At 61.0% G+C, this 55428-nt stretch carries 56 protein-coding genes and 1 pseudogene (1 of these 57 only partly in view); 26 read left to right on the forward strand and 31 right to left on the reverse strand.

What is annotated here, in order from left to right; translation table 11 throughout:
* The first annotated feature begins 187 nt into the window (after nt 1-187).
* Both PQR40_RS06820 and folE read left to right on the forward strand, forming a co-directional pair.
* Nucleotides 188-1117: a LysR family transcriptional regulator gene (locus tag PQR40_RS06820; RefSeq protein ID WP_408228447.1), complete on the forward strand. Its 930-nt coding sequence runs from the start codon at nt 188-190 to the stop codon at nt 1115-1117.
* Between the two features lie 123 nt (nt 1118-1240).
* Nucleotides 1241-1879 (forward strand): GTP cyclohydrolase I FolE, encoded by a 639-nt coding sequence (folE, locus tag PQR40_RS06825; RefSeq protein ID WP_408228450.1) that lies wholly within the window; start codon nt 1241-1243, stop codon nt 1877-1879.
* A 185-nt stretch (nt 1880-2064) separates the two neighbouring features.
* Here folE and PQR40_RS06830 read toward each other — a convergent pair whose 3' ends face one another.
* The gene (locus PQR40_RS06830) at nt 2065-2970 is read right to left on the reverse strand and encodes a DMT family transporter (protein WP_408337096.1); all 906 of its coding nucleotides are present in this window, start codon (nt 2968-2970) and stop codon (nt 2065-2067) included.
* A gap of 234 nt (nt 2971-3204) precedes the next feature.
* Between PQR40_RS06830 and PQR40_RS06835 the strand changes: the two genes are divergently transcribed.
* Nucleotides 3205-4242 carry a VTT domain-containing protein gene (locus tag PQR40_RS06835; RefSeq protein WP_408337094.1) on the forward strand — a complete coding sequence of 346 codons (1038 nt, stop codon included), beginning with the start codon at nt 3205-3207 and terminating at the stop codon, nt 4240-4242.
* Between the two features lie 85 nt (nt 4243-4327).
* On the opposite strand, the pseudogene PQR40_RS06840 reads toward PQR40_RS06835, so the two are convergent.
* Both PQR40_RS06840 and PQR40_RS06845 read right to left on the reverse strand, forming a co-directional pair.
* Nucleotides 4328-4551, reverse strand: a pseudogene (locus tag PQR40_RS06840) (diguanylate cyclase); the annotation flags it as partial.
* An 81-nt stretch (nt 4552-4632) separates the two neighbouring features.
* The gene (locus PQR40_RS06845; protein ID WP_408228459.1) at nt 4633-5502 is read right to left on the reverse strand and encodes a CHAD domain-containing protein; all 870 of its coding nucleotides are present in this window, start codon (nt 5500-5502) and stop codon (nt 4633-4635) included.
* Between the two features lie 174 nt (nt 5503-5676).
* On the opposite strand from PQR40_RS06845, the gene PQR40_RS06850 reads away from it, so the two are divergent.
* On the forward strand, nt 5677-7263 hold the full coding sequence (locus PQR40_RS06850) for an inorganic phosphate transporter (RefSeq protein ID WP_408228462.1): 1587 nt from the start codon (nt 5677-5679) through the stop codon (nt 7261-7263).
* Nucleotides 7264-7366: 103 nt separating this feature from the next.
* On the opposite strand, the gene ppk2 is transcribed toward PQR40_RS06850, so the two are convergent.
* Both ppk2 and PQR40_RS06860 read right to left on the reverse strand, forming a co-directional pair.
* Nucleotides 7367-8293 carry a polyphosphate kinase 2 gene (gene ppk2 / locus PQR40_RS06855; protein WP_408228465.1) on the reverse strand — a complete coding sequence of 309 codons (927 nt, stop codon included), beginning with the start codon at nt 8291-8293 and terminating at the stop codon, nt 7367-7369.
* 191 nt (nt 8294-8484) lie between these two features.
* Complete coding sequence (locus PQR40_RS06860) at nt 8485-8895, reverse strand: VOC family protein (RefSeq protein ID WP_408390247.1); 411 nt, start codon at nt 8893-8895, stop codon at nt 8485-8487.
* Between the two features lie 254 nt (nt 8896-9149).
* On the opposite strand from PQR40_RS06860, the gene PQR40_RS06865 reads away from it, so the two are divergent.
* Nucleotides 9150-10196, forward strand: coding sequence for a S1C family serine protease (locus PQR40_RS06865; RefSeq protein WP_408337090.1), 1047 nt, complete (start codon nt 9150-9152; stop codon nt 10194-10196).
* Nucleotides 10197-10386: 190 nt separating this feature from the next.
* Here the strand turns inward: PQR40_RS06865 and ggt are convergent, their stop codons facing one another.
* From ggt to PQR40_RS06895, 6 genes are all read right to left on the reverse strand, one after another.
* Nucleotides 10387-12120, reverse strand: coding sequence for a gamma-glutamyltransferase (gene ggt / locus PQR40_RS06870; RefSeq protein WP_408390250.1), 1734 nt, complete (start codon nt 12118-12120; stop codon nt 10387-10389).
* Nucleotides 12121-12352: 232 nt separating this feature from the next.
* Entirely contained in the window at nt 12353-13756 is a 1404-nt protein-coding gene (locus PQR40_RS06875) for an MFS transporter (RefSeq protein WP_408228566.1), read from the reverse strand.
* Nucleotides 13757-14028: 272 nt separating this feature from the next.
* A complete protein-coding gene (locus PQR40_RS06880; protein WP_408228477.1) occupies nt 14029-14793 on the reverse strand; it encodes a phosphocholine cytidylyltransferase family protein in 765 nt (254 codons plus the stop codon).
* Between the two features lie 27 nt (nt 14794-14820).
* Complete coding sequence (locus PQR40_RS06885; protein ID WP_408228480.1) at nt 14821-15840, reverse strand: flippase-like domain-containing protein; 1020 nt, start codon at nt 15838-15840, stop codon at nt 14821-14823.
* Nucleotides 15837-16667, reverse strand: a complete 831-nt coding sequence (locus tag PQR40_RS06890) for a HalD/BesD family halogenase (RefSeq protein WP_408390252.1) — start codon at nt 16665-16667, stop codon at nt 15837-15839. The genes PQR40_RS06885 and PQR40_RS06890 overlap by 4 nt, the downstream gene beginning before the upstream one ends.
* Entirely contained in the window at nt 16664-17359 is a 696-nt protein-coding gene (locus PQR40_RS06895; RefSeq protein ID WP_408390255.1) for a CDP-alcohol phosphatidyltransferase family protein, read from the reverse strand. The genes PQR40_RS06890 and PQR40_RS06895 overlap by 4 nt, the downstream gene beginning before the upstream one ends.
* Before the next feature lie 240 nt (nt 17360-17599).
* On the opposite strand from PQR40_RS06895, the gene PQR40_RS06900 reads away from it, so the two are divergent.
* Nucleotides 17600-18034, forward strand: coding sequence for a hypothetical protein (locus PQR40_RS06900; protein ID WP_408228569.1), 435 nt, complete (start codon nt 17600-17602; stop codon nt 18032-18034).
* 236 nt (nt 18035-18270) lie between these two features.
* On the opposite strand, the gene PQR40_RS39110 is transcribed toward PQR40_RS06900, so the two are convergent.
* The 3 genes from PQR40_RS39110 to PQR40_RS06915 form a co-directional block, all read right to left on the reverse strand.
* Nucleotides 18271-18636, reverse strand: a complete 366-nt coding sequence (locus PQR40_RS39110) for a YjaZ family protein (RefSeq protein WP_494478196.1) — start codon at nt 18634-18636, stop codon at nt 18271-18273.
* A gap of 27 nt (nt 18637-18663) precedes the next feature.
* Entirely contained in the window at nt 18664-20619 is a 1956-nt protein-coding gene (locus tag PQR40_RS06910; RefSeq protein WP_408228492.1) for a PhoX family protein, read from the reverse strand.
* A gap of 192 nt (nt 20620-20811) precedes the next feature.
* Nucleotides 20812-21372 carry a hypothetical protein gene (locus PQR40_RS06915; RefSeq protein ID WP_408228495.1) on the reverse strand — a complete coding sequence of 187 codons (561 nt, stop codon included), beginning with the start codon at nt 21370-21372 and terminating at the stop codon, nt 20812-20814.
* Between the two features lie 631 nt (nt 21373-22003).
* Between PQR40_RS06915 and PQR40_RS06920 the strand changes: the two genes are divergently transcribed.
* The 3 genes from PQR40_RS06920 to PQR40_RS06930 all read left to right on the forward strand — a co-directional run bounded on the left by PQR40_RS06920 (nt 22004) and on the right by PQR40_RS06930 (nt 24463).
* Nucleotides 22004-23155 carry a porin gene (locus PQR40_RS06920; protein ID WP_408228498.1) on the forward strand — a complete coding sequence of 384 codons (1152 nt, stop codon included), beginning with the start codon at nt 22004-22006 and terminating at the stop codon, nt 23153-23155.
* 142 nt (nt 23156-23297) lie between these two features.
* Nucleotides 23298-23804, forward strand: coding sequence for a hypothetical protein (locus PQR40_RS06925; protein WP_408228501.1), 507 nt, complete (start codon nt 23298-23300; stop codon nt 23802-23804).
* Between the two features lie 143 nt (nt 23805-23947).
* A complete protein-coding gene (locus PQR40_RS06930) occupies nt 23948-24463 on the forward strand; it encodes a metal-dependent hydrolase (RefSeq protein WP_408390261.1) in 516 nt (171 codons plus the stop codon).
* 426 nt (nt 24464-24889) lie between these two features.
* Here PQR40_RS06930 and PQR40_RS06935 read toward each other — a convergent pair whose 3' ends face one another.
* The 3 genes from PQR40_RS06935 to PQR40_RS06945 form a co-directional block, all read right to left on the reverse strand.
* On the reverse strand, nt 24890-25714 hold the full coding sequence (locus PQR40_RS06935; RefSeq protein WP_408390264.1) for an AraC family transcriptional regulator: 825 nt from the start codon (nt 25712-25714) through the stop codon (nt 24890-24892).
* Nucleotides 25715-25928: 214 nt separating this feature from the next.
* On the reverse strand, nt 25929-26861 hold the full coding sequence (epsC, locus tag PQR40_RS06940; protein WP_408390267.1) for a serine O-acetyltransferase EpsC: 933 nt from the start codon (nt 26859-26861) through the stop codon (nt 25929-25931).
* Nucleotides 26862-26978: 117 nt separating this feature from the next.
* Complete coding sequence (locus PQR40_RS06945) at nt 26979-27212, reverse strand: hypothetical protein (RefSeq protein WP_408228512.1); 234 nt, start codon at nt 27210-27212, stop codon at nt 26979-26981.
* A 346-nt stretch (nt 27213-27558) separates the two neighbouring features.
* Between PQR40_RS06945 and PQR40_RS06950 the strand changes: the two genes are divergently transcribed.
* Entirely contained in the window at nt 27559-28011 is a 453-nt protein-coding gene (locus PQR40_RS06950; protein WP_408228572.1) for a DUF3005 domain-containing protein, read from the forward strand.
* A 205-nt stretch (nt 28012-28216) separates the two neighbouring features.
* A complete protein-coding gene (locus PQR40_RS06955) occupies nt 28217-28822 on the forward strand; it encodes a short chain dehydrogenase (protein WP_408228515.1) in 606 nt (201 codons plus the stop codon).
* A gap of 192 nt (nt 28823-29014) precedes the next feature.
* Here the strand turns inward: PQR40_RS06955 and PQR40_RS06960 are convergent, their stop codons facing one another.
* The 5 genes from PQR40_RS06960 to PQR40_RS06980 all read right to left on the reverse strand — a co-directional run bounded on the left by PQR40_RS06960 (nt 29015) and on the right by PQR40_RS06980 (nt 34436).
* Nucleotides 29015-29938 (reverse strand): ABC transporter permease, encoded by a 924-nt coding sequence (locus tag PQR40_RS06960; protein ID WP_408508673.1) that lies wholly within the window; start codon nt 29936-29938, stop codon nt 29015-29017.
* On the reverse strand, nt 29938-30825 hold the full coding sequence (locus PQR40_RS06965; protein WP_408228521.1) for an ABC transporter permease: 888 nt from the start codon (nt 30823-30825) through the stop codon (nt 29938-29940). Before PQR40_RS06965 ends, PQR40_RS06960 begins: the two co-directional genes overlap by 1 nt.
* Complete coding sequence (locus tag PQR40_RS06970; protein WP_408228524.1) at nt 30822-31901, reverse strand: ABC transporter ATP-binding protein; 1080 nt, start codon at nt 31899-31901, stop codon at nt 30822-30824. Before PQR40_RS06970 ends, PQR40_RS06965 begins: the two co-directional genes overlap by 4 nt.
* A 146-nt stretch (nt 31902-32047) precedes the next feature.
* Nucleotides 32048-33217, reverse strand: coding sequence for an extracellular solute-binding protein (locus tag PQR40_RS06975; protein WP_408228527.1), 1170 nt, complete (start codon nt 33215-33217; stop codon nt 32048-32050).
* A gap of 274 nt (nt 33218-33491) precedes the next feature.
* Complete coding sequence (locus PQR40_RS06980; RefSeq protein WP_408228530.1) at nt 33492-34436, reverse strand: SMP-30/gluconolactonase/LRE family protein; 945 nt, start codon at nt 34434-34436, stop codon at nt 33492-33494.
* A 701-nt stretch (nt 34437-35137) separates the two neighbouring features.
* Between PQR40_RS06980 and PQR40_RS06985 the strand changes: the two genes are divergently transcribed.
* Complete coding sequence (locus tag PQR40_RS06985) at nt 35138-35842, forward strand: helix-turn-helix transcriptional regulator (RefSeq protein ID WP_408508742.1); 705 nt, start codon at nt 35138-35140, stop codon at nt 35840-35842.
* Here PQR40_RS06985 and PQR40_RS06990 read toward each other — a convergent pair.
* Nucleotides 35826-36143 (reverse strand): helix-turn-helix domain-containing protein, encoded by a 318-nt coding sequence (locus PQR40_RS06990; protein WP_408228533.1) that lies wholly within the window; start codon nt 36141-36143, stop codon nt 35826-35828. The genes PQR40_RS06985 and PQR40_RS06990 overlap by 17 nt on opposite strands.
* A 154-nt stretch (nt 36144-36297) precedes the next feature.
* On the opposite strand from PQR40_RS06990, the gene PQR40_RS06995 reads away from it, so the two are divergent.
* Nucleotides 36298-36891 (forward strand): acyl-homoserine-lactone synthase, encoded by a 594-nt coding sequence (locus PQR40_RS06995; protein WP_408220517.1) that lies wholly within the window; start codon nt 36298-36300, stop codon nt 36889-36891.
* Between the two features lie 163 nt (nt 36892-37054).
* Here PQR40_RS06995 and PQR40_RS07000 read toward each other — a convergent pair whose 3' ends face one another.
* Nucleotides 37055-37744 (reverse strand): FadR/GntR family transcriptional regulator, encoded by a 690-nt coding sequence (locus tag PQR40_RS07000; protein WP_408228536.1) that lies wholly within the window; start codon nt 37742-37744, stop codon nt 37055-37057.
* Between the two features lie 290 nt (nt 37745-38034).
* On the opposite strand from PQR40_RS07000, the gene PQR40_RS07005 reads away from it, so the two are divergent.
* The 3 genes from PQR40_RS07005 to PQR40_RS07015 all read left to right on the forward strand — a co-directional run bounded on the left by PQR40_RS07005 (nt 38035) and on the right by PQR40_RS07015 (nt 40987).
* Entirely contained in the window at nt 38035-38502 is a 468-nt protein-coding gene (locus tag PQR40_RS07005; protein WP_408228539.1) for a universal stress protein, read from the forward strand.
* Between the two features lie 383 nt (nt 38503-38885).
* Nucleotides 38886-39542, forward strand: a complete 657-nt coding sequence (locus PQR40_RS07010; RefSeq protein WP_408228575.1) for a helix-turn-helix domain-containing protein — start codon at nt 38886-38888, stop codon at nt 39540-39542.
* Between the two features lie 131 nt (nt 39543-39673).
* Nucleotides 39674-40987: an SUMF1/EgtB/PvdO family nonheme iron enzyme gene (locus tag PQR40_RS07015; protein WP_408228542.1), complete on the forward strand. Its 1314-nt coding sequence runs from the start codon at nt 39674-39676 to the stop codon at nt 40985-40987.
* 110 nt (nt 40988-41097) lie between these two features.
* Here PQR40_RS07015 and PQR40_RS07020 read toward each other — a convergent pair whose 3' ends face one another.
* Nucleotides 41098-41964 carry a LysR family transcriptional regulator gene (locus PQR40_RS07020; protein WP_408228545.1) on the reverse strand — a complete coding sequence of 289 codons (867 nt, stop codon included), beginning with the start codon at nt 41962-41964 and terminating at the stop codon, nt 41098-41100.
* Between the two features lie 109 nt (nt 41965-42073).
* Between PQR40_RS07020 and PQR40_RS07025 the strand changes: the two genes are divergently transcribed.
* From PQR40_RS07025 to PQR40_RS07045, 5 genes are all read left to right on the forward strand, one after another.
* The gene (locus PQR40_RS07025; protein WP_408228548.1) at nt 42074-43381 is read left to right on the forward strand and encodes an aspartate aminotransferase family protein; all 1308 of its coding nucleotides are present in this window, start codon (nt 42074-42076) and stop codon (nt 43379-43381) included.
* Between the two features lie 187 nt (nt 43382-43568).
* Nucleotides 43569-44858: a M20/M25/M40 family metallo-hydrolase gene (locus PQR40_RS07030; RefSeq protein WP_408390272.1), complete on the forward strand. Its 1290-nt coding sequence runs from the start codon at nt 43569-43571 to the stop codon at nt 44856-44858.
* 98 nt (nt 44859-44956) lie between these two features.
* The gene (locus PQR40_RS07035) at nt 44957-46267 is read left to right on the forward strand and encodes an MFS transporter (protein ID WP_408390275.1); all 1311 of its coding nucleotides are present in this window, start codon (nt 44957-44959) and stop codon (nt 46265-46267) included.
* A gap of 105 nt (nt 46268-46372) precedes the next feature.
* A complete protein-coding gene (locus PQR40_RS07040; RefSeq protein WP_408390277.1) occupies nt 46373-47260 on the forward strand; it encodes a LysR family transcriptional regulator in 888 nt (295 codons plus the stop codon).
* A gap of 174 nt (nt 47261-47434) precedes the next feature.
* Nucleotides 47435-47866, forward strand: a complete 432-nt coding sequence (locus PQR40_RS07045; RefSeq protein WP_408390280.1) for a PRC-barrel domain-containing protein — start codon at nt 47435-47437, stop codon at nt 47864-47866.
* Nucleotides 47867-47988: 122 nt separating this feature from the next.
* Here PQR40_RS07045 and PQR40_RS07050 read toward each other — a convergent pair whose 3' ends face one another.
* Nucleotides 47989-48951 (reverse strand): substrate-binding domain-containing protein, encoded by a 963-nt coding sequence (locus PQR40_RS07050; protein ID WP_408338292.1) that lies wholly within the window; start codon nt 48949-48951, stop codon nt 47989-47991.
* Nucleotides 48952-49010: 59 nt separating this feature from the next.
* The gene (locus PQR40_RS07055; RefSeq protein ID WP_408508674.1) at nt 49011-50381 is read right to left on the reverse strand and encodes a leucine-rich repeat-containing protein kinase family protein; all 1371 of its coding nucleotides are present in this window, start codon (nt 50379-50381) and stop codon (nt 49011-49013) included.
* Between the two features lie 213 nt (nt 50382-50594).
* Here PQR40_RS07055 and PQR40_RS07060 point away from each other — a divergent pair, with 213 nt between their 5' ends.
* On the forward strand, nt 50595-51209 hold the full coding sequence (locus PQR40_RS07060) for a methylated-DNA--[protein]-cysteine S-methyltransferase (RefSeq protein ID WP_408236502.1): 615 nt from the start codon (nt 50595-50597) through the stop codon (nt 51207-51209).
* 25 nt (nt 51210-51234) lie between these two features.
* Here PQR40_RS07060 and PQR40_RS07065 read toward each other — a convergent pair whose 3' ends face one another.
* The 3 genes from PQR40_RS07065 to PQR40_RS07075 all read right to left on the reverse strand — a co-directional run bounded on the left by PQR40_RS07065 (nt 51235) and on the right by PQR40_RS07075 (nt 53029).
* A complete protein-coding gene (locus tag PQR40_RS07065; RefSeq protein ID WP_408390292.1) occupies nt 51235-51741 on the reverse strand; it encodes a GNAT family N-acetyltransferase in 507 nt (168 codons plus the stop codon).
* Nucleotides 51738-52316: an HD domain-containing protein gene (locus PQR40_RS07070; protein WP_408508675.1), complete on the reverse strand. Its 579-nt coding sequence runs from the start codon at nt 52314-52316 to the stop codon at nt 51738-51740. Before PQR40_RS07070 ends, PQR40_RS07065 begins: the two co-directional genes overlap by 4 nt.
* Before the next feature lie 155 nt (nt 52317-52471).
* Nucleotides 52472-53029: a helix-turn-helix domain-containing protein gene (locus PQR40_RS07075; RefSeq protein WP_408338300.1), complete on the reverse strand. Its 558-nt coding sequence runs from the start codon at nt 53027-53029 to the stop codon at nt 52472-52474.
* Between the two features lie 77 nt (nt 53030-53106).
* On the opposite strand from PQR40_RS07075, the gene PQR40_RS07080 reads away from it, so the two are divergent.
* The 4 genes from PQR40_RS07080 to PQR40_RS07095 all read left to right on the forward strand — a co-directional run bounded on the left by PQR40_RS07080 (nt 53107) and on the right by PQR40_RS07095 (nt 55021).
* Nucleotides 53107-53433, forward strand: a complete 327-nt coding sequence (locus tag PQR40_RS07080; RefSeq protein WP_408236511.1) for an ArsR/SmtB family transcription factor — start codon at nt 53107-53109, stop codon at nt 53431-53433.
* Nucleotides 53430-53852, forward strand: coding sequence for an arsenate reductase (glutaredoxin) (arsC, locus tag PQR40_RS07085; protein ID WP_408236514.1), 423 nt, complete (start codon nt 53430-53432; stop codon nt 53850-53852). Before PQR40_RS07080 ends, arsC begins: the two co-directional genes overlap by 4 nt.
* Entirely contained in the window at nt 53852-54622 is a 771-nt protein-coding gene (arsH, locus tag PQR40_RS07090) for an arsenical resistance protein ArsH (protein ID WP_408236517.1), read from the forward strand. Before arsC ends, arsH begins: the two co-directional genes overlap by 1 nt.
* 93 nt (nt 54623-54715) lie before the next feature.
* Complete coding sequence (locus PQR40_RS07095) at nt 54716-55021, forward strand: panthothenate synthetase (RefSeq protein WP_408236520.1); 306 nt, start codon at nt 54716-54718, stop codon at nt 55019-55021.
* 96 nt (nt 55022-55117) lie between these two features.
* Here the strand turns inward: PQR40_RS07095 and PQR40_RS07100 are convergent, their stop codons facing one another.
* A protein-coding gene (locus PQR40_RS07100) for a GNAT family N-acetyltransferase (protein WP_408483989.1) crosses the window boundary here: on the reverse strand, nt 55118-55428 show its final stretch. Its footprint extends 553 nt past the window's final position; only the last 311 of its 864 coding nucleotides appear in the window; its start codon lies off the right edge, out of view — the gene reads right to left on this strand; it ends in the stop codon at nt 55118-55120.

The raw sequence follows: 55428 nt of genomic DNA on the forward strand, positions 1-55428 counted from the left end.
GCCCCGCACAGGGGCGAACGCTAATAAACCAATAACAAAACAAGGAAAGGCCAACGCCACAAAAACACAGACAAACAGGCACCGCACAGGCAAAAAAACCACTATCCCAAACAAAGATTATTAAACTACCCTCTATCCATATACGAAATACCCAAACCCCAAAGCGCCGCAGGCAAAAAACCCCAGCATGCCCGACTCAAACCTGGATCTAAACCTGATCCCCTACCTGGTAGCAATGGAAGACACCCGCAACGTCAGCCGCGCAGCGGAGCAACTAGGCGTCAGCCAACCCCGCGTGAGCACCGCGCTAGGCCGCCTGCGGGAATACTTCGACGATCCGCTCTTCGTTCGAACCTCGAAAGGCATGGAACCCACGCCTCGCGCGCTCGCCATCCTCCCCGCCGCCCGCGACGCGCTCCTGCGTATCGAGAAAGGCATGCTCGACGTGCAGGACTTCGATCCGGCCACCAGCACCCATACTTTCTCCATCGCACTCTCCGACGTCGGCGAAATCGTCTTCCTGCCACGGCTCCTGCAACTTTTCGCCGAACGCGCGCCGCATGCGAATCTGCGCTCAGTGTCGCTCTCGCCTTCGCACGTGGAACGTGGACTCGAATCGGGCGACGTCGATCTCGCCGTGGGTTATTTCCCCGATCTGTCGGGCAATAACTTCTTCCAGCAACGGCTCTTCACCCATCGATTCATCTGTCTGATGCGCACCGGACACCCCCTTTCGAAGGCGCCGCTCACCCTGCCTCAGTACGTGGCGTCGGGCCATGCAGTGGTGCGTGCCGAGGGACGCAGCCAGGAAGTCCTCGAACATTACCTGGAAAAGAAACGGATCAAGCGCCGCGCCGTACTCGAAACGCCGCACTTCATGAGTCTGCCGTTCATCCTCGCGCGCACCGATCTGCTCGCGACGGTGCCGCACGCAATCGGCTTCGCGTACGTTTCAGAGCATGCGTCGATCACGCTGGTCGAGCCGCCGCTGCCGTTGCCGCGCTTCGATCTGCGGCAGCACTGGCATCGCAAGTTTCATAACGATCCGCGGGCAAGCTGGCTGCGCAGCATCGTCGCCGAGCTCTTCAACGACGATATGGATGAATGGCCGAAGTGAGCTCATGCCCCAGCCGCAAAAGGGGCATCGACACGATTCGACGCAAAACATGGAACAATGGCCTCACTCATTGACCCCGCGCGCTCCGTTTAGCGTCGACGCGCGATCCCGGAGGAGCGACGGATGGCCAGCAGCAAAGCAAAGAAAACCAAACCCGCGGCCGCAGCAGACCGCCCCAGCCGCGACGAAGCGGAAGCAGCGGTACGCGTGCTGCTGCGTTGGGCCGGCGACAATCCCGAGCGCGAAGGCCTGCTCGATACGCCGGCGCGCGTGGTGCGCTCGTATGAAGAGTTCTTCGCGGGTTATCAGGTCGACCCGCGCGAGATCCTCGCCCGCACCTTCTCCGAAGTGGACGGCTATGACGAAATGATCGTGCTGAAAGATATCCGCTTCGAAAGCTACTGCGAGCATCACATGGTGCCGATCATCGGGCGGGCGCACGTTGCGTACCTTCCTCAGCACCGCGTGGTCGGCATTTCGAAGCTGGCGCGCCTCGTTGATGCGTTCGCCAAGCGTCTGCAGATCCAGGAAAAGATGACGGTGCAGATCGCCGATACGTTGAACGAAGTGCTGCAACCGGCAGGCGTCGGCGTGATTCTCGAAGCCGCGCATCAATGCATGTCGACCCGAGGCGTACACAAGGCCGGCGTCACGATGGTCACCTCCCGCATGCTCGGCACGTTCCGCACCGATCCGTCGACGCGGCGCGAGTTTTTGTCGATCGTGGGCAATCCGGGTGTGGTGGCGGTCGCCAATACCTGAATAGCGATGCGGTCGCGCCGTGGATCAAGCTGCGGCGCGGGATGCCAATTCATGTCTACTTTGGCCCGCATGACGGCCTCTGGGCCAGGCTGCTGCTTTGCTTCCTCTCAGGTTGGACTTCATGTCACGGCTTCGAACCATGGGCCGGGAAGCACGACCCGAAGGCCTACCTCCCGGCCACCACCTCAGGCCGTGCTACGCACAGTACGCATCTGCCCGAAGGTCGCCAGCAACACTGCACCCAGCACGCACGCGACACCCGCCAGTTGCGCCGCACTCACGGGTTCCCGCAACACGACAGCGGCTAACGCCACCGCACTCACCGGCACGAGCGCGGTCATGAGTCCGGCCTCCGCGCCGCTGATGCGCGCAGCGCCCGCATACCAGAGAACAAAGCCCGCCACGGTCGGCACGAGCGCGTAATAAAGCACGCCGTTCAGGGCAGCTGCATTGAACGGCACACGCCAGGGCCTTTCGAAGCATGCCGGCACGATCGCCACCGCGAAACCAATGCCGCACATCAACGCCGACAGCGGCAGCGGCGCGACCGGCGTGTGCAACTTGCGATTAAGCAGAATGAAGAGTGCCTCGCAGACGATCGCCGCGAACACCAGGGCGTTACCTGCCAGCGAACTGGCCGCATGAGGCGCGGTGAAATCATCGATACGCACGGTACACACCAGCACGCCCAAGGTGGCGAGGACGATCGCTCCGATCAACGCGGGCGCGGGGCGCTCACCCAGCGCGAGCATGGCGACCACGGCCGACACAGCCGGCAGGGTGCCGGCAATCACGCCGGCATCGGCGGCCGATGCGAGCTTCATACCGCTGATGAGCAACACCGTATAACCGACGCTGCCCGCCCCCGCCTGGGCGATCACGAGCCACGTATCGTGTCTATCGAGACGTGGCCAGCGCACGCCACGCCAGCGCATCACCAGCACAAACAGGGGAAACGCGATGGCAAAACGCAATGCGGTCGCGCTGAACGGCGGCAATCCGGTTGCGATCGATTTGCTGACGACTACCGTACTGCCGACCCCGATCATCGCCAGCGCGCAAAACACGTATCCGACATATCGTGAATTCATGCTGCTGTCCTATTCCTTTGAAGAAGCAGGCAGATTAGACGTGGAGAACGCGCGCGGTCTTGAACGAAATTGCAGAGAACAGGCCTGCCTACGAATCGCGGCGCAGCGTCGGCTTCACGAAATACGGGCGCGAATCCGGCTTACGGTCAGGTGAGGCCGGCTGGCACTGCGACCAGGTTCATCGAGTATCCTGATTGAAATAGAACCCCATCCGTCATAACAGGAGTTCCGCAATTGGTAGAGTTTCCGTCGTCGGCAGTTTCAACCTGGGGCGGCGCAGTCGTTTTTCTCAACGTCCTGTTGACACGCCTCGGCTTGCCGATCCCCGCGGTCCCCATGCTGCTCTTCGCGGGCTCGGCAATTGCCGCCGGCACACTGTCTTTCTGGCCGGTCCTGTTCGCCGCCGTGCTCGGTGCACTCATCGGCGACGGTACATGGTTCGCCGCCGGCCGCATCTACGGCCGCAAACTGATCGCCGCCCTGGGCCGGATCTCCCCGGCGATCGATTCCAGGGTCGACAAGGCGCGCTCGCTATTCGAGCGCTTCGGCGTGCCGCTCGTGTCGATCTCGAAGTTCGTCCCTGGACTGGGGCTCATCACGCCGCCGCTCATGGGCACGACCGCCGTGGATGCCCGCATCTATGCTGTATGGGACCTCGGCGGCGCGCTGGCGTGGGCCACCTTCTGGCTGCTCGGCGGCGCCGCAGCGGAAAGGCAGTTGCATATGCTGCTTGCCTTCGTCAAAGCACGCGGCGGCACGGTAATCGACATCCTGCTGGCTGCGGCGTTGGCCTATCTGCTATATCACCTGCAGCAGCGCCGCCGCGAACGACGCCGTTTAGCGCATGCCGCCTCCGCGACTGCGTCGCAAGCAACATCCGGCGGATGGCGCGGCATCGCGCCGCCCAAGGTCCTGGATGCCCGCCCACCCCCATCGGTTGATGGCGCGCTGCGCCCTATTCCCGGCGCGCTGACGCTCGACCCGCGCTCGCCTGAACAGATCGATGGAGCGCTACTCGTCTATGACAGGGTGATTTACTGCATTTGCCCGGACAGCGCGACCGCCGTCGAGATCACGCAGCGGATGCGCCTGAACGGCTACACGCGGATTCGCGCACTGAGGGGCGGCCTCGACGCCTGGCAAAGACGCGGGTTTCCCGTCGAACCGCTAGCGCCGGCAGACCAATTCACTACCGGCAAACACACGCCGGAACCCTACGACGAAACACGCGATGCGGTGACCCTGCGCGGTTTTGCCCCCCGGCGCAGCTAAAGCATCTGGACAAGCCGCTGAGTGAACGCCCGGCCTGGCGCCGGAACGTCATCACAAGCAAGGCGTTGTCATCACACGCTACGGTTCACGGCGACGAATCCTGCACCATCGAACGTCCGGTCCACATCGCCGAGTTGACCCGGTTACGCCCTGCCGCCTTGGCCGCGTATAGCTGCCGGTCGGCAGCGGCCAGCAGATCGAGCGCCTTCGCGCCTTGCGGCGAATCTTCTCCGCGAGGTGGAGCGCGCCCTCCGCCATTGTGTCCGGCAAGATAACAGCAAACTCCTCGCCGCCACTCTTCGTCGAGACGGCTGTCGAGCACACCGGACGCACTGCCGGCGTGCTGATGCGAGCCGCTTCGTTCTAACGTGCAGCCGCCCTCAGGCCGCCTCAGAGTTTGCGCAGCAGTCCCGCCGCCGCGCGCATCCGCCGTTTGCGCTCCTTCCTGAGCCAGTCGAGCGCTGCATCGGCGTCGCCGGATCCGGCCAGCAGACCCGTATTGTCGCGCAGCAGCATCTCGCTCGCGACAACATCGTTCAGCGTACCGAAACGCTTTTGAATCTGCTTCAACCGCTTCTGGGTACGTTTGCGATTACCGTGGAGAACCGGTTCGAAAAACTCGAGCAGGTAGCGCAATTTCTTGCCCGCCTTTCTGACATCGTGAAACGCGGCGTAATTGGAACGCTTCGCGTGAGACGCGCGTTTTATACGCTTTTTCAGCGAACGTTCGGAAACGGCCACACGCTTATCGACGAATTTTTGCAGCGGCACGCGCTCATGCGCCGTATTCAATTCCTTTTTGGCGCTGGTCAGGGCGTCTTGCAGCAGATGTTTGACGTCCGCGTTCGACAGCGTTTCACGGCTCGTTGCCAATGCGCCGCCACGTGCCTCCTGGAGCCTAGGCGCCGTATCGTGCGCCACACGCTCGTCCTGGGTAATCAGTTCGATCAGAATGTCCCAATCGCGCGTCTTGCCGGCTGCCGTCGCGAGATATTTATACAGCGCCCGTTGGCGCGTATTCTCGCCTTTGTCCAGCAAGGGTTCGAACGCCCACCACAATGAGCGCAACCGCCGCAGCGATACGCGCAGTTTGTGCAGCGCTTCGGGCGACGCATCTTCCCGCACCGCACTGGCGTGTTCGATGGCGTCGTCGACAAGGGGCGCCGCGTACGATGCAAAGGCCGACTCCGCCGAAGGTGCTGCCCCGGCCGGCTTGCTATTCACAGCCTGTTTGCCGATTTTCCGGCTCGCTTGCTTCATCGGACGTCCTTCAAGGCCGTTTATGTCAGCCTAGCAAAAAAAGGCCTGGTGAGTATCCGCTGGTTATCCCATCGCGAACACCCGTCACGCATAGCCGTCACGCCATTGTCATCATTACGACACGCAGCCCCCGCAGGATCAGTAGCTCCGCGACAAACTTTTGGGGCTCACGTCATGCCGGAACTTTCGTACCCGCAACCGGGCACTGCAAGTGGAAAGGGGCGCAATATCGGCCTCATCATCTTCCTCGTTGTGATTGCGATCGGTGCTGCTTATTGCGCCATGCATCTGGCGGACGATTTACAACCGGTGCGCGAAGCATCGTTTTTGCCTTACCTGCTACTCGGCGTTGCGCTCCTGATCGCGCTCGGCTTCGAATTCGTCAATGGCTTTCATGACACGGCCAACGCCGTCGCCACCGTGATCTACACGCATTCGCTGGCGCCGAACATTGCGGTGGTCTGGTCCGGCGCATGGAATTTCCTCGGTGTGCTTACTTCGACCGGCGCGGTCGCGTTCGGCATTCTGCAGCTGTTGCCTGTTGAGTTGATTCTGCAAGTGGGTAGTAGCGCGGGCTTTGCGATGGTCTTCGCATTGTTGATCGCGGCCATTATCTGGAATCTGGGCACCTGGTATTTCGGACTGCCGTCATCGAGCTCGCATACGTTGATCGGCTCGATCATCGGCGTCGGTCTGATGAATCAGCTGATCCACGGATCAAGCGGCACAAGCGGCGTGGACTGGGGTCAGGCGCTCGGCGTGGGCAAGTCCTTACTGTTTTCGCCGCTGGTCGGCTTTCTCGCCGCCGGTTTGCTGCTGCTGATCCTCAAGGCCGTGGTGCGCGTTCCCGCGTTGTATGCGGAGCCGAAGGGCAAGGAGCCGCCGCCGTTCTGGATTCGCAGCCTGCTGATTCTGACCTGCACGGGTGTTTCGTTCGCGCACGGTTCGAACGACGGGCAGAAAGGCATGGGCCTCATCATGCTGATCCTGATCGGTACGGTGCCGACGGCATATGCGCTGAATAAGGCGGTTACGCCGGCTGAAACGCAGACCTTCCTCGCGGTGGCGCAGCAGGCTTCGACAACGCTCGCCAGGTACACCCAGGGCACGACGCCGTCCACGAATCCGCGCGCCGATGTCGAAGCGTACGTGCGTACGCGTCAGTTGACGCCCACCACGTTACCGGCCTTGCAGGAATTGACGACTCAGATCGGCAACCAGGTCAGCGAGTCGGGATCGATGGCTGCGGTGCCGCAAAACATCGTCGATAACGTGCGCAACAACATGTATGTTGCGTCCGAAGCAATTCGTCTGATGGAGAAGAGCAAACAACCCGCCTTCTCGCCACAAGACGCCAAAGCGATCGACAACTTCAAGGCGCAAACCGATCACGCCACCAAATTTATCCCGACGTGGGTCAAGGTCGCAGTTGCTATCGCTCTGGGTCTCGGCACGATGGTCGGATGGAAGCGGATTGTCGTCACAGTCGGCGAAAAGATCGGCAAACAGCACCTGACCTATGGACAGGGCGCGTCGGCTGAAATGGTGGCGATGCTGACGATCGGCGCGGCCGACATGTATGGCTTGCCGGTCTCGACGACACACGTGCTGTCGTCAGGCGTGGCCGGCGCCATGGCTGCCAACGGCTCCGGCTTGCAATGGGCCACCGTGCGTAGTCTGATTCTCGCCTGGGTGCTGACGCTGCCGGTTTCGATCGCGCTGGCCGCAGGTCTGTACTGGGTGTTCCGGATGGTGTTCTAAGACTGCTGAAACCGCTGGTGCCGGGTGCAAGTGCGGCCAACAGCGAACGTAAAAAAGCGCGGTCTTTGCCGCGCTTTTTTCATTCCGCCTAGCCGAAACCCGATCAGTAAATTTCGGGCACGATCATCGACGCCGGCACCGCCTGGCGGCTATATTCGTCGTGATAGACCCGCGCGGGCAACTCGACACGCGAATGCTCGATCTCGTGATACGGCACCTGGCCCAGCAGATGGTGAATGCAATTCAGGCGCGCACGTTTCTTGTCGACCGCCTGCACGACCCACCACGGCGCCTCGGGTATGTGCGAGCGTTGCAGCATGACTTCTTTCGCCTGCGTATAGGCTTCCCAGCGGCGCCGGCTTTCCAGATCCATCGGACTCAGCTTCCACTGCTTCAGCGGATCATGAATGCGGTTCTGAAAGCGGATCTCCTGTTCTTCGTCGGTGATCGAAAACCAGTATTTGAGAATCTGCACGCCGCTTCGCGCCAGCATCTTTTCGAATTCCGGCACCGAGCGGAAAAACTCCTCGTACTCGTCGTCGCTGCAAAAATTCATCACGCGTTCAACACCCGCGCGGTTGTACCAGCTGCGGTCGAATAGCACCATTTCGCCGCCGGCCGGCAGATGCGACACGTAACGCTGGAAATACCATTGCGTGCGTTCGCGGTTGTTCGGCGCCGGCAATGCCGCCACGCGGCATACGCGCGGATTGAGCCGCTGCGTGATGCGTTTGATCGCGCCGCCCTTGCCGGCCGCGTCGCGCCCTTCGAAAATCACCACGAGACGATGGCCGGTCTGCACGATCCAGTCCTGCAGTTTGACGAGCTCGCCCTGCAACCGGAACAGCTCGCGGAAGTACATCTTGCGCGCCTCGCGATGCTCAGGTGTGAAACCCTCCGCGCCGTCGATGATGCGGTCGTCGACCTCCATTTCGAGTTCCTCGTCGTACGCGTCGATGAGGTCTTCCTCGAAACGGCGTTGCCGTTCTGCCATGACTTCGGCCTCCGGTCTCGGATCCAGCTCTTTCATTGCGACTCTCCTGGCAACGGAAATGGTTAGGCGCGCGGCACATACGCGTCGCGAACGCGTTCGATTATCGAAGCGCGAAGTGTCAGCCGTGTTACCAGCGCGGCAACCGCGCTGTGGAGCGATGGGCGCGCCCTTGCGGCCTGCGCGCCTTTGAAGGTCCATGATAGCGAGTTTTGCGCCGCCGGCTGCCGCTAACGCAACGGCCTCGCGAAGCTGAGTTCGTGGCCGTCAGGATCGGTGATGTGGAAATAGCGCTCGCCCCACGGCGCATCGGATGGTTCGAGCGACGGCTTCAAACCCGCCGCCAGCGCCTTCCGGTAGAGCGCGTCGACATCCGAGACATAGATGATCACGCGGCCCCACCAGTTGACTGGCGCGCGGGTATCGACGATCAGATTCAGATACGAACCGCCGAATGCGAACGACGTAAACGCTTCCTGCGAGCCGCCGAACTTCTTTGGAAAACCGAGCGTCTCGTAAAACAGCACCGCGCGCGGCATATCGCGGGTGGCGAGCGTGATGGCGCTGAGGGACTCGATGTGCGGTTCGGCCGGTGTACCCGGCGAAGTGGACGCTGTGGCTGACGTGGCTGCTGAGTTCATGGCGGCGGTCTCCCTGATATGGCGGCACCTGACGGCGGTTGCATAGCGTGTGCCCGGGTGTTGCGGGTGGGGACGTGGGCGTGAACGCCGGTCCAGGCATTGGCCGGCGTCCCTGCCGGGCAACGACCCAAGCGTTCGCATGGCCTGGCACGGGAAAGTGTCTCATAGGCCGCGTCTGCGCACCCTGCCCCGCCCGCACTTGAAAACCCTCCCTCCGCCCCGCATCTGGATTCCCGTTTATCCGGAGCATCGCCATGGGAAGCCGTCCGCGCTTCATCGATGACCTGTCGCGCGCCGCATCCGACGCCCCCGGGTCCGATCCACTCAACGCTCTATCCGACGACGCCCTGCTCGACGCCTATTCCCGCACCGTGATCGGCGCGCTGGAACGTGTTCAGCAGGCGGTCGCCTTCATTTCCGTCGAACACCGGCTGCCCGGCGCCCCCTCCGGGCCCAATAGCCGCGGCGCGCGCGGCGGCACTGGCTCGGGTTTTCTGTTCACGCCCGACGGCTATTTGCTCACCAACAGCCACGTCGTGCACGGCGCCACGCACATCAAGGTGACGCTCGCCGACGGCGCGAAATTCGACGCCGATCTGGTCGGCGACGATCCCGGCAGCGATCTCGCCGTCCTGCGCATCGGCTCGCCGGAGCCGTTGCCGCACGTCGAACTCGGCGAATCGTCGAAGCTGCGGGTGGGCCAGATTGCGATCGCGGTCGGCAATCCGCTCGGCCTCGCGCAAACGGTGACGACGGGCGTGGTCTCGGCGCTTGGGCGCTCGCTGCGCTCGAATTCGGGCCGCATGATCTACGACGTGATCCAGACGGATGCCGCGCTCAATCCCGGCAATTCGGGCGGCCCGCTGATCAATTCGGCCGGTCAGGTGATCGGTGTGAATACCGCGATCATTCCCGGCGCCCAGGCGATCTGTTTCGCCACCGCGATCGATACGGCCAAGTGGGTCATCATGCAGATCTTCTCGTACGGCCGCGTGCGGCGCGCGTACATCGGCGTGGCCGGCACCACGAGGCCGTTGTCACGTCGCGTGCAGCGCTATTTCGCGCTGAACTCGGAGAGCGGCGTGCACGTGATGGAAATCGTCAAAGGCAGCCCGGCGGCGCTCGGCGGTCTGCGAACTGACGACACGATCGTCGCGATCGACGCGCTTGCGGTGCAAGACGTCGATGGCCTGCAACGCACGCTCGACGCATCGCGTATCGACAAGCCGGTCAGCGTGACCGTGTTGCGTGGCGCGCAACGGCTCGAATTGACCTTGACGCCGGTCGAGCAGACTAGCTGATTCGTCAGCCAGCCTGCGGGGGACGAAGGCTTCACGTTCAATCGAGCTCCGGGATAAAAAGCCTCTCACACTATCAATCTCGTGAATAAAAAAGCCTCGCGCTCAATGGAGCGCGAGGCTTTTTTTTTGCATGCGACACATCCGCAAAGATGTGCCGCTCAGATACACCCGACCGAGTTAAATCAAACCATCACTGAATCACCCGCGTCACACCACGGCCGCGCGGATCGGCTGCGGCTTCCGGCGTATCGCCATTGACCTTGATCGCCTGGATGTCGCCGCTGAAATCCTGCCCCTTCAGCACGTAGCCCTTGGCTTCGATCTGCTTGGCGAGCTCGCCGTCGATTGGCTTGTACGGCTCCCAGAAGATCGTGTTCGGCGGTAACAACTGGTGATGGAAGCGCATCGCGCCGACGGCTTCCTGCAACGGCATGTTGAAGTCGTAGATGTTGTTGATCACCTGGAAGATCGACGTGAAGATGCGCGAGCCGCCCGGCGTGCCGATCACAAGCGACACCTTGCCGTCCTTCGTCAGAATCGTCGGGCTCATCGACGACAACGGGCGCTTCTTCGGTTCGATCGAATTCGCGTCGCTGCCCACCACCCCGAACATGTTCGCGACGCCCGGCTTCGCGGAGAAGTCGTCCATCTCGTCGTTCAGCACGATGCCCGTGCGATCCGCCACCACACCCGAGCCGAAGTAACCGTTGATGGTGTACGTGTTCGACACCGCGTTACCCCACTTGTCGATCACGGAGAAGTGCGTGGTTTCCGCTTTCTCCGGCATTGTCGTGCCCAGACCCGGCTGCACGCTCTTTGTATCCGACGGCGTAGTCGGGTTCACTTCAGCGGCACGCTTGGCGATGTAGGCGTCGTCGGTCAGTTGTGCGACCGGCACCTTGTAGAAGTCCGGATCGCCGAGATACTGCGCACGATCGGCGAACACACGCTTCTCGATTTCAGCGATCAGGTGCACGTACTGCGCGGAATTAAGCGCGACGTCCTTGAAGTCGGGCGCAATGTCAGCCTTCATCTTCAGCAACTGCACGAGCCCGATACCGCCCGAGCTCGGGGGCGGCGCGGTAATCACGCGATAGCCGTTCCAGTCCGCCTGGATCGGCTGACGCCACACGGCCTTGTACTGCTGCAAGTCAGCCTTCGTAATCAGGCCGTGGCCGCGCATGGACGCCGCGATCAGATCAGCCGTCTTGCCCGAGTAGAAGTCTTTCGCACCCTGATCCGAAATGCGCTGCAGCACAGCGGCGAGATCCGGTTGCTTGAAGTTGACACCCTGCTTCAGATTGCCGAAGTAGGTGTCGAAGTTAGTCTTGCCGTCAAAGTCTTTCGCGGCGTCGTCGCGACGCTGCTGCAATTGCTCGCTGACTTCAAAACCGTCACGTGCGTAGTGAATTGCCGGTGCGAGCACCTGCTTCCATTTGAGCTTGCCGAAGCGGCGCTGCGCTTGCCACATCCCGTCGACGGTGCCCGGCACACCCACCGCGCGATAACCGAACAGGCTCATGCCTTTGATGACCTCGCCCTTGTCGTCGAGATACATGTTCTTGGTGGCGGCCAGCGGCGCGCGCTCGCGATAGTCGAGGAAGTACGGCTTGCCGTCGACATAGAGCGTCATGAAACCACCGCCGCCGATATTGCCCGCTTCCGGATACGTCACGGCAAGCGTGAAGGCGATCGCAACGGCTGCATCGACAGCGTTGCCGCCTTCCTTGAAGATCTGCTCGGCGGCGTCCGCGCTGTACTTGTCAGCAACCGCGATAGCGGAAGCAGTGAGAACGGCCGGTTGCGCCTTGGCAGGCGCTTTGGCGAAGGCCGGTGTGGCTTCGAGAAAGCCTGTTGAAACGGTGACGAGCGCGACCAGCGCAAGTCCGCTAGCGGACAATTTGGCGTTGTGAAGCAACTTCATTGGATATCCCCCAAGACGACTCTTTCATCTCACGATAACAAAAGCTGCCCCCGGCTTATAACATGCCGGTCCGGCATTTGCGAAGCTGTTGCACGCATGTGGTGCATGCTGCGGCACACAAAAACAGTGTCATTCAATAACGCTGAATGTCAGCGATCGATCCCATCCGAAGCGGCATCGATCGCGGTAAACAAAGCGCGCCGCAAGCCAGAACGCGCCCCAGACTCAACACTCATGCGCGCCCACGATTGCCACGCGCGATCTCATCGCCCGCGCCTTGCGGCAAACGCGCGGTCACCGGAATCGACAGGAACGAGAACAGGCCGACCACCACAAACGCCGGCCAGAAGTCGGAGAACACAATGGCCGAATGACCCTGCACGTTATGCGAGATTTGCAACACGATGCCCCCGATCGTTACACCGAGTCCCAACGAAATCTGCTGGATCACGCTCGCAACGCTCGTCGCGCGGCCGACGTCGCGGCTCGGAATATCCGCATACGCCAAGGTATTCAACGAGGTGAACTGCAACGACGGGAAGAAGCCGCCGAACAGCACGACGCACCAGATCAGCCAATGTGGCGTACCGGGGAAGAACAGACCGTAGACCGCAATAGCCAGGCCCGCGCAGCCCGCATTGAACATGAGCACCGAGCGGAAACCGAAACGCCCGAGTATGCGTGACGCAGCCGCCTTCATGAAGAGCGAGCCGAACGCGGACGCGCAGGTGATCGCCCCCGACTTGAACGCCGTCATGCCCAGTCCTTCCTGCAACGCAAGCGGCAACAGAAACGGCACCGCGCCGAGGCCGATGCGAAACAGCGAGCCGCCAATCACGCTCGCGTGAAAACTCGGGATGCGCAACAGCCGCAAATCGAGCACCGGCAATTCGACACGGTTCGCGTACAGCACATACATCACCAGCAGCACCACGCCGATCACGCACATGCTGACCGATACCGTGTTCGAGACCAGTTCGCCGCCTACCAGCGAGAGTCCCAGCATGAACAGCGACGCCCCGCTCGCCGACAACGCGAAGCCAGTCCAGTCGAGCCGACCGGGATGCGCTTCGCGCACATTGGCGATGTGCTTGTTCGCGAGCCAGATGCCCAGCAGGCCAATCGGAATATTGATGAAGAAAATCAGACGCCAGTGCAGATACGTCGTGATGAAGCCGCCGAGCGGTGGCCCGACTACCGGCCCGAGCAACGCAGGCACGGTCAGATAGTTGACCGCGCGAATGAAGTCCGACTTCGGCACCGAGCGAAAAATGATGATGCGGCCCACCGGTACCATCATCGCGCCGCCGATCCCCTGCACGAAGCGCGCAACCACGAATGTGCCGAGCGAAGTGGAGGCGGCGCACATCAGCGAGCCGGCGATGAAGATGCCGATTGCCGTGCGAAACACCGTGCGCGAACCGAAGCGGTCGGCGACCCAGCCACAAATCGGAATGAAGACGCCGAGGCCGATGACGTACGCCGTCACGGCAAGCTTGAGGGTGATGGGATCCTGGCCGAGATCGCGTGCCAGAACTGGCAGCGACGTCACGATGACCGTGCCGTCCACGTTTTCCATGAACATCGCACACGCGACGATCAGCGGAACAATGAAAGTGCCTAAAGCGAGAGGCATTGGCATAACGACGGGTTGCAAAGCCGCCGGTGTAAAGCTGCGATTATGGCATCGCATCGACAACAGATGTTGTTGCGCGAGGTCTTTTTGTACTCGTGTCAATGGTGCGCCGCGACCTGAAGCCCGTTGGTTGAGTGCACAACGAAGCGGAAAGGCCTACGAAAAACAGGAGTGGAAACAACAAGAAAAGCGCAGGGAAAAGCGACGCGACGGTGAGCCGGCGTAGAGCCGGCTCACCATGCAATACAGCAGCAAAAATGCAGAAAGAAGACTTAACGCGACGCGCTGACCAGCGGTTGCAGCTGCGGCAGAATCTCGGTGCTCGCGCGAGCGACGTCGTTCGGGAAGTCGATCTCGATCCACGGCGAGCCGGTCACGTCGGCGGTATCGAACACCTGGCTGCGCTCCAGCAGCAAGTCGCGCACCGCTTCTTCGTGTGGCATGTTGGCACGGCCGCTATCCACGTAGCCCGCGACGATCTCCGTGAAACGTTGCGCGGTTTCCTGGCGGAAGCGGAAGAAGCCGACCGATTCACCGATGGTGTCGTACTCGAGATTGACGGCGAGCTGCTTGCGCAATTCGACCGGCACGCCGTCTTTCAGACACAGCTTGACGGGTTCGTCGCCGGCTTCGAAATCACGGTCGATCAACAGACGGTTGACCGTTTCGCCCGCCACCAGTGCGCTCAGAATGCGCTCGTCGTAAAGCACGTCGGCGTCCATCAGCAACACGTCGTCGCCGCGCGTCAACGCCTCGGCCACCGTGTGCACCGTCAGCACGCTGCCCAGGTCGTAGCGCGGGTTCAGCACGGTTTCCACCTTATGCGGCCAGTTGATCCGTTCCAGTTCCGCCTGCACCGATTCCGGCTGAAAGCCGAGCGCCAGCACGACGTCGGTCACACCGGCGGTTTCAAGCATCTGCAGATGCCGTTCGAGCAGGCTCATGCCGTCGAACTGCAACAGGCACTTCGGGAACTGTGCCTGCGGCGGTTGCTGGAGACGCAGGCCGAGGCCCGCTGCGAGGATAATGGCACGCATGCGCAGTCCTTTGAAAAAATACGGAGATTAATCGGCAACCGGCACGCGCGCCGTGGCGCGCCGCCGTTGCCAGCTTCGTTCGCTGAAGTGCAAAACCAGTAGCCCCGGCAAACCTAACAGGATTTCACGTGCGCGCTTGGCGAGCGACAACGCCAGCGCCGCATCCGGCGGCAAGCCCACGAGCGGCGCGAGCAGCAGATAACCACCTTCCTGCACGCCGAGCGAGCCCGGGATCATGAAGGCTGCGCCGCGAATCGCCTGCCCGAGACTTTCGAGCAGGAGTGCATCGACCCAGTCGACCGGATGACCGAGAAAGCGCAGCGCGAGCCACACTTCGACCGTGCCGACGATCCAGCCCGCCAGACTCAGCGCGAAGCTCACCGCGACGCGGCCACGCTCGCGGTACATCGCCTGCACGGCGGCGTCGACGGCTTCGGCGCGCGTGGTGAGCGACGACCAGTCGCGCTTGCCGAACACCTTCGACACTACACCCAGCAGACGACTGAACAGGCCACGCCGCTGTGCATAGTAAAAGCCCACGATCATCGCGCCCAGCACGCCGGTGGCGATCAACGTGGCGGTTCGCAGGTCGTGAAGCGCGCCGTGCGCGGCGTAGGCGCCGAACAGCAGCAGCCCAAGCAGGGCGAAGATGATTTGCGCAAGGGCCTGCGCAGTCGTGCTGACGGTGATCGCGGCAGCCGCGTCGCGCATACGCATGCCGCGCTGGGACAGTTGCCGCACCATCACCACGGGCCCGCCGATCTGGCCGGCCGGCAAAAGGCTGTTCACCGATTCGCCGATCCAGCGCGCGAACAGCGCGTCGCGCAGCGTCACATCGTGATGCACGTTGTCGCGATGGCGTTGGAACAGCACCGAGATCGCGCCGGCGTCGAGCACCAGCGGCACGAGGTGGAACGCCGCGACGAGCGCGAGCCCCCAACCTGCCGCAGCCAGCGCCGAGGCAACCGAGCCGAAACCCTGCCACGCGAGCAGACCGACAAACAGCGCCGTCCCGATCGACAGCAGAATCAGGGCCGCGCGTGTCATGCGTGGTCCTTGCCGCGCCTCGTCATCTGACGGAAGACCTGGCGGAAACCGAAGTACGCGATCGCGTCCTTCATGTTCGAGATGAAACGCCGCCACGGCCGCATGTTCGGGTCGGTGACGTATTCAAAGGTGAGCGACACGCGCATTTCGTTCACGGCAGCCGGCGTGATGCGATGGCGCAGCTTGTCGCCGTCGAAGAACACCAGACCGCCCGGCGGGATCTGCACCGAACCAGGCTGATCCGGCACGTCCGGATTGCGCGTATGCAATTCGTAATCAAGGCGGCACGACGATTCGTCTATCACGCCGAGCAGCAGCGTGTAGCGGCGGCCGTCATAGTACGAAGTATCGTAGTGCCAGCCGATGTGGTCGCCGGCGCGGGTGTAGTAATACAGCGCGTACGCGTGCGGGTCGTCCATGGGTGAGACTTGCAGCTTGTCGCCGCTCAGCCGCTCGAGCCAGCCGATCAGTTCCTTCGAGCGATACAACTCGGCGATGAACGGTGCAAGGCGGTCGATCGTATGGCGGCTTACGCTGCCGCCCTGCTTGTGGCCCGGCAGATAGTTGCGGTTCACTTCGTCGAGGAGGCCCCGCGCGCTCTGGACGAGCTGGGCGGTGACCTCGGGCGCGAGGAAATCTTCCAGATACAGGAACGCGCCCTGATCGGTGAAATCTTTGGACAGACGCGGGGTGTCGAATGTACGCGTGCGGCTCTCAACCGCGCGATCGGCATTCGGCGCGGGCGTAGCCGACATGGCCGGCAACGAGGCCGGCGAACTTTCAACTGAGATTGGTGCGATCACGTCGTCTTCGGCGTGCATACTCATTCGCTGGCCCACATTTGACTGGTTTCAGACCCCTTGGCGGGAGCAACCGCCGACTGTGCGGCGCGGCGCGAAACGCGCCAGTAATCGATCACCACCCAGGCGGCAAAGAGCGGCGCGCCGATCGACGCGACCACGACGAACGGCATGACAACGCTCGTCAGCGTGACAATGGGTAGCAGATACAACACGTCTTCTGTTTCGAAACCGCCAACTGACGCCTGCTTTGTGCCCGCCTTGCCCGCCATATCCTCAATCCGCATGCGCAGGAAGAAAATCAGCGCGACAGCCACACCTGCCACGGCACCCAGCCAGCCGGGTGCAACTTTCAATGCGCCAACATGGGTGGTACCGACACCCATGCCGACGAATAACATAACGGTTACGAGTGCGTCGCAAGCCAGATCGTAAAAGTGACCGATCCGGCTCGACTTTCCGCCGATGCGCGCGAGTTCACCGTCCGTGTGGTCGACGAAGTTCGACAGCACGATCAGAAGGGCGCCCGCATTGGCCCAGGCAAACCCGCCGTGCGCGAGGCACAGCGCGCCAGCCACGCCAATCAGCAGGCGCAGCGTGGTCAGATGGTTCGGCGTGACCCAGGTATTGACGAGCGGCGTAACCAGACGGCGGGCGAGCCTCGCATCCCATGTTCTGGGGGACGGAACGTTGGTTGGAATTGATGGTCGCGAATTCATAACCCGGAAATATATACGGGATCGCAAAAGCGTGCTTCGTTCCTTAACGTTTTCTTAAGGACTCTTTGTCGCCACTGCGGGCCAGGCGCCGCGCAAGATATGCCGAATCACGTTAAAGTGCGAATCCAGTTGCGCCTGTCACGCCAGATCGCCTCGATGCGCAACGTCTTTCGGGTCGCGACATATCGCCGCCGCCCGTTGCGAACACACTACATCGAACGCGGGCCGCCATTCACGTATATGAAACGCTTCTTTTCGTCTGTACTCCTTGCGCTGGCCGCCGCCGCGCTACCGCTCAACAGCCATGCTGCCGCCCTCGACGCACCGCTCGCCTGCAATGAGAGCGGTCATCAGTTCATTGCCGATCTCGCACAGCAGCAGATGATCGATCCCAAGCCGACGCGCGTCGAAAGCAACTCGATCAATGCATTTTCGCCGGCGTCCGGCGCCGACCTGACCGCGTTCGGCTTTCACGTTTTCGCGGTGGTCGGCTACGAAAAAGACGACCCCATGTTTCGCGTCGGAGACGGTGAGCCGGTGGCCCGTTCGGCCTATGGAGTCGTGGTGTTTGGCGGTGAGTCCAAAGTGCAGAATGCGATTGCCGAAGCCGGCAGCACGGCGATCGTCCATCGGGTGGCGCCGCTCGTGACCGCGATTTTCTGCAAACGGAGTTGAGGCGGCGGGTGGCTGCGAGGCCCCTGGAATGGCCGATTGGGAGATAGAAGCGGGACGTCTTACGCGTTATAATCGCTGCAGATGGATTTTCCGGGGCCCGCAAGGGCGTCTATCTGCCTCCTGGTCAAACAGGGTCCAGCCGTGCTGGTTACGTCGGGTCATACCGATCAAGCGCACCCGCGAAGTTATGAGGCCCCCACGTGGGGCCTCACCTGTTTCTGGTGCATGGTTTCCAATTAAGAGCGGTTGAGGTTCGGATCGCGGATCGACTCGCCCCTCAGTATTTTTGCCGCCATCACACGCAACCGCACGATGCTCCGCCGATTGCGTGGGATTCCCACCCTCCCCTTGCTGACGTCGCGTACATAGGCGCTCTCGATCACCAGCCGCAACGCGCTCGCTCCCGCCCAACGCAGGCGGAAAAACACTTCGTATTCGACCGGCTCACCGCGATGCGTGACGTCTTCAATCACGAGCCAGTTCGAATGACCCGTGAAGTAACAACGCCGCTCCCCTAACTGCGCCACGATCGCGGGCAGACGAAACGACCAGTGATACCTGTCGAAGCAAAATGCGCGAGCGATATGCCGATGGTCGAGAATTTTGCGCTCATCGCCCCACTCCGCCCCTTACAGCTTGATCCCCGTCGGATCCGCCGTCAGATACCCCACCGTCGCGCCGAAGCGGTCCTTATAGTTCGCCCGCACGAGCGGATCGAGCGTCGATTGGACCTTATCGTGCAACGGACTTTCCCAATCGCCGACGTGCTGGAAGTTGCTCATAACGTATGTCCAGCCGTTGATTTCGTCGACCGCATGCAGGCCCGTCGATTCCGCGCCCGCAGGGCACGACAACACGCGCGCAAGCGTCTTCGTATCGACGTTGTAGGCCCACAGAAAGTTGTTGACGTGCATGCCGCTGTCTTCGCCGATAAAAAGTGTGCGCAGTTTCTCCGAGAACTTCAGGTTGTCCGGATTCGCGATGCGATCCGGGTTCGCGGTATTGCCGAGTGCATCGGCAGGAGACAGATCCTGGCCGACCAGCGCCGCGGGCGCGGCCATGTCCACCGGCACCCAGTCGCTGTTGATCGCGCCGCCGCTGCGGTCGCGCTGGCCGCCCGTCATATTCAGCGCGTAAACCGCGCCTGCGTTGATTGCCTTGTCGACGGCGACATCGGTCGAGGCCGCATGACCGCGCACCATCGATTTCTCGATGCGTGACATCGCCGAATACAGCACCTTGTCCTTGATATTGACCGTCGTGCCCTCGAGCTTCGTGAAACCCATGCTGCCGCCGGCCAGAGCCGCGTAGCGATGCGTCTCGAGGAAGGTCGCCGCGCGGGTCATGCCCGGCTTGATGCGCACCCAGTTGAACGTGCCGTTGTAATTGATCTTCGTATAGCTCGAATCAGCCGGGTCTTTGGTCGCGACGTCCAGGATGTCGCTCGCACGCAGCTGGTTGGCAAGCGCCTCGATTTCGTCGCTGGTCGCGTGGCCGAGATTGATCCAGGAGAGCGTCGCCGTGCCCGCGCCACTCGCCGACACCTGCGTCCACTTCGCGACATACAGCGTGCCCGCCGACAAATCGGCCTCGCGGTCAGCGATGAACATGAAGAGGCCGCCGTTGGTCGCGTCGTCGCCCATCAGCACGGTGCGCTTGTCCGGCATCACCTGAATCAGTTCGTGCGAGATGCGGCCAAGGCAGTAGTGCTTTTTGATCGTGCCGGTGCCGTCGGGATTGACGGTCACTTCCGGCAAATGACCGTAGTGATAGGGGTTGGCCGTGGTTTCGTCACCGTAGAGGCTGCGGCTGAAACCCTTGAACTGACTATTGGCGGCGATCATCGTGGCGTCCGGCTCGTACTCTTCGCTCGACAGATGCGTGTTCCACGGCGACAGACTCGCGCCACAGGTGATCCACAAGCCGTGTGCCTTCGATGTATCGACGTTGTGATAGCACGCCAGCGTGAGCTGGCCGGTCGCAGGGTCCTGATCGAGCGTCAGCACGGCGATCGGCGACGGCAACTGACCGTACATCGACACAAGACTCTGATCGCGGGTGGCGTATTCGAACTGCACGACGGCGAATACCGTATTGCCCTTGAGGCCCTTCACCGTGGGCTTGTCGAGACGGATCAGCGAACTGCCGTCCGGACAGTCCGAATAGAACTGGCGTTCTTTACCGGCTACCGATTTATCGATGATCGGCTGATTGTTGATGTCGAAATAGCCGCCGGCCAGGATCGTCCCGCCCTTGATGTTCGGGACGCTGTCGCCGGTGACAAAGAACGGCTGGTAGGCGAGCCTGAACGTGCGGCGGCTGCCGTCGCTCAGTTGCACCGAGAGGGTCGAGCCGACCGTGGTTTTCGCCATCGCGGCGGGATCGGCCAGCGTCGGCGCGGCCATGCCGTTGAATGCCGCCGAGACGAACCTGGCCATCGGTTTGACCGGTGTCGTCAGGTCGTCGCCTCCGCCCCCGCACGCGCTCAGCATCGACGCCGTCGCGAGGCCGCCTAATGGCAGCATCGGCGCACCGGCGAGTAGTTTCAGGGCCTTGCGGCGGGAAAGGTCGAACGGCTCTGCCATGTTGTCGTGATCCAGGGTTTGGGTAGCGTGAGGGGATTGCACAGCCGGCACGCACTCAGACCCAAAACCGCATGGTTCACGCTCGCGCCGCTATGACGCGAGGATTCTATGTAGTAAATGTGAAAGTATATTGACAGGCTTTAGTAAAATTAGATTCAGCCGCTCGTCGGCTGAAACCCCGCCGCCGCCAACCTAGCCCGGACGGCGGAATTCGTTTTCAACCCACGCAGCGGCACTCGCCTTGCTCAGCTTGAAGTTCGGTGCGACCTGCACTTGCGCGAGCTGTTCGCCGAATGTGTCGAGTGCGGTCAGCAACGCGTACGGCTCGTCTTCGTCGGGGACGATGTCGAGCGTGATGTCGAGTTCATCGTTGCCGTCCGCGCTGGCCACGCGCACTTCTTTATGCAACTGGGCGCGCAATTGTTGCTCATGGCGGCGCAGCACTTCAGACGCGGTTTTCACCAGCGTGTTGAACGCCGACGTGTCGAGCGGCTTCGGATCCTTCTTGTTGCGGCCCATCGTCCACGGGCCGACGAGCGCCGGTTCCACTTCGCCGTCCTTGATCATTGCAACGGCCCAGCCTTCGTCGTCTTCGTTCTTGATGACGCGCGCGGTCCAGCCGTCGTCGCGCCACAGACGCGCTTCGTGCAGGGTTTCGGGCTGGCTTTCGTGCAGGTCCTCGTTCATTCCGGACGCGCCCTCCCTCGTGGAATCAGCAGCGGTGTCGGACGATGGAAGGGGTGTATCGGTCATTACAGGTTTACTCACGTTCGCGGAGGGCGGAAACACATCTCAATCCTGCGATTCTACCCGTCCCGGACATGCCCAATGCGGCCCTCTGCCGAACGGACAAGCCGGGGCAAGTTCCTCGTCAATCGAAATAGTGCATTTCGTTATTCGCGTGAACTTATAAATTGATTATAAAAAAGTCGAAAAAAACGCGGCCCGAAAGCCGCGTATAAAAAGATGAAAAAGACACCCTTGGTCAAAGGGTGAAGTGAATTGTAGAACGGCAATTCGCCAGGATAGAGCACATGAACTGGAAGAGTGCGTTGCAGAAAACAGAATGAACTGGAGATTGCCTGACGACGCCCGACAATCCTTGCAAAGCAAGGCCCAACGGGGATGTCGCGATCGAGCAACACCACAAGGATTGACAAGCCCCTTGCGGCAATCACTATCCAACAGATTTTTTCTTTATTTACCCGCACTTACACAATTCCGAATCCGCTATTACGAATTAGAAAATGCATTGTTGTGCCATATACGCTTAAAGATAGGAATAGCAGGAATACACTTCGCAGCGGATCGTCAGACAGCCGGCGGAATTGGCTGTAAGCACTGGAATGCGATTCTCTTTGCACTGTCCCGGAGTTATCTAAACATGAAAAAAACCCTCATCGCAGCAGGCCTCATGGGCGCGTTCGCCATCACCGCTCACGCACAAAGCAGTGTCACGTTGTACGGCACGCTGGACGCCGGTCTCGTCTACTCGAACAACCAGGGCGGCCACAGCAACTGGCAACAAGGTAGCGGTTCGGTATCGAACACCTACTTCGGCCTGCGTGGCAGCGAAGACCTTGGTGGCGGTCTGCATGCCATCTTCACGTTGGAAAACGGCTTCAATCTGAACAACGGCCAGGACTCGGAAAACGGCACGATGTTCAATCGTCAGGCGTTCGTCGGCCTGAAGAGCGATCAGTACGGCGCGCTAACGCTCGGCCGTCAATATGACTCCGTGGTCGATTACCTGGCGCCGCTGTCCGAAGCGGGCGCGGGCTACGGCAACAACCTCGCCGCTCACCCGTTCGACAACGACAATCTGGACAACTCGTTCTCGATCAAGAACGCCGTGAAGTACACGAGCGCGAACTACGCCGGCCTCAAATTCGGCGGCCTGTACGGTTTCAGCAATTCGGCCGGTCAGTTCTCGAACAACCGCGCATGGAGCGCCGGTGCTTCGTACGACAACGGCCCGTTGAGCGTTGCCGCCGCCTACCTGCAACTGAACAACTCGGGCAGCTCCAACCTGAGCGGCGCGGTTTCGCAAGGCGACGGCACCGCCGCTGTTGCGGCGAACCTGCAACGCACGTTCGGTGCGGGCATCAACTACACGTACGGCCCGGCAACGGCCGGCTTCGTGTACACGCATACGCAACTGGACGGCATTACGGGTGTGGACGTCGGCGGAGCCACGCTGCCTGGCGTGGCGGGCACGAACCTGCATCTGGACAACTACGAGTTGAACGGCAAATACGCACTGACGCCGGCCCTGAGCCTCGCGGCTTCGTACACGTTCACCGACGGCAAGATGTCGGGTTCGAACGGCTCGGGCGATCCGAAGTGGCACACCGTGTCGCTGCAAGGCGACTACTCGCTGAGCAAGCGTACCGACGTGTACGTGGAAGGCGTGTACCAGCACGCATCGGGCGAACTCGGCAATTTCGGTGCGAACGTGGCGTCGATCAACACGCTGGCGCCGTCGTCGACCGGCAACCAGGTTGCTGCGGCTGTCGGCCTGCGTCACCGCTTCTAAGTTCTTCCGATGGCAAGCGCAGAGCGGTGTATCGGTCCGCTCTGCAGCCGAACCCGCGCGTGACACGATCACACGCGGGTTTTTTTCATGGGGCTTACGTTCTTACGCTTCGACGTAGTCATGGTGACGGCGCAAGCGCGCGATGGGTATACTGGGGCCGGCTGCCTTCCTTGGCGCAACCTCGTTGCGATTGAACGGCAGCTTCGTCGCGAAGCATGACGTTGCGTTCAATCGCGTCGCGCTTCGCCCGCGCCCCAAGTTCCCGTGTACGACCGGGGACGCCGACGATCGGACCATGAAAAGACTTCTCCTGCTTGCTCCTGCTGCTGCCGTCACCGCTTTTCTCGCTGCCTGCGGTTCTTCCAGCGGCCCCGCCCGCGATGCGTCCCAGCCGATGATCTATGTGTCTTCGGCGCGCACCCCCGCCGATATCTCCGATTGCCTCCAAAGCAAGCTGTCTCGCGTGCGGATGTCGCGCGTAGGTGCCGCGACTGAGATCGCCGTCGGCTCGGATTCGAACAACTCATATTTCGTCACGCTAACGCCGTCCAACGCCGGCTCGGTCATCAAGGTAATGCATCCCGCGAATGCGCCGGACGATCCACCGGAACCGGAAATGCGCTTCGATATTGCGCGCTGCGCGACCTGAGTTCCGGGTCACACGGCTGCGTTGTTGGAGGCAACGCCGATGCGCGAATTTTTATGTCGCGTGTCGGCTATTTTTTTGTCTGCCCATCTGCGAACATAGCCGCCCTTTGGCTTTTTTTGCGGCGCGCCGCGTTGTGAGTTTCGATGGCATCTAATAAAGCACATCACGCGACCGGGTTTGCGGCAGGTGTTATTGCGGCGGCGGTGGTCGCCCGCATCGGCGGCGGCGGTTCGTTTCATATCGGCGTGTTGTTGAGTTTTATCGCCGGGGTGGCGGGGAGTACGGCGCCGGATTGGCTGGAAGTGGCGTGGTGGTCACGCGCGCGAAGGTTGTGGATTACGCATCGCACGTTGACGCATTGGGGAGTGGGGTGGCTCGCTTTGCTCGCAGGGTCTTATCATTGGCTTGGGCATTCTGTTTATGCTGCGCCGGTGTTTGGGTTTGCTTGTGGTGGGTTGATGCATTTGCTGGCCGATTGGCCGAATCCTTTAGGGGTGCCCTGGGTTGCCGGGCGGCATTCTTTGAATCTCTGGAATAGTGGGCATTGTGATTTGATTGTTGTTGGGGCTTCGTGGGTCGCTGCGTGGTTTGTTGGTGCGCATGTGTGGTTGCACGGGGTGCATGGGGTTTCAGTTTTGAGGTTTTTGAGGATGGGGTAGGGGTTGGCTTTTTCTTTTGCCTGCGCGGTGATTGTTTGTCTGTGTTCTTATGGTGTTGGCCTTTCCTTGAATTCTTATTGGTTTATTGGCGTCGCCCCTGTGCGGGGCAGGCACCTACTTTTCTTTGCCTGCCGCAAAGAAAAGTAGGCAAAAGAAAGCGGCTCACACCGCTAGCTTATAAGCAGGTCTCTCGCGCAGTTGCGGTAGTGGCGCATCTGGAATCCGTGTTCCCGCACATTCGGCGTGAGTGACAAGGGCGTCATACTTCCCGCCTCGCACTCCGTGCTCGCCGGAACGGGTCATCGGGGATGACTGGTCTCGCGGCTTTGCTCGGACTCGTGTAAGCCATCGACTTCTGCTCGAAAGCCGTCATGCTTCCGGCAGCGCTGCGTGCGCCGAAGGGGACTTCGGTAGTACGCTGCTCGACTATGAGCGCGTCGCAAACGCGTAGTTGGCCGGTGTAATCCCCTGCAATCGCACGAACGCTCGCGTCATATGGCTCTGGTCGGCAAACCCCGCTGCGGCCGCGGCGTCTGCGAGTGTCGCTCCATGCGCGATAAACTGCCTCGCAAGTGCTACCCGGCGCTGCATCCTGTATGCGTGCGGCGGTAACCCCATCTCGTGTGCGAAGCCTCGTAGCAGCTGGAAGCGGCTCATGCCGGTGTCGGCAGCAAGATCGGTCAGGGTGAGCGGTGACGAAGGATCGTCGTCGATGCGAGCCCTCGCTCGCGCAATTGGACCCAATGGCCGATCCATCCGGGAACAGGCGTGTGTGGTCGCGTGAGCTCGAACCAGATGCCCGAGCAACTCGAGCATCGCCTCCTCGCGCACCAGATCGTCCGGCACGGTTTGCGCTTCCACCGATACCGCGAACAGGCGCTCGAATAGCACCTTCAGCAACGGATCATGTACCACCGGTTGCGTCAGTTCGATCTCAGGTGTGGTCACGCCATTCAACTCGATGGCGATATCGGTCAGCATCGACGGCTCGAAATACAACATGCGCCAGGCACGTCCGCGCTCGTCAAGCGGGCTGCCGTCGTGTACTTCACCTGGATTCACCATGATCGCATCGCCCGCCCGAGCTTCAACCACGCCGCGCCCACTCGACGAGCGATGCCCGCCAGTCACGATCACGCCGACCCCGAACCGGTCATGCGAATGGCGCGGAAATGAATGCGCCGTTTCAGCCACCGTTGCTTCAACGCCGGTAATCGCACAACGAGGCATGTGGACGCGGCCGCGCGACATGGTTCGCATCCTCAGAAGTTAAAGAGCGTTCCGCGCGGCGCAACTTGCGCGAACCTGCGCAGCAAGTTGCATTGCGGCATGCACGGCAAAACAGAAAGCGAGGTGCACGGTGAAACGCTCCACGAATTGCACAGCGAACCACATGCGGAACGCGAGAGCGCCCCGCGCGCCAATCTACGCGGCAAAGCGCGGGAGGATGCGCGAGCGAACTTCATCAACCTCCTCCTCCGTCCGTGCCCGCGCGCTCACCCTCGCGGATCTTGCCTTGCGACACGCTGCTGCCCGGCGGCACGCTATGCGTGAGCCACACATTGCCGCCGATCACCGAGCCGCGCCCGATGGTCACGCGGCCGAGAATCGTCGCACCGGCATAAATCACGACGTCGTCTTCAACGATCGGATGGCGCGCGTTGCCCTTGACCAGCGTGCCGTCAAGGTCCGCGGCGAAGCTCTTCGCACCAAGCGTCACAGCCTGATAGACGCGCACGCGCTCGCCAATGATCGCGGTCTCGCCAATCACGACGCCCGTGCCGTGGTCGATAAAGAAGCTCGGGCCAATGGTCGCGCCCGGGTGAATGTCAATGCCGGTCGCCGAGTGCGCAATCTCGTTGATGAAGCGCGCGAGCAAAGGCACGCCGAGGCGATGCAGCGCGTGCGCAAGACGATGGTGCGTCATCGCCCACACGCCCGGATAGCACAGCAGAATTTCAGTGATGTGCTGCGCGGCCGGATCGCCTGTGAAAGCGGCCTGAATATCGCTGACCAGCAGCGCGCGAATAGCGGGCAACTGCGTGCCGAATTCGCGCGCGATGTTGAACGCGCGCTCCTTCAGATCCGCATCGGGCGTTTCGCCGAACTCGGGCAGAAAGCGCAAGGCACGGCGAATCTGTTCGGCAAGCAATCGCAACGTGCTTTCAAGCGTATGGCCGACGTAGTAGTCGACCGTTTCGTCGGTTAGATCGGGGGCGCCGTAGTGCGTGGGAAACAGCGCCGCGCGTAAGCCAGTGACAATGTTAATTACCGCTTCGCGCGACGGCAGTTCGCGAATGCCAAGCGGATGCCGCGTGCGATGCAATTCTTCACGCGACGCGCGCAAGTCCGCGACGATCTGTTCGAGACCCCAGTTATGGGAAGGCACGTTAGGCATAAAAGGACAGCGCCATGCGACAGGCACGGTTCAGAGTGATTGTCCCAAGAGATTACCGCGTTTTGCCGCGGCTCGCGCAGTTGCCCGGTATGCCGGCCCGCGCATGGCGGATGCGCGTCAGATGGTCACGCTGCTCGCATCGATCCAGCGCACCGCCCAGTCGCGTGCGTGCGCGATGGCCGTGGCCTCGTCAGGAAAATGCAAGTCGGAGGGGAAAAAGCGGTTGGCGACCAGTTCGCCGTCGCTCGAGCGGGAGATAACCACATAAGGTTGCCAAGTACCATCGCACGCGCGCGCCGGCGCGCAATTCAGCAAGTAGCCGCGATGTGTGAATGCAGCATCGAAGTGCATGTGTCACCCGCCCTGACGGCCCCGTAAGATGTTTTGAGTAGTGCGCGTCTGTTCGTTGTCGGCCATGTAAAAACAGCCGGACGCATGGCGTCAATTTAACCGCGCTTCGCTCGTCGGAGTAAGATCATACTCTGTAGAAAATGGGCGTCCATTAAAAAAAACGAAAAAAATTCCGGACGCAATCGCCAGGTGAAATGCCTGCATACGTCACTGTGCATAACTGCGAGAGCAACTGCGACGCAAACGCAGTAAAACGCACGCGCATGAAGACGGTGTGTCGGCGTTGTGCCAGGCGGAACGGGTTTTGCTGCACTTCAACCATGTCCTCTTCAACGGAGAATGCATGATGAACAGCGATATCAACAAGCCAGCAGACGCTAGCAAGCTGCCGGGCGCCACCGGCCCGATCACGACGGAACTGCACAACGACCGCACCCACGACAGCACGGTCGACACCGACGGCAAAAATCTCGAGGCCGCCCGCATCGCCGGCCACAGCCCGATCTCGCCCGACGAGATCACGACGAGCAACGCGAGCCTCGGTAACAGCGTGCCGGAGGCGCACGACGGCATGGCCGGCTTCGACAGCCGGGTTGGCGGCAATCATCTGCTGCTGGCGCTCGAACCGGGCTATACGGTCATCGACAAAGGCATGGTCGCGCCACAGGGTGTCGACTCAGCGGACGATCCGTTCGACGACCCGCGCTCGATCCGCAGCCGCCGCGAACGCGGCCGCATTCACTACGCCCTTAATCATCTGCGGCCCACTCGCGTGATCGAATTGCACCGGGCAAAATAAATACTCGCGCTACACGTATTCGTTTGAATTACGCCGCCCGCGCCGAATAATCAATCCATTTAAAAGTGCGCGCCGTTTGAATGACGGCGCGCATCTCGTCACGGATTAGAAACTCAGGGTTGCAGGACCTGCAAGCCGAACAGGCTTTTTCCGTTTGCCGAACGCCGGCACAATCGACCGCATCCAATACCAAACGGAGCAACAGATGAAAAAGATCGTCGTGATAGGTGCAACCGGAACGGTCGGCCAGGGCGTGAGCAAGGCGTTGAAAGCACGCCATGAAGTGATCGAGGTGGGCGCGACGCGCGGCCAGTATCGTGTCGACAGCACCGACCCGGCCAGCATCGAACGCCTCTTTAGCGAGATCGGCAAGGTCGACGGCATCGTCACCACCACCGGCAAGCTGCATTTCGGCCCGCTGCCGGAGATGAGCGTCGAGCAGTTCTGGGTCGGCCTGCGCGACAAGCTGATGGGTCAGATCAACGTGGTGCTGGGCGCCCAACAATATGTGAATGATGGCGGCTCGTTCACGCTGACAAGCGGCATTGTCGGCGACGAACCGATTCGCGAAGGCGCGAATGCAACCACCGTCAATCTGGCCCTGGAAGGTTTCGTGCGCGGCGCCGCGATCGAATTGCCGCGCGGCATTCGCATCAACGTGGTGAGCCCGACGGTATTGACCGAAGCGCTCGACGCTTTTGGCCCCTACTTCCGCGGCTTCGAACCGGTGAGCGCCGAACGTACTGCACAGGCCTACCTGCGCAGCGTGGAAGGCGCGCAAACGGGCCGCGTGTATCGCGTGGGGTATTGAGGTTACGCAGCAAATAAGGTCACGCGATGCGGTCCAGCCGCATCGCGTCCCCCTCCCTTGCGTGTTGCCACTCTCAGGCAGCTTCACGACTCTCTCAACGGCCCTCAGAAAACTCTGTGAATCTCCGGCTCGCCGGTTGCATCCGTTGGCGGGCCAGCCTACCCGGGGCGTCCGCGGGCCCCACATGTTGCCTCAGTGCTTCTGCTCCTTCACGCGCGACACGATCTGCGTCGGGCTCACGAATTGCAGTGCAATCAGCACCCAGATCAGCGTGATCGCCATGTAGATCATCGCCATCGCATCAATCGATTGCGGCGCGCGCACGCCGGTCGAAAATACAGCGTAGTACAAGGCGACCACGAGCGTTTGCGTCGCGGGCCCTGCTGTAAAGAATGTCAGTTCGAACATGCCGATGGTGCGCACCAGCACCAGCAGCCCGGCCGCCAGCATGCCGGGCACCAGCAAGGGCAGCAGCACGTAACGGAAATAGCGAAACGTGTTCGCGCCGAAAATGCGCGCTGCCGCTTCGAGATTGGGATCGATCTGCTCGATGAACGGCGTCATCACCAGGATCACGAACGGCAGCGCCGGCACGAGGTTCGCAAGAATCACGCCGCCGAGCGTGCCGGCGAGACCGACCTTGTACATCACGGTCGCCATCGGAATGCCGTACGTCACGGGCGGCACCATCAAGGGCAACAGGAAAATCAGCATCGCCATGCGCTTGCCGGGAAACTGCACGCGGGCGAGCGCATACGCCGCGGGCACGCCGAGCACGATCGACAACACCACCACCGCGCCGACCACTTCGAGGGTGACCCACAACACGCTGGCCAACTGGAAATCGCTCCACGCCTGCGCATACCAATGCAGCGTAAAGCCTTGCGGCAGCAAGGTGCCGAACCAGCGCGTCGCCACCGAATTCACCGCGACGGTCGCGATCAGCAACACCACGTTGACGAGGAAGAACACCATCGCGCCCCACTCCAGCACGTGCCAGATGCGGCCCGGCACACTGGCGCGTTGCTTCACGCGCTTGCCGGGTTGCGGCGCACCGTCGTGGTTTTCGTTCGATGCGGACGCGGACCAATGCGTGGCGTGGCGATCGCTAGCCATCAGCCTTTGCCTCCCGTCACCGGACCGCTGTAGAAGAAGCGGCGCGCGCCCAACATGGCGGCAACCACCAGCAGTTGCACGAAGCCCATCACCATCGCGATCGCCGAAGCGAGCGAATAATCGTAGCTTTCGAATGCAGCTTCGGCCGCTGCGATCGACATCACGCGGGTCGGGCCTGCGGGCGCGCCGAGCAGCACCGCGGATGGAAACACTGAGAACGCCTGCACGAAAGATAAACACGCGGCCATCGTCAGACCGGGCACCAGCAGCGGCAAATAGATGCGGCGAAACTGCTGCCACGGGCTCGCGCCGAGCGTGGCGGCAGCACTTGCAAGCGTCGGATCGATGCCGGTCACATAGGACAACGTCAGCAGAAACGCGAACGGAAAACCCGACACGATCAGCGAAATCAGCACGCCCCAGAAATTATGCGTCAGACGCACTTCATCGGTGTAGAGATGCAATCCTTGCAACGCCTGCGGAAACCAGCCGTTCGGGCCGAAGTACGTGAGCATGCCGTCGGCAATCAGCACCGTGCCGAGCGTGACGGGAATCACCAGCAGCGTCGTGATGAGTTTCTGATAGGGCGAATTGCGGCGCAGCGCGAACGCCACTGGAACCGACACGCCCACATTGATCAGCGTTGCCGGCACGGCGAGCTTGAGGGTGACGAGAATGGTCGGCCACATCGACCTGTCGGTGAAGAACGTCAGATAGTTGGCCCACAGGCTGCCGCCGTTCATCGGCTGAAACGACAGCACTAGACCGTACGCAAACGGATAGATGAACAACGCCACAATGAAGATCAACGCCGGCGCGACCAGCCACGCTTTGGCGTCGCGCGGCGCGAATGGTACGGGTGGCGGCGATAGCGTGGGCGTGTTCATGCCGCCTCTGCGTCATAGACGAGCGTGCGTGACGGCGGCACGCGCAGGCTGATGCGCTCGCCCTCTTCGAATTCACCCCCGATGCGGGCCCACAAGTCGCCGAACGCGGTCTTTACCCGCAACAATGAGTCGTGGCCGCCGTATTCGACTGTTGTCACCAAGGCGTCGAAGGCGTTTTCCGTGCCAGGTGCCGCGCGCTCGATATCCTCGGGGCGCAGCGCGACGCTCACGCGTTTGCTGTGGAAACCGGCCATCGGCACGCCGATCAGACGCACGCCGTTCGCGCTCACCGCGACGCCATCGCCCTGCGCGCCCTCGAGCGTGAATTCGGCTACGTTTCGATAGCCCATGAAGCGTGCGACATGCAAATTCTGTGGCCGCGTGTAGACCTCTTTCGGTGTGCCGACCTGCTGCACCACACCTTCTTTCATCACGACGATGCGATCGGCCATGGAAAGCGCTTCGTCCTGATCGTGCGTCACGTAGAGCGTCGCGCGTTCGAGCTGACTATGGATGCGGCGAATTTCGGCACGCATCTCGATGCGCAATTTCGTATCGAGATTCGACAGGGGTTCGTCCATCAGAATCAGCGGCGGTTCGATCACGATGGCCCGTGCTATCGCCACGCGCTGCTGCTGACCGCCAGAAAGCTGTCCGGGCAGCTTGCGCTCATGACCGACCAGTTGCACGAGCTGCAATGCCTCACGCGCCCGGCGCATCGCCTCGCTCCTACCGACGCCACGCATCTTCAAGCCGAAGCCGACGTTATCAAGCACGCTCATATGCGGAAACAGCGCGTAGTTCTGGAACACCATGCCAAAGCCACGCTTTTCCGGCGGCAACACGTCGATGCGTTTATCGTCGAGCCAGATGCCGCCACCACTCAACGGCTGCAAGCCGGCGATGCAATTGAGCGCCGTCGATTTGCCGCAACCCGAAGGTCCCAGCAATGCAATGAACTCGCCGCGCCGGATATTCAAATCGAGCCCTTGCAGCGCCGCGACCGCCTGGCCTTCCGCATTCGTGAAACTGCGGCTCACCGAATCGAGCCGCAGCTGTTCAAAGTGATGCTTCATGACGGTTTCCTGATACGCGTGACGCGCAGACCGCGAAGGCCCAATCGAACGGATGCGCGTGATGCTTCATGGTGGCTTTCTGCGTGCATGACACGCGAATCCCGGCGGACCAGCCGCACGAGCGGGTGTCGGGACTCATGCAACAGCTATTTGCTCTTCTGCGCGCCGACGTCGCTGTCCCACTTTCTGAACGCCGCGACCATCGCGGTCGCATTCAGCGGCAAAGCATGCGGACGCTCGGCCAGCAGCTTCGCGTACTCCGGCCGGCCGTACTTCTTCAGCACATCCTGGCTGTGCGCGGGCGCCTGCTCGATGCTCACGCCCTTGATCGCGGGACCGGGATAGAAATAGCCGTCGTCATAGGTCATGGCCTGCTGCGCCGGTTCGAGCATAAAGTTCATCAGCTTGTAGAGCACGTCGAGTTTTTCCTTCGGCACGCCCTTCGGAATCACCATGTAGTGCGCGTCGTTCACCCACGTCATGTTGTCGAATGCCTGCACGCGGAATTCGGCCGGCACGATGCCGAGCGCGCGCGGATTGATGTCCCAGCCGGTCACAGTCACAGTCATGTCGCGCGTGCCCTCGCCAAGCTCTTTCATCACCGCCGACGTGCCGCCAGGATAGTAAGGAATGCAATCGTTCAGCTGCTTGAGGAAGGCCCACGTCTTGTCCCAACCGTGAATCGGATCTTGCGGATCTTTATCGCCGAGCACGTAAGGCAAACCCATCAGAAATGTGCGGCCCGGACCGGAGTTCGCCGGCCGCGCGTAGATCAGTTTGTCTGGATGCGCCTTGCACCATTGCAAAAGTTGTTCGGGCGTTTTCGGCGGATTGCTGACTTTGGCGGGGTTGTATTCGAGCAGTGGACCCGCCGGCATATAAGCGACTTCAAGACCGAAGCCTTGTGCGAGGTCCTGCATCTTGCGCGGACCGGGCGCGTATTTGTCGAGCACACCCGGGAAAGCCGCCGCATTGTCCGGCAACAGTTTCATCCAGAGATTCTGTTCGATGCCGGCGGCCAGCGCGTCGGTGCCGGTCAGGACGAGATCGATATCGGAGCGGCCCGCGGCCTGCATCGCCTTGATCTTGCCGGGCAACTGCGGGGCGGGCGCGTTGGTGAACGTGAGATTGGCGACGAGATTGGGATACTTCGCCTTGAAGGCCTCGAAACCCTTCTGCGTGAGTTGAAGATCGCCAGCTACGTCGACGATATTGAGCGTTACCGGATCGGCCGCGTGCGCCGCGGATGCATATGCGGCGCTTGCTATGAGACATACGGACACCAGCCTGAGCGCCAACCTGCCTGAAACAGTCATTGCGTCTCCTCGCTTCTTGGTATGGAAGTCCGCCGGTCAGATGCGCTGCTGGCGGTGTCTCTCAACCAATGCAACATAGCGAAGCGGAACTGCTGATGTCAAGCAAATACTCGCCACGGCGCTTTGCCCAGAAAATGGGGGAATACAGCCGGCAATCCTTGTGGCTCAACGATTTGCGCGCTTTGTTCGAGGGCAAACCCGGAGCCGGTGAGCAGATGCAGCAACGCGTTGTCAGGCAGCCTGTACAGACGATGCAGGTTCACGCTGCGCGCACTTACCCGCCCTGGACGCCCTGCGCATTCACATACAGCGAATACAACCCGTGGCTTGCCGCCATGAACAACCGGTTGCGATGGCGCCCGCCGAAGCACACGTTCGCGCAGCGCTCCGGTAATGCGATATGGCCGATCGGCTCGCCTTGCGGCGTGAAGACACGCACGCCGTCGAGTTCGTCGGTGCCCATGCCCCAGCCGCACCAGAGATTGCCATGCGTATCGACGCGAAAGCCATCCGGCGTGCCCGGTCCGGCGTCGATCAGTACGCGGTTGTTCGACAGCGCGGCGCCATCGTTGTTGATGTCGACGTCGAATGCACGAATCTTGCGCGGTACGCCACGCGACTCGACGATGTACAGCACCGACTCGTCCGGTGAAAACGCGAGGCCGTTCGGGCCCAGCACGTTGTCGGCGACCATCGTCACCTCGCCGGATTGGCCGTCGATGCGGTACACGCAAGCGGGCAGTTCCGACTCCTGCCGCTCACCCTCATAAAAGCTGTCGATGCCGAAGGTCGGATCGCTGAACCAGATCGAACCGTCCGACTTCACAATCACATCATTCGGCGAATTGAAGCGCTTGCCGCGATAACGGTCGGCGAGCACGGTAATCGAACCGTCATACTCCGTGCGCGTGACGCGCCGCGTCAGGTGTTCGCAGCTAACGAGGCGGCCCTGGCGGTCGCGCGTATGGCCGTTTGCATTGTTCGACGACTGGCGGAACGTGCTCACCGCACCGCTGGTTTCGTCCCAGCGCAGGATGCGGTCGTTGGGAATGTCGCTCCATAGCAGATAGCGGCCGTCGCCGAACCAGACCGGCCCTTCCGACCAGCGCGCGCCCTGATACAGACACTCGACGGACGCGGACGCGAGGATCAGCGACTTGAAGCGCGGATCGAGCACGCGAATAGAGGGATCGGGATAGCGGCGGCTGGTGTCGGTCATGCGTATGCTTTGAGTGAGGGAAGTTGATGGGGAAAGCAGGCTCCTGCATACCGGCGCGCGGCGTGCAAGCGGCGGCACGGTCATCACCGATGTGACGAATTCACTATCGGAAATCGGTGACACTTTGATGATGCCTCAGAAGCACGTGGACTTGGCGTTCAAGTTAGCATCGGGTTCGCAAAGTTGTCAAACAACTTGGTCGCGAGTGGCGCCAGACGACCTGGCATCGAAACCGATACGAAAAAGGCGTAGTTGGCAAAGTCTTGTGGGGCGCTTTTATAGGGCAATAGAGCACGGCAGGCGGGTGATCGTGAATGGCTGAAGGGCTAAACGGAATTGCCAATCGGGTAATTAAAGTCGCTTCGCACGGAATTTCGACACGCCCGGTCATTCAGAGTGGCTTGACAATAATGTTGTCAATCAGAAGCATCAAAAACACTACCCCGAGAAAATTACCCACTTTATCGACCTGTGAATGTTAATCAAGTCGAAGAAATCCGATATAAAGAGCAATTCGTTCGCTTCTTTGCAGAACCGGCGCTGGGTCGTTTCTTTAGAAATCGCCCTCGGCATGCGAAATAATTTTTAGTGATAGATTGTGAAGATAAAAAAAGCCGGGCGGATCTCCGTACCGCAATTAACCGCAACGGGATGTTTGCGAGTCTACGAGAGCTAAATTGTCGCTACATTTTATCGAGGAGATGGCGCCGCTACTGAACGCCGCAGATGAAGCGGAATGGTTCGGTGCGATCGCGGGCCTGGCCGACACGTGGGGCTTCGACAGGCTTTTGATCGCCATGCTGCCGCGCCCGACCATTCGCCTTGAAGACGCCTATGTACGGAGCACCTACGCGCCGGCATGGCGGCGCACCTACGACGAGCAGGGGCTCGTGCACATCGACCCGACTGTCTCGCATTGCGCGACGCGCGCGACGCCCCTGATCTGGTCGCCTGACATTTTTACGACCGCACCGCAGCAATCCATGTACGAGGAAGCCCGCGCGCATGGCCTGCGCGCCGGTGTGACGTTGCCGATTCATGGACCAAACCAGGAAGCCGGCATGATGTGCTTCGTCAACGACAACAACCCGACCGAAGCATTCTGGCGTCATGTCAATGTTGCACTGCCAAATCTGGTGTTATTGCGCGATCTGGTAATCGATACCAGTCAGCGCCATTTGAATACGCACACCCAGACTTTATTGCCCAAGCTCACGCCGCGCGAACGCGAGTGTCTGAAATGGACCGCGCGCGGCAAATCCACCTGGGAAATTTCCCATATCCTGAGCTGTTCGGAAGCCGTGGTGAACTTCCACTTGAAGAACATCAGGACGAAATTCGGTGTGAATTCGCGACGCGCGGCGGCCGTGATCGCCGCGCAGTTAGGGCTTATTGACCCGGGTTGAGCAAGGCGGCGGCGTCGCGGCTGTACAGCACCCGCTCGGCCCGGCCCAGATCGGCGTCGGAAACGGTTTTGGTGAAATAGAGACCCAGCAGGATCGACACCGGAGCCGGAATCTCGGCACCCGATTCAAACCGGCTGCCACGCGACTGCGTCACGCCAAAGCGTGCCCAGAAGCGGCGCTGGCTCTCCTTCTTCTTCTTGCGGTAGCCAATGATCAGAACACGATCCACCGCCGATGACGGCTCTGCCGGGCGGATTTGGACCGAGGGTTGCGCTTGCCAGTGGTTTTCGAGAAGTTCCATTTTTGTGTCCCGTCGGTTGAGGGCTGAAGCTTGTCTCGAATTCTGCGTTATCCGATAAGCATGCACACCTATCCAGGTAGGTAGGTGGCAGAAAGATTCAAAATGCATAAGTTTTCTTGCGTATTGGGTACCCCAACACGTTCAGGAGAACGTCATGCAAACAGCGATCCGGATTGGAATGCGGCAGGAATTTGACAATGCAGACATCAACGAGATGTACCGCCTGCGGGCGCGGGTGTTTCACGGGCGGCTCGGATGGGACATCCCGACCATCGCGGGCATGGAGATCGACGGCTATGACGCCCTCGGGCCGCACTACATGCTGATCCAGGGCGACGACCGGCACGTCCGGGGCTGCTGGCGTCTGATGCCCACGGAGGGGCCGAACATGCTGAAGGACACTTTCCCGCAATTGCTGCATGGCGCGGATGCGCCGGTCGGGCGGCATATCTGGGAGCTAAGCCGGTTCGCGATCGAAACAGGCGGCGAGGAGCAGTCGTTCGGCTTTGCCGACCTGACGATGCAGGCGATTCACGAACTCGTGACGTTCGCCGACCGGATGGGCATCACGCGTTACGTCACGGTGACCACCACGCCGATCGAGCGGCTGCTGCGCAAGACCGGGATCGACATTAGCCGGCTCGGGTCGCCTCTGCAGATCGGCGTGGAACGTGCAGTGGCGCTCGATATCGCCGTCAGCCCGAAGACCCGCACCGCCCTGTTCGGGCCGATGGCTGCTGCCGCCTGACGTCCGGAAGCGAGATTGGGGCCGGGCCGTGGTTGCGGTTGCCCGGTTGCCAATTTCCCGGTCGCGGCGGGCCCGCTGCTGCGGACGGGCCACAGTCGCCCGATCGCGGCGAACGGGCCGCGGCGACCTGATGATTGCGACCCGCTGGAGCACGCGCGGAATATCAGGAACCGAACATCCGCTCGAGCGCGTTCTCAAGATGCACGCGCATCGCCCTCCTTGCAGCGGGGCCGTCCTTGCAACAGATCGCCTCGAGCACGGCCCGATGTTCGGCCTGCACGAGTCGCTGCCGCTCCACCGTCTTCACGAGCGACAGATTACGCGACAGGTTCATGCTGAACAGAATCTGTTCTTCGATGAACGACATGACCGTGACGAAAAACGGGTTCTTCGAGGCGCGCGCCACCGCCAGGTGAAACATGAAATCGTCCTGTGCGCCGATGCCTCGGGTTTCGATGATGCGTTCCAACTGATCCCACGCGTGCTGGATCGCGGCGATGTCGTCGGCGTCGGCCTTGAGCGCCGCCTGCTCCGCCGCGCCTGCTTCAGTGACAATGCGAAATTCGTAGCAGCGACGGATGTCGGACAACGTTTCGAGCGGCGCGAAACGGCGCACGTCCGGGTCCGGCCGTCGCGCGACCGTGGTGCCCGAACCGTGCCGCGTCATGATGATGCCGTCCGCGCGCAGACGCGCCAAGGCTTCGCGCACGGTCGGCCGCGACGTCGCAAAACGTTCGGCGAGCGCATGCTCGGTAGGCAGACGCTCGCCTTCCTTGTACTCGCCTTCAAGAATGCGATTGAGGATGTCGCCGTAAATCTTGTCGGGCAAACCCGTTGTTTTGCGCTCGTTCATCAGCGGTGCTGAAGCAGCTTGTCTGAGTAGGTTTTGATTGTAAGGCAAACCTGACCCTATCTTGATTTGATATATGCCCTTTGGCTTAACAGGAATGCCGCAAACGCTTGCTGTACGGTGCCTGCCGTGTAAAGCACCGCCATCACAAAATTTGACAAGTGTTTGATTTACATCCTGCCTGGATGCACTGTTTTCAGCGATCATTTAAGCTCGCATTGGTAATAAATCGTCAATGAGCCCGGCCGGGTGCGACGGCCGCGGTATCCGAATCCTTCAGACGCGGAGTCGATATGTACACACGCATCCTTGTAGCGGTCGATGGCAGCAACACCTCGCGCCGTGCATTCGAAGCAGCGCTCGCGCTCGCGAAATCCACCGGCGCCGTCATGCAGCCGCTCTACGTCGTCGAAAACACGCCGATGTATTTCGAAGCGCCCGGCTACGACCCATCCATTCTGCGTACCCGCCTGATCGAAGAGGGCAAGGAGCTCGGCGCGGAATTCGCCCTGGCCATGGCGGCTCAAGGCGTCAAAGGGGAGCTCGCCGTGGGCGAAGCCTCCTCGCTCGACGACGTTTCGGTGGTGGTGCTAAAAGCTGCCGCCGACTTCAACGCCGATCTGCTGGTGATGGGTACGCATGGCCGGCGTGGTTTTCAGCGCCTGATTCTCGGCAGTGTCGCAGAACGCTGTGTGCGTCAGGCGAGCTTGCCCGTACTGCTGATCCCGTCCGCGGCGGGCAAGGCAAGTGAAGAGGCCTGAACGCTGGGTGACGCGTGTTGCAACTGCGTGTGCCTGCCGCATTGAGGCGGCACGCGCAGAGCCCTATCTCCAAAATGCGAGCCCCGCACGCTCCATACGATGCATAGCAGTCCATAACCACAAGCAGAAACGGCAGGGTGACATCGCTCAAGATGCCTGACTGCGGGAACGCGTCATTTTGTCGCTAAACAGGGAACATGGGCGGTGGGACAATCAGTTGTTACCCTGACAAATGGCTGCAGAACATGCTTACTCCTACCGCAGTGACTCACTCCGCCGGCGCCGCCGATTCCACTCCGAATTCGTCACTGGCGCGTGGCGGCCGTCGTGCCGCGCCGGTGAGAGCAACCGCGCGCACTGCGGCTCGCTGTTCGAGCTGTTCGATGCGGGCGCTCTGCATGCCACAAGGTCTGTCGCCTGACGAACTAACCAAACTCGAAGCGCTCATTTGCAGCGCGCGCTCGGTGCAGCGCGGCGAAGCGCTGTATCGCAGCGGCGACCGCTTCGACAATATTTACGCCGTGCGTTCCGGCTCCCTGAAAACCGTCATGGCGCACCGTGACGGACGCGAGCAGGTCACCGGGCTGCGCCTCGCCGGTGAAGCACTCGGACTCGACGGCATCAGTGAAGACCTGCATGCATGCAGCGCCGTCGCCCTTGAAGACAGTACCGTTTGTATCGTCCCCTACCCCGCTCTCAAATCGCTGTGCCGCGAAATCAGCTCGATGCAGGACCGTCTGCACAAACTGCTGGGCGAGCAGATCGTCCGCGAAGCTGGGCAAATGATGGTGCTCGGCTCACTTTCAGCGGACGAACGCGTGGCGGCATTTCTGCTCGACGTGTCGGAGCGCAACGCGCAACGCGGCTATTCATCGGCGGAATTCAACCTGCGCATGACACGCGAGGATATGGGCAGTTACCTCGGCATGACGCTCGAAACCGTGAGCCGCACCCTGTCAAGATTTCAAAAGCGCGGCCTGATCGACACACAGGGCAAACATATCCGGATCGTCGATCTGGAAGGCTTGCAGAAGGTCTAAGCCGCACGCGCCGGACCTGGCCCGCGCAGCCACGTCCCCGTCCAGCTTTTTTTTAGCGCGCATTCGCCTTGGCACGGCTCCTGCGAGCAGGTACAGTCTTTAGTCCGTCCCCCGCAAGGAGACCCGGCGAAATGAATCGCGACCCCGCCCCGCATCACCCGCTCGTCCAGCGTCTGATCGACGCGCGTCAAGTGTCCGACGCCCTGTTTTCCATTGTCAAACCCGAATTTCTGTATGAACGGCCGATCCGTGAGCGCCACCGGATCGTGTTTTACGTCGGCCATCTGGAAGCTTTCGACCGTAATCTTTTCGATCAACGCCTGTGCGATCTGCCGGCATTCGATCCACACCTCGATCAGCTCTTTGCTTTCGGTATCGATCCCGTCGACGGCGGTTTTCCGACCGATCAACCCGGTGACTGGCCGTCGCTCGACGCCGTGCACGGCTACGCGCGGAGCGCCCGCGAGCAGATCGACCGCGAGCTCGACGCGCTGAGCGACGCGGCGCGTGTCGGCCGCGAAGGTGCCCAGGCTGACGCGTCCGAGCAGTTGCTGAACGTCGCGATCGAGCATCGGCTGATGCATGCGGAAACGCTCGCGTACATGCTGCATCAGTTGCCGCTTGCGCAGAAAGTCAGCGAGTTGCGGGAGCCGGTGCTCACGGGTCCTGAACGAGCCGTGTCGTTATCGACGATGGTCAGCGTGCCGGCTGGCGCAACGGTGCTCGGCATGTCGCGCGAAAGTGGCCGTTTCGGTTGGGACAACGAGTTCGGCGAAATGCGCGTCGACGTGCCGGCGTTCGAGATCGACCGCCACATGGTGACGAACGGCGAATTTCGCGCGTTCGTCGAAGCAGGCGGCTATCGCGAACCGAAGTGGTGGACGGCCAGGGATTGGGCCTGGAAGGAAGCCGAACATATCGCGTACCCCGCCTGCTGGTCGCAGCAGAACGGAAGCGATCAGGTCAGCGCATGGACGCTGCGCACGATGTTCGACGAAGTGCCACTACCGCTCGACTGGCCGGCGTATGTGAGTCACGCCGAAGCCAGCGCCTACGCGCGCTGGGCCGGCAAAACGCTCCCCAGCGAAGCACAATGGCAGCGCGCGGCGCACGGCGCACCGCACGCAATGTCAGGCAATTTCGATTTTCGCAACTGGGATCCGCAACCGGTCGACGTGCATCCTGATAACGTCAGCGCGTTCGGCGTGGAAGGTCAATTCGGCAATGGCTGGGAGTGGACCTCCACGGTGTTCGACGCGCTGCCGGGATTTGAAGCGTTTCCGTTTTATCCGGGCTACTCCGCCAACTTTTTCGACGGGCAGCATTATGTGATCAAAGGTGGCTCGGCGCGCACTGCGCAATGCATGCTGCGGCCGACTTTCCGGAACTGGTTTCAGCCGCATTATCAGTATGTGTATGCGGGGTTCCGGTGTGTGCGGGCGTGACGGATATCCAGATGTAGACGAGAGGAACCACAGAAAAGCCGGCTAGATTCTGTCATCAGTGCGCGGTTGAAATTGCTGACGCCGATGTGCCGAACCTGATGAGGCTAACTTCAAAGCGGCGGCATCGTTCTCAAGGTGCGGGTCATGAGGTCCTTCACACTCTCCACAAGAAGCGATTCGGCCACACCTGTGGACGAAACGACCGCAATGCCAACACGGGGAAGCGGCGGGAGCATTTCACCAACGGGCACGATCCGCAAATCCGCGGGAACAGCACCTCTCGTCAGCACGGCGACAGCAATGCCCGCCCTCACGATTGCCAGCAGACCATCCTTGCTGACACTCTCATAAGCCACGCGGTAACTGATGTTGGCGCATTCGAGCACACGCCGCGCCGCCTGATGGTCCAGCGTTTCGGGAACCGACAGCGCGATTTGAAGCGGGCCATCGCTTGGCGGATAGAAGTCTTGCGACGCGATCCACACCAGGTCCTCCCATCGAATCACCCGCTCCAGGTTCCCCTCCGGCACGAGCGACACCAAGGCCACATCGACACGGCGTGCGTCGAGCATCTTCTCGAGCAAAGGTGTAGGTGCACAGACGACTTCCAGCGCGACCCGCGGATGCTGCGTCGCTATCGCGTGAAGCACGACCGGGAGAAACTCGGTGCAATAATCCTCGGGACATCCGAGTCGAACCGAACCGATGAGCCCACGACCGCTCACGTCGACCAGCGCCTCGTCGTATGCCCGCAGCAGCCTTCGTGCGTGCGACAGCAGCCGATCGCCGCGCGACGTCAATTCCACGCCGCGTGCGGTACGCATTAGCACCGCGCCATCGACAACCTCTTCGATCCTCTTGAGTTGCATACTGATCGCGGATTGCGTGCGGCCAACTTCTGCCGCCGCGCGCGTGAGCGATCCGGCGTCCGCTATCGCGACGAACGTCCTGAGCAAATCGAAATCCAGCTGCGACATGGGCATCAACTCCTTGAATGGCAGGCATCACAACTTTTCGTTTCCCCCAGCCGGCGCGATTCGCTTACATTGAGTTTCGGCACCCCCGCCCGTCACTCTGGACACCGTCATGTCAGCACAAACCGATCGCGATTTCTGGTCAAACGCTCAGCGGCACCTGATCCGCTACGGTGGTGCATTCTCGCCCGTCATAATCGAGCGGGCCAGCGGCAGCCATGTTTACGACTCCAGTGGCCGCGCGATACTCGACTTCACCTCTGGACAGATGAGTGCCGTGCTAGGCCACTCTCATCCAGAAATCGCTGAAGTCATCGCCGAAAGCGCACGTAACCTCACTCACCTTTTCAGCGGGATGCTCTCGCGCCCGGTGGTGGATCTGGCAAGCCGCCTCGCGGCCATTGCGCCGGCGGGACTCGAACGTTCCTTGCTGCTCAGCACCGGTGGAGAAGCCAACGAAGCAGCGATCAAGATGGCAAAGCTCGTGACCGGCCGGCACGAAATCATCAGCTTCGCGCAATCATGGCACGGCATGACGAGCGGCGCAGCTTCGGCCACCTACAGCGCCGGTCGCAAGGGTTACGGTCCCGCCGCCGTGGGGTCTTTTGCCATTCCGGCGCCCTATCCGTACCGGCCACGATTCGAACGCAACGGTACGTATGACTGGGCGGCTGAACTCGACTATGCATTCGACCTGATCGACAGGCAGTCTTGCGGCAGCCTCGCAGCGTTCATCGCCGAGCCGATCCTGAGTTCGGGTGGCCTGATCGATCTGCCGCAAGGATATATGCGAGCGCTAAAGGCGAAATGTGCCGAGCGCGGCATGCTCCTGATCGTGGACGAAGCTCAAACCGGCATGGGAAGAACCGGAACCATGTTCGCGTGTGAGCGTGACGGTGTGGTGCCCGACATCCTGACCTTATCCAAAACACTTGGTGCCGGTCTTCCACTCGCTGCCGTGCTGACAACCCAGGACATCGAGAATCAGGCACACGAACGGGGGTTCCTCTTCTATACGACGCACGTGTCGGATCCGATGCCGGCCGCTGTCGGCCTCAAGGTCATCGAAATCATCGAGCGGGATGGTCTGGTCCAGCGCGCCGGGAAAATCGGTGCCCGGTTGCGAGAGGGTCTGGAGACGCTTCAAAGCCGCTTCGAATGTATTGGCGATGTGCGCGGACGTGGGTTGATGCTCGGGATCGAAATCGTCGGCAACAGATCAACGAAAACAGCGGCCCCGGCTCTTTCCGCTGCAATCACGCGTCGCTGCCTCGAACTCGGCTTGCACATGAATATTGTTCAGTTGCCGGGATTTGGGGACGTCTTCCGCCTTGCTCCACCGCTGACGATTGCCGAGGCTGAGGTCGATCGGGGGCTATCGATCATCGAGCAGGCTATCGAGGAAAGCGTGCGCGTGTGATCGCAATGCCAGGTTGCGTCCGGCATGACGGCGCATCAACGACCCTAACCGGGTACCACCGATTAACTTTTACTTATACCGTCACGTTTTTGGCTGATTAGACGCGAATAAATCGGCTACTGACTATCGGATCAATGGCGCTGCCAGCCCACCGGCTCGCAGCGCGCCAATCCGATGGAGGTCAGAAATGGTAGCCGATGTCCTAGTCTCAGGCGATGCCGGGATTGCCCACTTGCGTCACGCCCTCCGGGATGCCGCATCCCGATCCAGTCATCAGATCGTCGATCTCGCACGCACCCTGGTTGCCGTTCCCAGCGCCTACCCACCGGGCGATACGCATGCAGTCGCCGACAGGATCGAAGCGATGTTCGAAGGCTCCGGCGCGGAAGTCGAGCGATTCGGCACGCTCCCGCATGTCATGAACCTCGTGGTGCGCGTGCGTGGTGCGCGCCCCGGGCGTCGGCTGGTTTTCAACGGCCACCTGGACACCTTCCCGCTCGTCAACGCCCAACAATGGTCGGCCGATCCAAACGGTGAGGAGCGCGACGGGAAGCTCTACGGATTGGGCGTATCGGACATGAAGGGGGGCGTCGCCGCCATCGTGTTCGCCTTGCGTCAGCTCGCCGCTCTGCGCGATTCATTCGCGGGCGAAGTCATCGCCACCTTCGCCGGCGATGAAGAAAGCATGGGCACGGAAGGCACCGGCTATCTGTTGAATCATGTTCCGCACGCAGCCGGCGACGCGATGATCAGCGCCGACACCGGATCGCCCAATGTGCTGCGCTTCGGCGAGAAAGGCATGATCTGGCTGCGTCTCGATGCAACCGGCAAGTCGGCACACGCGGCCCATGTACACAAGGGCGACAGCGCAATCGAGAAACTTCTCGACGCAATCCAGCAACTCAAAACGGTGCGCGACTATCCCGTGAACGCGCCGGCTGAAGTGCTGGCAGCCATCGCCCGTTCGAGCGAGACATCCGAGCTTATCTCCGGCGCTGGAGAAAGCGATGTCTTGCGACAGGTCACCATCACCTTCGGTACGGTCAGCGGCGGACGTCTGTCGAATCTGATCGCGGACCACGCCACCGCTACCGCCGATATCCGGTTGCCAGTCGGCGTTTCGGTCGCGGAAATCGAAAGCCGCATCGAGGAAATCGTTGCGCGTCATCCGGGCGTCTCGCTGGAAATCACACGGCGTTACGAACCGAGTTGGACCGCGCCCGATCACGAAATCATTCAAACGCTCAGCCGTCATTGCACTGCGAAGCTCGGCACGCAGCCGGTCGTCAACATGCGTGTCGGCGCCTCCGATGCACGGCTCTACCGGCAACACGGTGTCCCCACCGTGGTCTGCGGCTTGACGTCCTACAACATGGGCTCATCCGACGAGCACGTGTACATCGACGAATTGCGCGCGCTTGGTGAAATCTTCGCTCTCACTGCTTTCGACTACCTGAGCGCACCCGCTGGCCTTTAAATCCGCCCGCGTCTGTCACGACCTCATTGCCCTCGCCGCCGGAATGCGCCGCCGATGCAGCGCCGCCCTACGCTCCTCGCATCGGAAAAGGAAATATCATGTCCAGCGATAAAGTTCTAAGTCCTGAGCAACGCAGAAAATTTCGACGCATCCTGGCCTCCGCGCTGGTGGGCAACATGCTCGAGTTCTACGACCTGTTCGTCTACGGCTTTCTGGCTGTCGTCATTGCCAGGGCTTTCTTCCCGACAGGCGACGCCTACACGTCGATGCTCGCCGCTGCCGCGACCTTCGGCGTCAGCTATTTCATCCGGCCGCTCGGCGCGATGGCGATCGGCGCATACAGCGACAGGCACGGCCGCAAAGCCGGCATGATGCTCACCATCTGGCTGATGGGCATCGGCACGCTCGTGATCGCCTGCGCGCCCACTTACGCGACATTCGGCGTCATCGGTACGGCAATCCTCGTGCTCGGCAAAGTCCTGCAGGGTTTCTCCGCGGGTGGCGAGTTCGGCTCGACCGTCTCCTTCGTCACAGAGCACGCACCGAAGGGAGTGAAAGGGTACTTCGCGAGTTATCAGGTGGTCGGCATTGGCCTTGCCACGGGCCTCGCGAGTATCGTCGGGCTCGGTGTAAACAGGCTGATGACCCCGGACACGCTGGCGTCGTGGGGCTGGCGTGTGCCGTTTCTGATCGGCCTCGCGATCGTGCCGTTCGGCTACTGGATTCGCCGGCGCGTCGACGAAACGCCCGAATTCGAGGCATCCGCTCACGAACGCAATCCAATCCGCGATACGTTCGCGACGGCCAAAGCGCGGATCGCCGCGGCTATCGGCCTGTATTCACTCGCCGCTTCGACGAACTATCTGCTGGGCGTCTTCATTCCGCTGTACGCACAGAAGGTGTTGGGAATGAGCCCTGTCGATTCGATGTGGGGCGCGATTGGCTATTCGGTCGCACAGATCGTATTGCCGCCGGTCTTCGGCGCACTGTCGGATCGTATTGGCCGGCTTGCGCTCATCACGACGGGCACGCTGCTTACCATCGTCCTGACGATTCCTGCGTTTCACCTGATGGTCGCGTCCCCCACAGTCGGCGTCTATGTTTTCTGCGTTACCGGGCTAACGGCGTGCGTCATGGTGTTCCAGGGCGCAATGCCGGCGTTCGTCGCGGAACTGTTTCCACATAGCACGCGGACCACCAGCATCGCGCTTGTCCATAACCTGACTTTCGCCGTGTTCGGCGGTTTATCGCTGATGATCTGCACGTGGATTGCAAACGAAACGGGCAGCAAGTTCGTGCCCGCTTATTACGTTATGGTCACTGCCGTGATCGCGCTGGTCTGCATTCTTTACTTTCGCAAGCGGACATACCCTGCTTCTGCTCACGAGAACGTGCTGAAAAACGCGTGACGGCAAAGATTGTCTGCGTCCCGTTTTTTGACTTGCCGGATCGCTCGCCCCTTGCGCTTTAGAATCTGCTGAATCCGGCGAAAGTCGACATTCGACGAGCATCCAATGAGACTCAGGCACATTGAAGTAGTGAACGCGATCCGAGTGACCGGCACGCTCAAGGCCGCGGCCGCGCTCCTGTCGCTCACCCAGCCGGCGATCACGCAAACGCTGCAGAGTGCGGAGCGCCAGCTTGGCTATCCGCTGTTCGAACGGGTCCGTGGCAAGCTGATTCCGACTCGCGAGGCGCAAACGCTGTTTCCGGAGATCACGCGACTGGATGAACAGTTGCAGGCGGTTCAAAGGCTCGCGGAAAACCTGCGCGGCGGAACCGATGAATCTTCGATCCGCATTCTGGCCGCCCCGGCCATGGCGCAGACAGTCGTGGCGGACGCGGCACTCGCATTCAAGGCGTTGCATCCGGATGTCAAGCTGTCCATTCGCTCGGATTACTCGGCAACAGCGGTCGCCAATATCGCCCTGATGGAAGCGGATATCGGTGTCCTCTATCACAGCGTCTCTCATCCTGCCATTAAGGAGATCGAACTGGCGTCGAGCCGGCTCGTCTGCGTGGGTCATCCGGACGTCCTCGACGAGGCGCCCTTCATGGAAATCAGCGAGCTCGAAGGCCGCGAGATCATTGGACCGGATCCGGCCGATCCACTCGGACGGCTACTGGCGAAACGACTCGAAGAACTCTCGATCACGGTCCGCACGAGCGTCACCGCACAGTCGTATCACTCCCTCGTAGCGCTCGCGGCACGTTCGAAAGTCGTGACCATCGTCGACGAAATCGCTGCGCTTTCCGCACGCGCTCAGGGACTGAATGTAGTGCTACTTGCGCCGGAGATCGCGATTCCAGTCGTCGCGAGCGTGGCCATTAACGGCGAGCGGTCAGCGTTGGTCGAACAGTTTATGCAAGTGTGCAGGACTACGTTTCGCACGTTCGGATGAACCGGCGCCACGCGAAATAGTCACACAGCCGATTCCTGTGTGGGATGTGGTGACTTCGCGCCGTACGGCGGCCCACTGGCTGTTAAGCCGTTTATGCATCGCCCGGGCACGTCACTTGCTACCACTTATTCCTGGTACGAGGCTTATTGCTCGACAGACAACCAGGAGCCGAAAATGAAAGTAAAAACACTGATCTGCGCCGCCGCTCTCGCCGCTATCTGCGCCTCGCAGGGCGCCACCGCTCAGGTCGCCGGGCTGCAGCCGCTCGGCGGCACGGTTGAGCAGACCAACGCGCTGTTAAAAGGCTGGAGTGTGCGCCGCGCGCTTATCGACGAACCGGTCTACAACGATCTCAACGACAAAATCGGCAGCATCTACGATGTGATTATCTCGCCGGATCGTAAGGCAACCTACGCGGTCGTGTCGGTTGGCGGCTTCCTCGGCATGGGCAAGCATTACGTGGCGATTTCGGTCGATCACTTCGAGATCCGTGACGGCAATCTTTTCCTCGCCGGGGCGACGAAGGACGCGCTGAAGTCCGTGCCGGAATTCGAGTACAACAAGCTCGAAAAGGCGACCAAGCCGCACAAGGTCAAGGTGGATTAAATCATGCGATGGGCAGCGGCAGTCTTCGACACGCAGCGCAGGCGAGCAAAACCGCTCGCCTGCCGTCTAACAGGCCTAACCCGTCTAACCCGTGACGTTCAGAACGACATGTATCTCGTACGTCAATGATTCACGCTCGTCACCAATTGCAATGGCGTCTCTATCACTCGCGACAATTCGCTCTGCTTTCTCTGCTCAGTGACTGCCTTCAACGCCACATCAATGCCAAACACGGCTTGCCGCTCGGCAAACTGGTTCATCGTCGCGAGTACGCGCCCGTCGGCGAGCAGCGGCTTGATCGCATCGCTGTCGTTATACCCGGTGACATAAACACCGCCGGTTCTCCCGGCATCGCGGACAGCATCCACCGCCCCCATTGCCATATTGTCGTTGCCGCACACCAACGCACGGATTTGCGGATAATCCGCTAGCATTTTCGACGCAACGTCCCGTCCTTTCCCATAGTCCCAGTCGCCGGCTTGTATGGCGACGATCTTCATGCCGGCCGCGTTCATCGCGTCTTTGCTGCCGGCCGTGCGTTGCTGCGCATTGCGGTCGGCGGAACTACCTTCGACGATCCCGACCTGGTCGCCCGCCTTGAGCCGGCCTGCAAGATAATCGCCCACCTGCTTCGCGCCCTTACGGTTATTCGGGCCGACGAAAGGCACGGAGATGTGGGCGGCGTCCTGCAACGCCCCATCGAGCGGGTTGTCGATGGTGATCATGATGATGCCGGCCTTGATCCCACGCGCCACGACCGCGGTTAGCGCCTTCGAATCGGTCGGTGCGATGACGATCGCATTCATTCTGGCCTTGATCAACTCATCCACCATCCGGATCTGCGCGGCAGTATTACCCTCCGTTGCCGTTCCGCGAATGGTCAAGTCGAATTGCGATGCATAGTGCTTCTGATAATTCTGCGCAGCATTCGCCATCGCCACCGTGAACGGATCAGCCATCGACTTCAGCACGAGGGCGATCTTCAGCTTGCCACCCTGCATTGCATCGACACGAGTCGCACCTGTCAGGCCTGCCGCAGCAAGTGTGCCGGCAATCAGCACGCGGCGGCGCATCTTCTGCGTCATTGATTTTCGCTCCTTAGACCACACGGACGAATGGCTGCATTGTGTTTACACAAAACGGATCAACCCGCGGCCAACGTTGCTGCGTCCCGATCGCCACGGCCCGTTAGCTGCCGCAAAACAGCGGCGATTTCGTCGAACAACGGCCGGTTGCCAATATCGTCGCGCAGACAATTCTCTTTCAACGCCACCAGCTTCGCGGCGATGTCCACGTCCGAATCCAGCCAGTCGCATCGATCGATCAACTCCTCGAGCAGACAACCATACGCTCTGACTTCGAGGCGCTGCAGTGCAGTGCTAGCGTCTCGATCACCAGTAGCGTAGAAAGACGCCGCACCAAAGTCGCCTAGCAACGCGCGCCCCTGCCCTCCGTGCAGAATATTGTGTGCGTATAGATCCCCATGCATCACACCTTGTCGATGCAGGTGACACGCCGCCGACGCCACGCCGTATGCAATGCCTAACACCGAAGCCGACGCGAAGCGCGTGTCTGTACCGTAGACGTCACGCGTGCATGACTCGAGGCTCGGTGGTCCGGCAAGGTTCGTAAATTGCGGATCGATCAGTTCCATCACCAGGCCATGTGCGTCTGCCGGATGGTCCTTCACTTTGCCCACCACCGGAATCAGATTCGGATGATCGCCGGCACGAATGCAGGCCGCCATCTCGCAGTCCGGCAATCCATCGCTCGTTACCGCGCCTTTGAACAACTTGACGGCCACAGGCCGGCTCGCGTCGTCATGACGGGCGAGAAGCGCCGCACGATAGATGACACCGGACGCCCCCTCACCTAGCTGCTGTTCGAGTTTCAACGCGTCCCATTGAATATCGGTAGTCGGTGTATCGATCAGTGCCGCCGTCTCCAGCGCTTCGCTGAACGGATTGCCGGCGAAAGCCAGCCAGGAAAGCCGTGGCAGGCGCAGCAACCACGCAGGCAGTCCGCTGAGTTGGTTCGCCGCGAGACGCAGCAGTTCGAGCCGCGAGCAGGCGGCTAATTCCTCGGGCAATGTACGCAACCGGTTACCGGCAAGCATCAGCTTCTGAAGTTGCATGCAGGCGCCGATTTCCGGCGGCAGTGCTTCGATCTCGTTGTCGGTGAGGATCAGCCAGCGCAGCAGCGGTGGCAAGGATTTCCCCGAAACCTTGCGGATGCGGTTTGCCTTGAAGCCAACCATGCTCAGTTGCGCGCACTGCCCGAGAACTTCCGGCAATTCTGTGAACGGGTTGTCAGAAGCAAAGATGACACGCAGCTTGCTGAGCCGTGGAAAGTCGTCGGGCAGCGTCGAAAGCGCATTGCCCGAGAGATCGAGAATTTCAAGCGTGTCGGCCAGATCGAAAATCTCACGGGGAAATTCGCTCAGTCCGCACGCCAGTTTGAGTCGGCGCGTCCCCGCCAGTTGTCCGGCCCGCAGTTGTTCGAGGGTGGTTGTCACAGTTGTAGAGAAGCGTTCCGGTTACCGGTGAGCGATGTGTCAAGGGTATCAATTCTACTGAGTCGCCAGCCGCGCGCGGAATTGGATAGCAAGATCCGGCGTGACCTCAGCGAAGGCGAGGGTTAAGCTGTCAGGTATCGGAGCCATGGCACAGCGAGTTCGCAGCCTCGCCTTAAGCCATCTCAGCCTCCAGCTAGCAAGGAACCAGGCAAAGTGACTTACGCATACAGGTTAATGAATTCTCCCGTCGGCGAGCTAAAGCTCGTTGCAAACGGCAGTCGGCTTGCCGCGATTCTGTGGGAAAACGACAAGCCGAATCGGGTGCGTCTGCCGGAGATGGTCGAAGCGGATGATCGCCCAATCCTGCTCGAAACCGAGCGGCAGTTGAACGAATATTTTGCAGGGACGAGAGACCGGTTCGATCTTGAACTCGACTTCCGGGGAACGGACTTCCAGAAGAAGGTTTGGGCCGCGCTCCTGACGATTCCGTTCGGCGAGACGCGCAGCTATTCCGACATCGCTACGCAAATCGGCAACATCAACGCGGTGCGGGCTGTGGGCGCGGCGAACGGCAGGAATCCGATCTCGATCGTGGCGCCGTGTCATCGGGTAATCGGCGCGTCGGGCGATCTGACCGGCTTTGCCGGCGGACTGGCAAACAAGATGTTTCTTCTGTCGCTCGAAGCTGGGCAGACTTCGCTGGAAGCGGCCGCGGATTCGGCTGCGCCTTCAGCCACCGCGCCGGAAACGATCGGCCGGGCAGCGCCGGCGAAATCACCACGTCCGGCGCCCAGCCGTGGGACGCAGACCTCGTTGTTCGGCAACTGACCCCTATGAGGCCGCTGCGGTGGCCTCATTCGGTGGCGTTGAATGCCTCGTGATAGGTCACATTGCCCGCAAGCCAGGCGCCGCCGAGTGAAATAGCCTGAAAATACTCGGGAGGCACACCCGGGAGTACCAGGTGAGGCGTGGTCGTGAAGCCGAAGCGCCCATAGTAGGCAGGGTCGCCGAGAACCACGCATCCACCGGCACCCAGACGCCGCAATTCGGACAGTGCCCACTCCATCAGTTGCAATCCGATGCGCTGCCCTTGATAGCCTGGCAACACCGAAATCGGGCCCAAACCGTACCAGCCCGTTGCACCGTCCGAGATGGCTACCGGCGACAGCGCAACATGCCCGACGATCTCGCCCTCATCTTGCGCGACCAGTGAAATCGACAGTTGCCCTGCGCGTCGTAAGGCATTCACGATGAAGTACTCAGCACCGTTCGTATGCGGCGCATTCTCGAAAGCGGCGATAGTGAGTTGCTCGATCGCCAGAGCATCGGTGGGTAATTCCGGCCGTACATTGAGTGTCACGCCGCGGGATTCTTTTGCATGTTGCGGCGGGTCTCGTCGTCGAGCATCTCGCGAAGCGCCTTGAACAAGGCCGTTGCGTCCGTGTACTTCCTGCCGTATCCGAGATTGAATTCGTAATCGAAATTCTCGGGGTTTTTCCCTTGATTGTGCTGAAGCAGCGTTTCAAGCTTATCCAGTGCCTTAACGGCCCTGGCCTCCGGCGAGGCGGCGCTCTCGTACTCATCCCATAGCGACAGGATGTTATCCCGGGTCGATTCGTCCAGCGTGTGAGCCAGTGTCACCAGATCACGCCGCTCCTGTTCGCTCTTGTTCGAAATCGCAAGCTGTTCAATCGCGGGAATGTCGCCATGAAGCGCTTCGCCCAGATCGTGGATCACGCACATCTTCAGAACCCTGACGAAATCCAGATCGCCCAATTCGTCTTCGAAGGTGATGGCCATCAGACACAAGCGCCAACTGTGTTCCGCCGTGCTCTCGTTGCGGCCCGACGAGGTATGCGCACTTCTCAGCACGTCTTTGAGTTTTTCCGCTTCGCGCAGAAACTCGAGTTTCCCTTCCAGATTTTTGTTGCTCATGTGCGTTTCTCCGACGGTCCCCTATGCAGCCCATCCGGTCGACTTAACGAACTGGATTGGCATCATTTCCCGGTGCCGATCGTACCGGCATGGCGTCCGGCAGTACACGCATAAGATATGCGCGCCGCGCAAAGACCGGTTCGGCGATGAACCGGCTAGAGCGTTTCGACGAGGCGCACTGCTGTGCCGTCGGAAAGCGTCATGCGGGTCCAGCGGCAACGGCTATCGTGGATCGGCACATGCGACGAATGATTGACACCGCTGCCGAACTCCAGCGGCAAAGGCGCGAGGACGCTGCGCCAGCCCAGGTCGTCGAGCAAGTGCTCTTTCGCCATGATCTCTGGCGTCGCGTAACGCCAGAGTGAGCGTCCAAGAAGGGCGGCGACAGGAACACCAAATTGAGCGGCACGCGACGACGAGCACGCCAGCAGGCGATGCGTGAAATCGCAGACCAGGTGAACTTCTCGCGGGCTTTCAGTGACGAGCCGATCGAGCGCACGATCGGCGGCCGATTCGAGGCGCGCCGCCAGCAGCCGCTCCACCTTGACTCGCTCCGCGGGCTCCATCTCCTGAAGGCCTGCTTCCCATCGCGAGACGGTCGATTGGGCAACACTGAAAATCTCGGCCGCATGCGTTTGCTTCACGCGATGCAGTAAGCGCCAGCGCTTCAGCGCGATTCCGAGGGCGAGAGGAGTTGGAGTGAGGCGGCTCATACCTATGGATTGTACTAGCTCGGCACATCATTTCAACAATGCTTGAAATATTCAAACGATCGGCGTATCGTTTGGCTATGGACTCGAACCTCGTTGTACGCGCCCTTGGCGCACTCGCTCATGAATCGCGGCTGGCGATCTTCCGTTTGCTGGTCATTGCCGGGCCCGACGGCTTGGCCGCCGGCGAAATCGCGCAGCAGCTTGGGCTTTCTCCTTCAAGCCTCTCGTTCCACCTCAAGGACCTGTCGCATGCCGAACTGGTGAAACCGCGGCAGGACGGGCGCTTCATCATCTATTCGGCGAATTTCGACGCAATGACGGGTCTGATCGCCTTCCTGACCGAAAACTGCTGCGCCGGCGCAACATGCGCCGCCAGCGACCTCCCGGGCTGCTGCGAAGAATGAACGTCACCATCTATCACAACCCGGATTGCGGCACCTCGCGCAACACGCTGGCAATGATCCGCAATGCCGGTATCGAGCCTGACGTCATCGAGTATCTGAAGAATCCGCCTGATCGAGCCACGCTGAAGAGTCTGATCGAATGCGCGGGCCTCACCGTGCGCGCCATACTGCGCGAGAAGGGCACGCCGTATGCCGAACTCGCCCTCGCGGAAACCTCCTTGAGCGACGAGCAACTGCTCAATGCAATGCTGGCGCATCCGGTCCTCATCAATCGCCCGATTGTGGTCACCCCGCTCGGCGTGCGTTTATGCAGACCCTCCGAGGTCGTGCTCGATATCCTGCCCGCGGCGCAACAAGGGGCGTTTATAAAAGAGGACGGCGAGCATGTGACCGACAGCGCCGGACGGAGGATTCGTTGATGCCCGGAAATCTGCCCAACGTCAGCAGCCCACATTTCCACACGCCGGATCTGCAAAAACTCGAAGCCCACACGGTTTCCCAGCATGCTCCGCGCATTCTGCTGCTGTACGGGTCGCTGCGCCCCACATCGTTCAGCAAGCTGCTCACACTCGAAGCCGAACGCATCCTGCGTCAGTTCGGCGCTGAAACACGGGTCTTCGATCCACACGACTTGCCGATCACGGACAGCGTAGCGGCCGATCATCCGAAGGTCGTCGAGCTGCGCAAACTGTCGGAGTGGTCGGAGGGACAGGTTTGGTGCAGCCCGGAGCGTCACGGCACGCTCACGGCCGTGTTCAAGAATCAGATCGACTGGCTGCCGCTCGAAAGCGGAGGCGTGCGCCCCACGCAAGGACGCACGCTCGCGGTGATGCAGGTATGCGGCGGCTCACAATCGTTCAACGCAGTCAACGCGCTACGTGTGCTGGGCCGATGGATGCGGATGGTGACGATCCCAAATCAGTCGTCGGTGGCGAAGGCATATCAGGAATTCGACGCCGGCGGCCGGATGAAACCCTCCGCCTACTACGATCGCCTCGTCGACGTGATGGAGGAACTGTACAAGTTCACATTGCTGGTGCGCGACCGTTCGGACTACCTGACCGATCGCTACAGCGAACGCAAGGAAGCGCATCCGGAACTGGCGACTACGTTGGCGGCCAACGCGATGGATCATGCGGCGGCGAGCACCAATGCCGACACCGACACCGACGATAGCGAAACGGAATAACGGCGGCGGCCTCGCCCGTGCTAACCCTGACGCTCGCAGCGCATAAAGCACCTATCCTTAAGATGCCCTTTGGGCATCAACCAGGAGGATGACATGCGCATGCTTCTCAACGTACGGATACCTCACGAACCGTTCAACACGCTGGTGCGCGAAGGCACTGCCGGCGAAGTAATGGGGAAAATACTTGAAGAAATGAAACCGGAGGCCGCCTACTTCACCGAGCAGAACGGCACACGCGGTGCAGTGCTGGTGGTAAACCTCGATGATCCATCGGGAATTCCCGCGCTGGCGGAACCGTGGTTTCTGAAATTCAACGCCGACGTCGAACTGCGCGTCGCCATGGTGCCGGAAGATCTCATGAAGGCCGGGCTGGAGAAGCTCGGAGCAAAATGGAAGTAGCGCATACGCGCGTATCAAACGATGTGCTTGCCGCCTGCGGTTCATAAGACGCGCCGCAGACGGCAACCCACGCAAAGGAGCAAACCTGCGCTCCGCTCATCCGAGCTCGAATGACGTCACGCCAAACACACGTTTGATCTGGATAGTTGGCGGTTCCTGCGTGTACATCCGCGCGGTTTCAAAGACGCTCGTCATGCCATGCCGCTCGGCCAGCGCAACGGCAGCGGGGTTAGTCTCCGGCACATCGAGGACGAGGACCTCGCCCGGCACGCGCGCCGCCAACGCATCGAACAGATCGCCCGCAATCTCATCACTATCGGCGAAGAGCGGTCCAATCTTGCATCCCGTTCTGCAACGGCGCAGCACGCCGTAGCCTGCAACCTGACCGTCGCGAACTGCGACCTGCG

Origin of the sequence: Paraburkholderia sediminicola, from assembly GCF_046026855.1 — a bacterium.
GTDB lineage: Bacteria > Pseudomonadota > Gammaproteobacteria > Burkholderiales > Burkholderiaceae > Paraburkholderia > Paraburkholderia sediminicola_A.

Bases quoted from the DNA above. Each gene is read 5' to 3' on its own strand.
- PQR40_RS06820 (WP_408228447.1), top strand. From the start codon at position 188: ATGCCCGACTCAAACCTGGATCTAAACCTGATCCCCTACCTGGTAGCA.
- folE (WP_408228450.1), top strand. From the start codon at position 1,241: ATGGCCAGCAGCAAAGCAAAGAAAACCAAACCCGCGGCCGCAGCAGAC.
- PQR40_RS06830 (WP_408337096.1), bottom strand. From the start codon at position 2,970: ATGAATTCACGATATGTCGGATACGTGTTTTGCGCGCTGGCGATGATC.
- PQR40_RS06845 (WP_408228459.1), bottom strand. From the start codon at position 5,502: ATGAAGCAAGCGAGCCGGAAAATCGGCAAACAGGCTGTGAATAGCAAG.
- PQR40_RS06850 (WP_408228462.1), top strand. From the start codon at position 5,677: ATGCCGGAACTTTCGTACCCGCAACCGGGCACTGCAAGTGGAAAGGGG.
- ppk2 (WP_408228465.1), bottom strand. From the start codon at position 8,293: ATGAAAGAGCTGGATCCGAGACCGGAGGCCGAAGTCATGGCAGAACGG.
- PQR40_RS06860 (WP_408390247.1), bottom strand. From the start codon at position 8,895: ATGAACTCAGCAGCCACGTCAGCCACAGCGTCCACTTCGCCGGGTACA.
- PQR40_RS06865 (WP_408337090.1), top strand. From the start codon at position 9,150: ATGGGAAGCCGTCCGCGCTTCATCGATGACCTGTCGCGCGCCGCATCC.
- ggt (WP_408390250.1), bottom strand. From the start codon at position 12,120: ATGAAGTTGCTTCACAACGCCAAATTGTCCGCTAGCGGACTTGCGCTG.
- PQR40_RS06875 (WP_408228566.1), bottom strand. From the start codon at position 13,756: ATGCCTCTCGCTTTAGGCACTTTCATTGTTCCGCTGATCGTCGCGTGT.
- PQR40_RS06880 (WP_408228477.1), bottom strand. From the start codon at position 14,793: ATGCGTGCCATTATCCTCGCAGCGGGCCTCGGCCTGCGTCTCCAGCAA.
- PQR40_RS06885 (WP_408228480.1), bottom strand. From the start codon at position 15,840: ATGACACGCGCGGCCCTGATTCTGCTGTCGATCGGGACGGCGCTGTTT.
- PQR40_RS06890 (WP_408390252.1), bottom strand. From the start codon at position 16,667: ATGAGTATGCACGCCGAAGACGACGTGATCGCACCAATCTCAGTTGAA.
- PQR40_RS06895 (WP_408390255.1), bottom strand. From the start codon at position 17,359: ATGAATTCGCGACCATCAATTCCAACCAACGTTCCGTCCCCCAGAACA.
- PQR40_RS06900 (WP_408228569.1), top strand. From the start codon at position 17,600: ATGAAACGCTTCTTTTCGTCTGTACTCCTTGCGCTGGCCGCCGCCGCG.
- PQR40_RS06910 (WP_408228492.1), bottom strand. From the start codon at position 20,619: ATGGCAGAGCCGTTCGACCTTTCCCGCCGCAAGGCCCTGAAACTACTC.
- PQR40_RS06915 (WP_408228495.1), bottom strand. From the start codon at position 21,372: ATGACCGATACACCCCTTCCATCGTCCGACACCGCTGCTGATTCCACG.
- PQR40_RS06920 (WP_408228498.1), top strand. From the start codon at position 22,004: ATGAAAAAAACCCTCATCGCAGCAGGCCTCATGGGCGCGTTCGCCATC.
- PQR40_RS06925 (WP_408228501.1), top strand. From the start codon at position 23,298: ATGGGTATACTGGGGCCGGCTGCCTTCCTTGGCGCAACCTCGTTGCGA.
- PQR40_RS06930 (WP_408390261.1), top strand. From the start codon at position 23,948: ATGGCATCTAATAAAGCACATCACGCGACCGGGTTTGCGGCAGGTGTT.
- PQR40_RS06935 (WP_408390264.1), bottom strand. From the start codon at position 25,714: ATGTCGCGCGGCCGCGTCCACATGCCTCGTTGTGCGATTACCGGCGTT.
- epsC (WP_408390267.1), bottom strand. From the start codon at position 26,861: ATGCCTAACGTGCCTTCCCATAACTGGGGTCTCGAACAGATCGTCGCG.
- PQR40_RS06945 (WP_408228512.1), bottom strand. From the start codon at position 27,212: ATGCACTTCGATGCTGCATTCACACATCGCGGCTACTTGCTGAATTGC.
- PQR40_RS06950 (WP_408228572.1), top strand. From the start codon at position 27,559: ATGAACAGCGATATCAACAAGCCAGCAGACGCTAGCAAGCTGCCGGGC.
- PQR40_RS06955 (WP_408228515.1), top strand. From the start codon at position 28,217: ATGAAAAAGATCGTCGTGATAGGTGCAACCGGAACGGTCGGCCAGGGC.
- PQR40_RS06960 (WP_408508673.1), bottom strand. From the start codon at position 29,938: ATGGCTAGCGATCGCCACGCCACGCATTGGTCCGCGTCCGCATCGAAC.
- PQR40_RS06965 (WP_408228521.1), bottom strand. From the start codon at position 30,825: ATGAACACGCCCACGCTATCGCCGCCACCCGTACCATTCGCGCCGCGC.
- PQR40_RS06970 (WP_408228524.1), bottom strand. From the start codon at position 31,901: ATGAAGCATCACTTTGAACAGCTGCGGCTCGATTCGGTGAGCCGCAGT.
- PQR40_RS06975 (WP_408228527.1), bottom strand. From the start codon at position 33,217: ATGACTGTTTCAGGCAGGTTGGCGCTCAGGCTGGTGTCCGTATGTCTC.
- PQR40_RS06980 (WP_408228530.1), bottom strand. From the start codon at position 34,436: ATGACCGACACCAGCCGCCGCTATCCCGATCCCTCTATTCGCGTGCTC.
- PQR40_RS06985 (WP_408508742.1), top strand. From the start codon at position 35,138: ATGGCGCCGCTACTGAACGCCGCAGATGAAGCGGAATGGTTCGGTGCG.
- PQR40_RS06990 (WP_408228533.1), bottom strand. From the start codon at position 36,143: ATGGAACTTCTCGAAAACCACTGGCAAGCGCAACCCTCGGTCCAAATC.
- PQR40_RS06995 (WP_408220517.1), top strand. From the start codon at position 36,298: ATGCAAACAGCGATCCGGATTGGAATGCGGCAGGAATTTGACAATGCA.
- PQR40_RS07000 (WP_408228536.1), bottom strand. From the start codon at position 37,744: ATGAACGAGCGCAAAACAACGGGTTTGCCCGACAAGATTTACGGCGAC.
- PQR40_RS07005 (WP_408228539.1), top strand. From the start codon at position 38,035: ATGTACACACGCATCCTTGTAGCGGTCGATGGCAGCAACACCTCGCGC.
- PQR40_RS07010 (WP_408228575.1), top strand. From the start codon at position 38,886: ATGCGGGCGCTCTGCATGCCACAAGGTCTGTCGCCTGACGAACTAACC.
- PQR40_RS07015 (WP_408228542.1), top strand. From the start codon at position 39,674: ATGAATCGCGACCCCGCCCCGCATCACCCGCTCGTCCAGCGTCTGATC.
- PQR40_RS07020 (WP_408228545.1), bottom strand. From the start codon at position 41,964: ATGTCGCAGCTGGATTTCGATTTGCTCAGGACGTTCGTCGCGATAGCG.
- PQR40_RS07025 (WP_408228548.1), top strand. From the start codon at position 42,074: ATGTCAGCACAAACCGATCGCGATTTCTGGTCAAACGCTCAGCGGCAC.
- PQR40_RS07030 (WP_408390272.1), top strand. From the start codon at position 43,569: ATGGTAGCCGATGTCCTAGTCTCAGGCGATGCCGGGATTGCCCACTTG.
- PQR40_RS07035 (WP_408390275.1), top strand. From the start codon at position 44,957: ATGTCCAGCGATAAAGTTCTAAGTCCTGAGCAACGCAGAAAATTTCGA.
- PQR40_RS07040 (WP_408390277.1), top strand. From the start codon at position 46,373: ATGAGACTCAGGCACATTGAAGTAGTGAACGCGATCCGAGTGACCGGC.
- PQR40_RS07045 (WP_408390280.1), top strand. From the start codon at position 47,435: ATGAAAGTAAAAACACTGATCTGCGCCGCCGCTCTCGCCGCTATCTGC.
- PQR40_RS07050 (WP_408338292.1), bottom strand. From the start codon at position 48,951: ATGACGCAGAAGATGCGCCGCCGCGTGCTGATTGCCGGCACACTTGCT.
- PQR40_RS07070 (WP_408508675.1), bottom strand. From the start codon at position 52,316: ATGAGCAACAAAAATCTGGAAGGGAAACTCGAGTTTCTGCGCGAAGCG.
- PQR40_RS07075 (WP_408338300.1), bottom strand. From the start codon at position 53,029: ATGAGCCGCCTCACTCCAACTCCTCTCGCCCTCGGAATCGCGCTGAAG.
- PQR40_RS07080 (WP_408236511.1), top strand. From the start codon at position 53,107: ATGGACTCGAACCTCGTTGTACGCGCCCTTGGCGCACTCGCTCATGAA.
- arsC (WP_408236514.1), top strand. From the start codon at position 53,430: ATGAACGTCACCATCTATCACAACCCGGATTGCGGCACCTCGCGCAAC.
- arsH (WP_408236517.1), top strand. From the start codon at position 53,852: ATGCCCGGAAATCTGCCCAACGTCAGCAGCCCACATTTCCACACGCCG.
- PQR40_RS07095 (WP_408236520.1), top strand. From the start codon at position 54,716: ATGCGCATGCTTCTCAACGTACGGATACCTCACGAACCGTTCAACACG.